This is a genomic window from Streptacidiphilus monticola (genome assembly GCF_042658505.1).
GTDB classification, from domain to species: domain Bacteria; phylum Actinomycetota; class Actinomycetes; order Streptomycetales; family Streptomycetaceae; genus Streptacidiphilus; species Streptacidiphilus monticola.
Window position 1 is genome coordinate 1 of the sequence record NZ_JBHSQJ010000002.1, and the last position, 55,616, is coordinate 55,616.

A 55,616-nucleotide genomic window follows, 5' to 3' on the forward strand; every position below is an offset into this window, starting at 1 on the left:
CCGCTGCCCGGCAACGCGTTCAAGGTCGTACTGGCCCGCAATCTGGTCGCGCGCACCCTGACGGAGCTGACCCCGTCCCCCGGAGCCCCCTCCCATGGAGCCGAGCGATGACCCGCGAACCCGTACTCGGCACGCCCGTTCCCCGCCTTGAAGCCGAGACCAAGACCCACGGCACCGCCCGCTACGCGGGCGACGTGCTGCCCGAGCACCTGGCCTTCGCCTGGCCGGTCCCGGCCACCGTCGCCCTCGGCCGCGTGGCCGGCATCGACGCCGACGACGCCGCCCGGGCACCCGGCGTCCTCGCCGTCCTCACCCACGAGAACGCCCCGCGGCTGCACCCGGGCGAGGACGGCACGCTCGACGTGCTGCAGTCCCCCGCCGTCCCGCACCGCGGCTGGCCCGCCGCGCTCGTCGTGGCCGACACCCTCGACAACGCCAGGGAGGCGGCCGCGCTGCTGCGGGTGCGCTACGAACCGGAGACCGCCGAACTGCTGACGGGCCCTCAGGATCCGCGGGCCTACCGCCCGGAGCAGGCCAACGGCGGGCACGAGGCGGACCTCGACACGGGCGACTTCGCCGAAGCCTTCGCCGCCGCGCCGGTGCGGCTCGATCTCACGTACCGGATCCCGGCCCTGCACAACCACCCCATGGAGCCGCACACCAGCACGGCGCTGTGGCAGGAGAACGGCGACCTCGTGGTCTACGACTCCAACCAGGGCTCCACCACCGTCCGCGACACCCTCGCGGACCTGTTCGGGCTGGAGCCCGGGCAGGTCCGTGTGATCACCCAGCACGTCGGCGGCGGCTTCGGCTCCAAGGGGACGCCCCGCCCGCAGGCGGTGCTCGCGGCCATGGCCGCGAAGGTCGTGGGCCGGCCGGTGCGGCTCGCCCTCCCCCGCGGCCAGATGGCCGCGCTGGTGGGCCACCGGGCCGCCTCCGTGCAGCGCGTCCGGCTCGGCGCGGACCCCGGCGGGCGGCTGCTGGCCCTGGCCCACGACGCCTTCAACTCCACGTCCACCGTGCGGGAGTTCGCCGAACAGTCCGCCGTCCCGGCACGGGTGATGTACGCGGTGGGCAACCTGCGGACCACCCACCGGGTGGCCGCGCTGCCGATCCCCTCCCCGTCCTGGATGCGGGCCCCGGGCGAGTGCCCGGGCATGTTCGCCCTGGAGTCGGCCATGGACGAACTCGCCTGTTCCTGCGGCGTGGACCCGATCGAGCTGCGGGTGCGCAACGAGCCGACGGTCGAACCCGGCTCCGGCCGCCCGTTCGCCGCACGGTCCCTGACGGAGTGTCTGCGCGAGGGCGCCCGCCGCTTCGACTGGGACCGGCGCGAGCCGGCCCCCCGCTCGCGCCGGGAGGGCAGGCTGCTGCTCGGCACCGGGGTGGCGGCCTCCACCTACCCGCTGCTCCTCGTCCCGAGCCGCGCCGAAGTGCAGGCGGTGGCGGGCGGCTTCGAGGTCCGGGTCAACGCCACCGACATCGGGACCGGCGCCCGGACCGTGCTCGCGCAGATCGCCGCGGACGCCCTGGACGTGCCGCTGGAGTCGGTGCGCATCCGCATCGGCGACAGCGCGCTCCCACCCGCTCCCGTCGCGGGCGGCTCGGCCGGGACGAACGCCTGGGGCTGGGCGGTCCACGACGCCGCCCGCGCGCTGCGGCGCCAACTCGCCGACGGCGGACCGGACCTGGCCGCCGCTGACACCGGTGCGGCCGTGGCGGACGCCCCCGACCTCGCCCGCCACGCCTTCGGCGCGCAGTTCGCCGAAGTCGCCGTCGACCGCGACACGGGCGAGGTCCGGCTGCGCCGCCTGCTCGGCGTCTTCGCGGTCGGCCGGGTGCTCAACCCGCGCACCGCCCGCTCCCAACTGGCCGGCGGTATGGCGATGGGCGCATCCATGGCGCTGATGGAGGGATCGCCGCTCGACGCCGCGTTCGGCGACTTCACCGCCCGGGACCTGGCCGCCTACCACGTCGCGGGCTACGCCGACCTGCCCCGGATGGAGGTCGCCTGGCTGGACGAGACGGAGCCGCACGCCACCCCCATGGGATCGAAGGGCATCGGCGAGATCGGCATCGTCGGCACCGCCGCGGCGGTCGCCAACGCGGTGCACCACGCCACCGGGGTCCGGGTCAGGGACCTGCCCCTGCATGTGGAGCGGCTGCTCCAGCCCTGGCACAGCGAGGACCCGCGCTAGTGCGGGGTCCGGACAGGTCCACCGGGTTGCGGCGCCCGGGACGGCACTCTCCCAGCCTACGGCCGGGGTGCCCCCACGCCGCGTGGTCGGGCGCGCCCAAGTGCATCCAGTACGAGGGCGACCCTCCCCTCTGCGATCGTCCCCCAGCCCTCGGCCGGGGTGCCCCCACCACCGGACACCGCAACCCGGCGAACCTGTCCGGACACGGCACCAGGGCCTGGCCGGGCTGACGGCACGTCAGCAGGCGGGGGCCAGCGGGGCGTGGTGCTCGCGGACGCGCCGCTCCAGGGCGGCGACGACCGCCGCCTCCTGGCCCGGAGCCGGCTCCGCCCCCGCCGCGTCCCGCAGTTCGGCGGCGTTCATCAGCACCCACCGGCCCGACGCGGTGATGCCCGTCGCCAGCAGCCGCCGGGTGCGCGCACCCTCCTCCCCGTCGCACAGCCACCACAGCCGGCCGACCGGGACGGCGGGTTCGCGCTCGCGCAGCAGGGTCCGCTCGCGGAACCAGCGGCGCTCGGTCTCGAAGGCGACGCGCTTGACCGAGCCAGGCATCCCCGCCGCCCCCAGTGCGTCCAGCAGTTCGCCCAGACGGGCCAGCAGCGCGCGCCAGGCGGCGAGGCGCGCGCCGAGGCAGGGTTCGCACAGGTCTCGGTAGTAGCCGGTGACCCGGCCGTCATCCTCGTCCCGGCGGTAGGCCTGGTGCGAGGCGCAGCAGTCCCGCCCGCAGTCGGTGCAGCGGGCCGTGGCGGGCAGGCCGCAGCGGCGGTCCGCGAGCGGCAGTTCGCAATCGGCACCCATGGCCGGATTCTGCTCCCGGGCACCGCCGGAGCGCGGCCGTCCCGGCGGCATGTCACCCGTTCCGATGAACGGATCATCCCCTCGGCCGCCCGGCAGCTGGTTGCTCCGCCGGAGCCCGCCGCGCCCCCGCCCGCCCGGTCCCCCGCCGCGAGCCGGACAGCAGAACCGGCCGATCACGGCATTAGCGTGGGACCGGACAGATCACGCCGTCGAGAGGCACCCAGGTGGTCCCGAAGCACCTCAAGCACGTCGCCGTCGTGACGACGGGCGGCATCCTGCTGGTGGCCGGCATCGCGCTGCTGGTCCTGCCCGGGCCGGGAATGCTGCTGGTGCTGGCGGGGCTCGTCGTACTGTCCAACTCCTTCCCGCGGCTGGAACGCCATGTCGAGCCGGTCCGGCGGCTGGCCCTCCAGGGCATGCGCGAGAGCGTCTCCTCCCCGCTGCGGATCGCGGGCTCGGTGCTGGCAGGCCTCGCGCTCATCGCCGCCGGGATCGTCTGGGGCCTGGTCCCGACGCTGCCGTTCTCCGGCTGGCCCACCGGGTCCGGGCTGATCCTGTCCGGCCTGATCCTGCTCGGCCTGCTCGGCTACAGCTACCGCAACGTGACCCGCGAGCGCGCCGCACAGAGCGCCTGACGGCCCGTCAGCCGGCCCGGCGGCGACGCCGGGTGAGCGCAGCAGCAGCGCACCGCCGCCGGCCGCCACCCGCCCGGCCGCCCCGGCCGTCCGGTTCCCCGTTCGGAGGCGGCACGCGGACACACCGGGCGCGGACCGCTCAGCGTGCCGGGATCAGCCGCGGCAGCAGCTCCGCCAGTCCCCGCACGCTCCGGCAGACGTGCATCGGCACCACGCCGGCGTAGTCGAGCGCGGCCGAGTCGCCCGTCCCCCAACGGTCCTCCGGCTCCGGATTGAGCCAGCAGACGCGGTGGGCGCGAGCCGCGATCCGGTGCAGGGCGGCCATGCCCGGGTCGAAGCCGTTGGTCCGGGCGTCGCCCAGCACCAGCACCGTGGTCCTCGGCCCGACCGCGTCGAGGTACCGTTCGGCGAACTCGCCCAGGGCCGACCCGTAGTCACTGCTGCCGTGGTGGCCGCCGACCCTGGCCTCGGCCACGATTCGGCGGGTGAGCCCGGCGGGGTCGGGCGTGTCCGCCACCAGCCGGGTGACCTCGTCGGCGCGGTTGACGAAGGCGAACACGCGCAGCCGGCTGAACTGGTCGTCCATCGCCTTGGCCAGCGCCATGGTGAAGCCCGCGAAGCCCGCCACCGACCCGGACACGTCGCACAGCAGCACCAGGTCCGGGCGGACCGGGCTGCGCCGCCGGTAGGCGGGCTTCACCGGGACGCCCCCCGTGGCGAGCGAGCGGCGGAGCGTGCGGCGGATGTCCACGGTGCCGCCGGCCGCCCGGCGGCGGCGCCGCGCCAGCCGGGTCGCCAAGCGCCGCGCCAGCGCGGGCAGCAGGCGGCGCAGTTCCTCCTGCTGGGCGGCCCCGGCCAGGGTCAGGTCCAGCCGGTCGACCGGGGTGGGCAGGGCGCGGGCGGCCACCAGCTCCGGGCCGCGCAGCTCCGCCACCCGGCGCCGGGCCTCGGCGTCGATCTGCGCCCGGAAAGCGGCGATGCGCCGCCGGACCTCGTCGGCGTTGAGCCGGTCCGCGTACCCGGCCCCCGCGCGGGCGTCGCGGACCCGGGCGAGCAGCGTCTCCGGCTGAAGCCGGGACAGGGTCTGGTGCGCCGACCAGCCGCCGCCCCCGGCCGGTCCCGCCGACCCGTATCGGCCCAGCAGCGCCACCGCCTCACCCGCGAGCTGGGTGAGCTCGGCCCGGTCGTCGGCGGCCAGGGCCTCGGCGAGCCGTTCCCGCAGTCGCTCGGTCGTGGCCGGTTCCGGGCCGCGCTGCCGGGTCTGCTCCAACTCGCCCACGCCGAGCGGGAAGTAGAGGTCGAAGGTGGCGTCGAAGAGCGCCCGCTGGTGCTCGGCCCGCAGCAGCGCGGCGGCCAGCCCGGCGCGCGCCTGCTCCCGGTCGGCGAGCCCGAGCGCCTCGAGCACGGCGGCGGCGTCCACCGTCTCGCTGGGCCCGATGCGCAGCCCCTGCCCGCGGAGGCTGCCGACGAAGGCGGTGAGGCGGGCGGGGAGGTCGTTCACGCCGGGGCCAGCCGGTGGAGGGCGGCCCGGATGTCCTCCTGGTGCTTGAGGAGCACGCCCAGACTCTCGCGGACCACCCCGTTGTCGAGGCTGTCCGCGCCGAGAGCGAGCAGAGTGCGGGCCCAGTCCACCGTCTCGGCCACCGAGGGCGGCTTGCGCAGGCCCATCGTGCGCAGCGAGTTCACCACCCGCACCAGCGACCCGGCCAGCACGGCGTCGATCCCCGGCACCTGAAGCCGGACGATGGACTGCTCCAACTCCGGCTCGGGGAAGTCGAGATGCAGGAAGAGGCAGCGCCGCCGCAGCGCCTCCGAGAGCTCGCGCACGGCGTTGGACGTCAGCACGGTGAACGGCCGCCGCCGGGCACGCACGGTGCCCAGCTCCGGGACGGTGACCTGGAAGTCGCTGAGCACCTCCAGCAACAGCCCCTCCATCTCGACGTCGGCCTTGTCGATCTCGTCGATGAGCAGCACCGTGGGCCGCTCGGCGCGGATGGCCGCGAGCAGGGGGCGGGCCAGCAGGAACTCCTCGGTGAAGATGTCCTCGCGGGTGTCCTCCCACTGCTGGCCGCGCCCGGCGGTGATCCGCAGCAGCTGCTTGGCGTGGTTCCACTCGTAGAGCGCGCGGGCCTCGTCGATGCCCTCGTAGCACTGGAGCCGGACGAGGTCCGCGTCCGCGAGCCGGGCGACGGCCTTGGCCAGCTCGGTCTTGCCGACCCCGGCCGGTCCCTCCACGAGCAGCGGCTTGCCGAGCCGATCCGCGAGGAACACGGTCGTGGCCACGGCCGTCCCCGCCAGGTACCCGACCTCGGCCAGCCGCGCGGCCGCCTCCGCGGGCGACCCGAACTGCCCGCCACCCTGTCCGTCGCCGCCCAGCATCCGCCACCCCACTGCCCTACTTACCGGTAACAAGCCGTCAGCTTCCCACGCGGGCGCAGCGAACGCCAGAGCCCCGGCCGACCGCCCCGCGCATCCAGGACACGGCAACGACGGTCGGCCGCCGTACCCGGCGCTCACGCCCCCACCGGCCGGCGGCAGCGGCGAACGACGGACCCAGTCGCCTGAGGCGCCCACACCCTCGACAGCCCTGAGGGCAGCGACAGCCGCCGAACGCCTGCGGCGTCGGCACGAGGCGACGAACACCAGGGCTCCGGTGGTCGCACGCGCCGCCCGGCAGCCGCCTGCGTTCCGGGCGACGGCCGGGGGCCGACACCGGCGACCCGCAGGTGCACCTGACCCCGTATCGGAGCCGCCCGCGCCCGCCGACCGTCTCCGCCCCCGCCGCACCGCACAGGGACCGAACTCCCGTCCGCTCCAAAGGCGTTCACCTCCTCCGCGTCGGGGCCGCGAGCAAGGTCAGCGCAGCCGCGAGCAGAAGGAGGCCTGCCCAGGACGCCAGCGGCAGCCGCTCACCCAGCCGGTGAAGCTGACCCCGTGTCGGAGCCGCCCGCGCCCGCCGACCGTCTCCGCCCACGCCGCACCGCACAGGGACCGAACACCCGTCCACCCCAAAGGCGTTCACCTCCTCCGCGCCGGGGCCGCGAGCAAGGTCAGCGCAGCCGCGAGCAGAAGGAGGCCTGCCCAGGATGCCAGCGGCAGCCGCTCGCCGAGGACGGCCAGCCCGAGCAGCGTCGCCACCGCCGGTTCCGCGAGGGTGAGCGTGGTGGCCACCTGGGCGTCCACGACTCGCAGTCCCGCGCCGAAGAGCCGGTAAGCGGCGAAGGTCGTCAGCAGCGCGAGGTGGGCGACCACCAGGCCCGCGCGGGGGGTGACCAGTTCGGCCCCGCCGAAGAGCAGCACGGGCGCGGCCAGCGGCACGGCGGCAAGACCGAACATCGCCCCGAGCACCGCCTCCGGCTGCTCGCCTCGCTGCACCAACCGCCCGCCGAGGACGGCGTAACCGGCGTAACCGAAACCGGCGAGCAGCGCGAGGGCCACCCCTGCCACGTCCAACTGAGCGGCTCCGCCCGTCAGTTGTGGCCCCAGCACCAGTCCTGCGCAACCCGCAACCGCGGCGGCCGTCGCCGCCGCCCGGCGCGCGCCGGGACGTTCGCCGCCGCCGAGCCAGGCCAGCAGGCCGGTGAAGACGGGCGCACTGCCGAGCGCCAGCACCGTCGCGACCGCGACGCCGGTCCGGGCGACGGCCGGATAGAAACTCGCGGGATAGACGGCCACCGCCAGCGCCCCCAACACGAGCAGCAGCCGGTCGCGCCCGGTCGAGCGCCACAGCAGGGCAAGCGCGCCCCTGCCGCTGCCGAGCAGCAGCAGGCCGCCGATGGCGGTCCCGGCGCAGCCCACGGCGAGCGGTGAACCACCGGAAGGGGCGAGGGAGGAGACGGTCCCGGTGGTGCCCCAGAGCACCGAAGCCGCGAGGATGCGCGCGATCCCGCCGCCGCGCTGCGAGCGCGCGGGCGCGGCAGGGCGCGCGGGGGTGGAGGAAGTGGAAACCATGGAAGTGGACTCTTTTCGTCGCCTGCGTCGGAGGGGTTCCGGACGCGGCGGGCACACCGCCGATGCCACCGGCCTGCCGCGTCAGCGGCGGTCAGCAGCAGCCGTGCACGCGCCGCTCAGGCGCCGAGGGGTGGCAGAACGACGTGCCAGTAGGTGTCCACGCCCCGATCGTATGCGCGCCGCCCGGCAGGGCTCCCCGGTTTCCGCCATTCGGGACGGCTGGAGCACCCCTCCCGGCGAACCGCGGGTAAGGCGCCCGATCCCGCCGCCTGCGCAGCCCCCGGCCCAAGGCCGGGCACGCCCCCGACGCGCCGCCCAGCACCGGCCCACGGCGTTCCCCGGCCGTTCCCCGGCCGTTCTCCAGCCGAGGGCCGGGAGACCAGCGCGGTCCGGCGGACCCGTGCGAGCCCACTGCATCGACGCCCGACGCGGTCGGATGCCCCCCGAACGGCCGGACCACGGTCACGGCACCCGCTCCGACACCCCGGTGCCGGGTGCGGAGCCGTGGCCGCCGCCTCCACCCCCGCAAGGGTCCTTCGTAGCCCACATAGCGGTCACAGGCTGGCATGGTCAGAACCAGCGGCGAGGCTGGAACGCAGGGGCAGTACCGCCCCGTTCACCCCGTCCAACTGGAAGGTGTCCGCTCATGGCCCATGCCCTGTCCGTCGACGACCCTCTGCCGCATACCGAGGTCGCCGAAGGGCCGCCCGTGACCGCGCCCGACGGGGGCCAGTGGGCCACCGCGCTCGTCGCGGAAGCCGTGGCCGCCCGCCCTGTGGAGGAAGTGGTCCAGCTCCTGGCCCTGCTGCACCCGCACCCGCACAGCACGCCCGACCCTGCCGTCTGCACGATGGTGGCCAGTCGGCCGCCGGGCGACCTCGCGGTCGTCCTGCGCACCCTACGGGCGACGCAGCCAGCCGCCGCCGAGCGGATCCTCCGCGCCGCGGCTACGGCCAAGCCGCTGCCCGAACTGGCCGAGCTGCTCAAGCTGGTGGGCGGCGACCGCACCGAGGCGGACGCCGCGCTGCGCACCGTCGCCACCCAGCGGCCGGTGGACGACGTCGTCCGGCTCGCGGAGCTGCTCCGGACGGCCGCGCCTCCCCTCGAGTCCACCGACCCCGCCGATCCCGCGGAGCCGGTGGCGACCACCGCCCGCCGACGTCGGTCTGACGCGGCGTCAGCCTCCCGTGCGTCCGGCCCGTCCGCGGCCGCCCGGGGGGACCTGCTCGGCTGGTGTGCCTTCGCGCTGCTCGTGCTGGCGCTGGCCGTGCAGGTGCCGCTCCTGGTGGAGCGCTGGACGCACTCGCCCGCCATGAGCGCGACCGCCGCGGTGGGAGCCGGGTTGATCCTGCTCCTCTACGGCTGGCTCGCCCCCCGGGCCGCGCTCTCGCCGGTGCTCGTCGGCATCGTCGGCCTCGCGGTGGTGGCCGGGGACGCGCTGCTGCTGCTCCGCGTCCTGCCGCACACGGTCCAACTCTCCCGCAACGCAACCGTGCTGGCCGTCACCGGCATGGCCGCCGCGCTCGTCGCGCTGCTGCTCGTCTCGGTGCGTCTGCTCACCCCACGCCGGGCCTGAGCCTGGTGTCCGCGTCCGGGGCCCTGGCGTCGCCGGGGCCCCAGGGCGCACTCTGGAACCAGGCCACAGGAGGCGATCACGATGCAGACGCTCGTCGGTTGGCACATCGAGATGGAGTTCCGCGAGGAGGGCGCGAAGACCGCCGCGGTCGCACTGGTCCGGCTGCCGGACGGGACGGAGCTGCGTTCCCAAGGTTACACGAGCAAGCACCCGAACGACCCCGACCTGCCCCGCGTCGGCGAGGAACTGGCCGCGGCCCGGGCGCTGAACGACCTCGCGGGTCAGCTGCTGGCCAAGGCCCGCGGTGAACTGCAGGAGGAAACGCACATCCCCAACTACCCGCTGATGTGAGCCCCGTCGGGCTCGGCCGCGGCACCGGGCTCGGCAGCGCTCCTGGGCACGTCCGGGTCGTGGAACCACGAGGCGTCGAACAGGCGCTGCACCACCATCAGCACCAGGCCGAGCACCAGCGAGCCGACCCCGATGACGCTCACCCCGCCGACCCGGCCGACCACGGGCAGGTCCACCGAGGTGAAGCCGTAGGCCGGGTCGGCGTACACGTCGAAGGCGGCGTAGCAGAAGAAGTACAGCAGCATCAGGCCGCCGATCCCCGGCAGCAGCCCCTTGGACAGGAAGTCACGGACGCTGCGCCGCAGCTGACGCCGGAAGTACCAGACGCAGGCGAAGCCGGTCAGCCCGTAGTAGAAGGCGATGCCCAGCCCGACCGAGGCGATCGAGTCGGAGAGCACGTTGCCGCTGATCCGGGTGAGCAGCACGTAGAAGGCGATCGACGCCAGTCCCATCGCGACGGTGGACCAGGTGGGCGTACGGAACCGCCGGTGCACCCGCGCGAACTGGGCCGGGAGCGCCCGGTGCACGGCCATCGAGAAGCTGGTGCGCGCGGTCGGCAGGATGGTCGTCTGCGTGGACGCGGCGGCCGAGGTGAGCACCATGAGGATCAGCAGCTTGGACAGGAACCAGCCCACGCCGCTGGTGCCGAAGGCCGCGCTCCCCAGTCCTGACAGAACGTCACCCGAGTTGTCCGGGTTGGCCAGTCCGAGCCCCTTGTCGCCCGGCCCGGCGAAGGAGAGCGCCGAGGTGGACACCAGCGCGTAGATCAGCAGCAGCAGGACGGTGGACAGCACCGCCGCCCGGCCCGGCGTCCGCTCCTTGTCGCGGGTCTCCTCGTTGACCGAGACGGCCGTGTCCCAGCCCCAGTAGATGAAGATGGCCGACAGCATGCCCGCGGTGAACGCGCTGGTGGACGAGACCGCGAACGGGTTGAACCAGGACGCCGCGACGTGCACCGAGCCCGCCGGCGGATGGCTGCCGTACGCCTTGACCAGCGCCGTCACCGAGAAGACCGCCAGCATGAGGATCTCGACGCAGAGCAGCCAGCGCTGCAGGGCGGCGGAGACCTCGATGCCGACGTAGCAGATGAGCGTCATGATGACGATCCACACCACGCCCGCCACCGTGGTCCACAGCGCGCTGGCGGCGAGACTGCTGCTGCCGACCAGTTGGAAGCCGTAGGACCCGGCGATCTGCGCCAGGTTGGCCATGACGATGATGTCGGCGACGATGATCCCCCAGCCGCCCATCCACCCGGTGCGCGGGCCGAACGCGCGGGCGGCCCAGGTGAACGTGGTGCCGCAGTCGGCGTCGACGGCGTTCAACTCCTTGTAGGCGACGGCGATCAGCAGCATCGGCACGAAGCCGAGGATCGTGATGATCGGCGCCTGCAGCCCGACCCCGGCGACGATGATGCCGAGCGTGGCGGCGAGGCTGTAGGCCGGCGCGGTGGACGCGAGGCCGATGGCCACCGACGAGACGAGACCGAGCGCGTTGTCCTTGAGCCCCTTCTCCCCGGGGCCGGTACCCAGGGGTTCGGCGGGGAGCAGCGTGGGTTCGGCGGGTGTACCGGACATGACGGCCTCCCGGATGCGGGTGGTGGCTCCCATCCTCCTCCCGCTCCTCCCGGCGTGCCCTGCGCGGCGCGCCGGGGGACGATCGCAGCAGTCCACCGGCCCTTTCCGAGAGGAACCACCATGTCGGACCACAGCTACCGGGTGATCGAGGTCGTCGGCACCAGCTCCGAGTCCATCCACCAGGCCGTCCGCAACGGCATCGCCCGCGCCGCGGCCACCACCCGGAACCTGGACTGGTTCCAGGTCACCGAGATCCGCGGCGCGCTCGCCGACGGCGAGGTGGACCACTTCCAGGTCGGCCTCAAGCTCGGCTTCCGCCTCGAGGAGCCCAAGTAGCCGACGCCGCAAGGGCGGGGCCGCCCGGCTACTCGGCCTGCTCCAGGCGCTCGGCGGCCTCGTCCTCGAAGTCGAAGTGGTCCAGCGGTACGTCGTAGCGGTCCCCGAGCACCACGAGGTCGTGCACGCCGTGGACGACGACGGCCCGGCCGACGGGCCGGTCCTCGACGTCGTACGCCTGGGCCACGATCTGCTCGGACTTCTCAGGGTTCACCCGGACCGCGACGCGGGCCACTTCCTTCCCGGTCTTCATGATCCAAGCATGACGCTGCGCGGCCCCGCGTGCACGCCCAGGTACCACCGTGCGTGTCCCGCCTGTGGTCCACGCGGGTGGACCTGGCCCTCGCGCGCACGCCAGTTCGGTATGTCCCTGACGAATCCGGTTACACCTGAGACACCCCTGCCCTTCCCACCGAACAGAATGCAGAGAGGTGTTTTCCGGAATGCTGAAGAAGACGCTCGCTACGGCCGGCCTCGCCGCGGTTCTCGGTGTCGGCGCCCTGTCCACCCCCGCGTTCGCGGACACCGCCGGCAGCTCGTACGACCAGGACAGCCACATCGTGGTGACCACCTCGGGCCCGCACCCGGCCCAGGTCGTGGTCGATTCCTGCGTGCACGACAAGGCCGTGGCCCACAGTGGCGACGACTCGGACAACTTCGCCTGGGCCGCCCACCACGGCGTCGAGAACATCACCGTCAACGGCTGAGCGCCGGACTGGCGGCGACCGCCCCCGGGCCCTTGGCCCGGGGGCGGTCGCGCGTGAGGATGGAGACGTGTTCTTCCACGACCGCCGCGAGGCGGGCCGGGCACTGGCCGCACAGCTGGAACACCTGCGCGGGCCGGACCTCCTCGTCCTCGGGCTGCCGCGCGGCGGCGTCCCGGTCGCCGCGGAGGTGGCCGCCGCACTGGAGGCCCCGCTGGACGTGCTGCTGGTCCGCAAGCTGGGCGTGCCCGGCCATCGCGAGCTCGCGATGGGCGCGATCGGCGAGGGCGGGGTGCGGGTGCTGAACGACTCCGTGCTGCGGCAGGCGGAGGTGTCCCCCGCGCGGCTGGAGACGGTGGCCCGCGAGGAACAGGCGGTGCTGGACGAACGCGCCCACCGCTACCGGGGCTCACGCCCGGCGCCCGATCTGCGGGGCCGCACCGTCGTCATCGTCGACGACGGCATCGCCACCGGCGCGACGGCGCGGGCCGCCTGCGCGGTCGCCCGCGGGGCGGGCGCGGCCCGCGTCGTCCTGGCCGCCCCGGTGGCCCCTCCGGGGTGGACCCGCCCCTTCTCCGGTCTCGCCGACGAGACGCTCGCCCTGGACACCCCACCGGACTTCATGGGCGTCGGCCAGTTCTACGAGGTCTTCGACCAGACCTCCGACCAGGAGGTCCTCGCCTGCCTCAGCGCCCCGTAAGGCGGCGCAGCCGCGCAATGCGGCGCAGCCGCCAGGGGGCGCGAGGAACTGCGCGACCAGCCCACCACTCGCGGAGGTCCGTCCCGCAGATGGGGTCGGACCTCCCCGGGTGGTGTGTTGCTCGCGCAGTTCCTCGCGCCCCTTGTCGGGCCTAGAGGTCGTCCTCCGCGTAGCCGGCCTCGGGGTCGTCGACGATGTGCATCGCCGCCTCCTCCGCCGAGGCGCCGCCCCCGCTGATGCCGACGTCCGACGCCCACAGGTCGCCGTCCTCGCCTTCCGGCAGGGGCAGCGCGGGATCGTGGCTCACCAGACGTCCGCTGCGCCGGTCCCCCGACTCGGGATCCAGGGGCTCGCCGTCCGTGGGGCAGTCGCCCACCCCGTCCCAGCCGTCCTCGCTCACGTCGGGCACCTCGTGCGCGAGCAGTTGGTCCAGCGACTCCCCCTGCCGCTGCTCCGCCGCGGTGATGCCGTAGCTCTCGACCGCCAGCGGGCGGTCCGGGGGGATCCAGCCCTCGTCCAACTGGGTGCGCAGGCCCCGGTCGACCAGCGTGTCCTCCCGCTCCAGGATGCCCTCGTCGTCCTGCACCTCGGAGCCGTCCGGCTGGTAGACCTGATCGCCCATCAACGATTCGTCCGACATGTTCCCACGCTAAGGGCCCAAGCCCGGGATTGCCCGCTCTGTCCGCACAGACGCGTCCGCAACTGCGCCGTTCCCCCTGAGGAGCCGTCAGAACTCATAGGGTGGGCGGTATGCGCATCGCCGTCTTCGGTACCGGCATCGTGGGCCGGACCCTCGCCGCCAAGCTCGACTCCCTCGGCCACGACGTCACCGTCGGCACCCGCGATCCGCAGGCGACGCTCGCCCGCGGGGGCGAGGACGCGTACGGCCCCTGGCAGCGGGCCCACCCCGCGATCGGGCTCGCGCCCTTCGCGGACGCCGCCGCCGGCGCGGACCTCGTCGTCAACGCCACCAGCGGCGCGGGCGCGCTCGCCGCGCTGGGGGCGGCCGACCTGGCCGGCCGGATCGTCCTCGACGTGGCCAACCCGCTCGACTTCTCCCACGGCTTCCCGCCGCGGCTCGACCCGGTCAACGACGACAGCCTCGGCGAGCGGATCCAGCGCGCCCACCCGGACGCCCGCGTGGTCAAGGCGCTCAACACGGTGAACTGTGCGGTGATGGTGGACCCTTCGCGGGTGCCGGGTCGCCACGACCTGTTCGTCGCCGGCAACGACGCGGAGGCCAAGCAGACCGTCGTCGCCCTGCTGGGGACCCTCGGCTGGCCCGCCGACTCCGTCCGCGACCTCGGCGACATCACCGGGGCCCGTGCCACCGAGATGTACCTGCCGCTGTGGCTGCGCCTGATGAGCACGTTCGGCACCGCCGACTTCAACATCCGCGTGACGGGGCTCTGATGCGCGAGACGGCCGCCGAACTCCAGGAGCTCCAGGAGCTGCTGGACCGCTCCCTGGCCGGCTCGACCGGGCACCTGCGCTCCATCATCAGCCCGGCCCGGACGCTGACCGCCCGTCAACTCACCCGGGTGCTGGAGGGGATGTGCACGCTGACCCTCGCCACCGTCACCGCCTCCGGCGAGCCGCGGGTCAGCGGGGTGGACGGCCACTTCCTGCACGGCGCCTGGATCTTCGGCACCGCCCGCACCGCCGCCAAGGCGCGGCACCTGGCCGCGCGCCCCGCCGCCAGCGCCTCGCACCTGCGCGGCGAGGCGCTCGGCGTCTTCGTCCACGGCCGGGCGGAGGAGCTCAACCCGCTCACCGGGCCCGTGGACCCGGCCTGGCCGGAGACCCTCGCCCACCTTCAGGCCCACTACGGCGCGGACCTCTTCGACTGGGAGCGGGAGGTGGTGTACTACCGCCTCCGCCCCCACTGGATGACCGTCTTCGCCCCGGACGCGGACGCCCTGCTCCCCCCGGCAGGGGCCTGACAGGCCCGGCCGGCCCTAGTTCTTCCGGGCGAGCCCGCCGTACATGTGGACGTGCTCGTCCGGGTAGGAGCGGGCCTTGTCGTCCGGGTGCCAGCGGTGCACCAGGACGACGCCGGGGTCGAGGATCTCCATGCCGCGGAAGAGCAGTTCGACGTCCTTGCGGTTGCGGATGCGCTCCGGGATGCCCCGGGCCGCGTAGGCGGCGATGCCTGCCTCGACCTCCTCCCGGTTGCTGTCCGCGGTGACGGTGGACAGCGCGAGGAAGCTGCCCGAGGGCAGCGCGTCCATCAGCCCGTCGATGATGGAGTACGCCAGGTCCTCGTCCGTGACGAACTGCAGCACCGCGATCAGGCTCAGTGCGACCGGCCGGCTGAGGTCCAGCGTCCGGTGCAGTTCCGGCGAGGACAGGATCTGCTGCGGGTCGCGCAGGTCCGCGTCCAGATAGGTGGTCCGCCCCTCGGGGGTGCTGGTCAGCAGCGCCCGGGCGTGGACGAGCACCATGGGGTCGTTGTCGACGTAGACGATCCGCGCGTCCGGGTGCACCGACTGGGCGACCTCGTGCAGGTTGGGCGAGGTGGGCAGGCCTGTGCCGATGTCGAGGAACTGGCGGATGCCGTGCTCGGCGGCCAGCCGGTGGGTGACCCGCTGCATGAAGCTGCGGTTGGCCCGCATCGAACGCGGCAGGTTGGGCCAGACGGCGGCGATGCCGGCCGAGGCCTCCCGGTCGGCGGGGAAGTTGTCCTTCCCGCCGAGCAGGTAGTCGTAGATCCGTGCCGGATGCGGCACGTCCGTCCGCAACTCGATCCTGCGGTCCTGCTCCTCAGCGGCCACCAGCCACCACTCCTCGTGCGCGCCCCCTACCGGTACCGGCCACCCTACCGCCCGCGGGCGCTCCACCTGACGGCCCATCACCATCGGCCGCGGCCAGGGATACCGTGCCAGCATCGGGGACGTGGACCAGGCGGACGCGGACCAGGCGGACGGAGGCGACGAGCAGCGGGCCGCGGACCGGCACCGCTGGCAGGCGCTCGGCGTCTGCCTGGTCGTCGGCTTCATGACATTGCTGGACATCTCCATCGTCAATGTCGCCCTGCCCTCCATCGAGAAGGGCCTGCACGCGTCCTCCGCCGAGCTCTCCTGGGTCATCTCGGGCTACGCGCTGACCTTCGGCCTGGTCCTGGTGCCGGCCGGCCGTTTCGGCGACGCCCGCGGGCGGCGCACGGTCTTCCTGCTCGGGCTGGCCCTGTTCACGCTGGCCTCGGCGGCCTGCGGACTGGCCACCGGTCCGGTGTTCCTGGTGGTCGCCCGGCTGGCGCAGGGACTGGCCGGCGGCCTGCTGACCCCTCAGGTGTCCGGTCTGATCCAGGAGTTGTTCCAGGGCGCGGAACGCGGCCGGGCCTTCGGCCTCTTCGGCACCACCATCGGGATCTCCACCGCCGTCGGCCCGCTGCTGGGCGGCCTGCTGATCGCCGCCTTCGGCGAGCACAGCGGCTGGCGCTGGGTGTTCTTCGTCAACCTGCCCATCGGCGTCGGCGCCTTCGTCGCCGCCGCCCGGCTGCTTCCGGTCCGGCCCCGCGACCGGCGCACACCTGTGCGCGGCAACAGCGACCCGCTCGGCGTGCTGCTGCTGGGCGCCGGGGTGGTGGCCCTGCTGCTGCCGCTGGTGCAGGAACAGCAGTGGCACGGTTCGGCCAAGTGGGCGCTGATCCCGGTCTCGCTGGTGCTGCTGACCTGCTTCGTGCTGTGGGAGCGCCGACAGGGCCGGCGCGGCCGGGCGCCGATCGTGGACCTGCGGCTGTTCCGGCAGCGCAGTTACGCGCTGGGGGCGGTCGTGGCGCTGGTGTACTTCGCCGGGTTCACCGCGATCTTCTTCATCTTCACGCTCTACCTGCAGAACGGGCGCGGCTACTCCGCCCTGGAGGCGGGTGCGGCGGTCACGCCCTTCGCCCTCGGGTCCGCCGTCTCCTCGGCCGTCGGCGGCCGGCTCGTCGCCCGCTACGGACGGCGGCTGATCACCCTGGGCCTGGCCATGGTCGCGGCGGGGCTGGGCTGCTCGGTGCTGGCGGTCCATCAGGTCCCGGGCCACGCCGCCGGGCTGGCCACGGCGCTGCCGCTGCTGCTGGCGGGCTTCGGCTCGGGCTTCGTGATCGCGCCCAACCAGACGGTGGCGCTCAGCGAGGTCCCGGTGCGCTGGGCGGGCTCCGCGGGCGGTGTGCTGCAGACGGGCCAGCGCATCGGCTCGGCCACCGGCATCGCGGCGGTCAGTTCGGTCTTCTTCTCCCGGCTCGCCGCGTCCCATGGGGACTGGGCCCGCGCGTTCGAGGCCGGGGTGCTCACCGCGCTGGCCTTCGTGGTCGCCGCCCTGGTGATCGCCCTGGTGGACCTGCGCACCTGCCGCGCATGAGAGGCTGAGGGGGACCGACACGGCATCAACAGCCAAGGAGCGCACCGCAGATGCAGTACGTGAAGCTCGGCTCGACCGGCCTGGACGTCTCCCGGATCTGCCTGGGCTGCATGAGCTTCGGCGAACCGGACCGGGGCAACCACCAGTGGACGCTGGACGAGGAGGCCAGCCGTCCGCTGATCCGCCGCGCGCTGGAGGCGGGCGTCAACTTCTTCGACACCGCGAACGTGTACTCGCTGGGCAGCAGCGAGGAGATCGTGGGCCGGGCGCTGAAGGACTTCGCTCGCCGGGACGAGGTGGTCATCGCCACCAAGGTGCACGGCACCATGCGCCCGGGCCCGAACGGCGGCGGCCTGTCGCGCAAGGTGATCCTCACCGAGATCGACAACTCGCTGCGCCGCCTGGGCACCGACTACGTGGACCTGTACCAGATCCACCGCTGGGACCCGCACACCCCGATCGAGGAGACCCTTGAGGCGCTGCACGACGTCGTCCGCGCGGGCAAGGCCCGCTACATCGGGGCGAGTTCGATGTTCGCCTGGCAGTTCGCCAAGGCCCAGTACACCGCCGAACGCAACGGCTGGACCCGTTTCGTGTCCATGCAGAACCACTACAACCTGCTCAACCGCGAGGAGGAGCGGGAGATGCTGCCGCTCTGCGCGGACCAGGGCGTCGGCGTCATCCCGTGGAGCCCGCTGGCCCGCGGCCGGCTGACCCGCCCGTGGGACGAGGCCACCGCCCGCACCGAGTCCGACGTCTTCGGCCGCACCCTCTACGTGGACGAGGACCGGGCCATCGTGGACGCCGTCGCGCAGGTGGCGGACGCCCGCGGGGTCTCCCGTGCGCAGGTGGCGCTGGCATGGGTGCTCCAGCGGCCGGGCATCACCGCGCCGATCGTCGGCGCGACGAAGCCGCAGCACCTGGAGGACGCCCTGGCGGCGGTGGACCTCAGCCTCTCCCCCGACGAGGTCGAGCGGCTGCAGAAGTCCTACACCGTCCGCCACGTCGTCGGGTTCTGACCAGCGGCGATTCGCCTCGCCTGCGGCGGCGGCCGGGGTCACGATGGGGTGCATGAGCGCACCGCAGCAGAAGACGCCGCCTCCGCCGCAGGTCTGGCCGACCCTTCGGGCCCGCGACGCCCGGCCGCTGATCCGCTTCCTGGTGGAGGCCTTCGGCTTCGAGGAGACCGTCGTCCACGGCGAGGGCGACCAGGTGCACCATGCCGAGCTCGCCTGGCCCGAGGGCGGCGGCGTGATGCTGGGCTCCGTCCGGGAGGCCCCGGGTCCGCAGCCCCGCGGCTTCGCCGCCTATGTGGTGACCGCGGACCCGGACGCCGTGCACGACCGGGCGATCGACGGCGGGGCCGAGATCATCCAGGGCCTGCACGAGACGGACTACGGCTCCCGCGACTTCGCGGCCCGCGATCCCGAGGGCAACCACTGGTACTTCGGCACCTATCCGGGCGAGCCGCGCTGACGCGCCGTCACCCCACCGCCGTCAGGCGGCCCATTCGGGAAACAGCACCGTCCCGTCCGCCATGGTCGCGGACAGTCCGAGCCGGGTCGTGACCCACAGCTGTGCGGGCTCGGCGAAGGGGTTGTCCAGCGCCAGGGCGCTGCCGGCCGGGGCCACCGCCGCGTCGCCGGCCGCGAGTTCGGCCGCCTCGCCGTCGATGCTCACCCGGAGCCTGCCGGCGAGCACGTAGAACACCTCCTCCTCGCTGATGACATGGGCGGGCGTGGGCGGCGTCAGCGCCGGCACCTCGCCGCGCCAGGCGGCCAGGTCCCGGCTCCCGGTGGCGGTGCGGACGTAGGACGTGAAGCGGACCCCGTGGATCTCGCGCGTCTCGGCCTGCTCGGCCCGGACGAATGGCATGGCAACTCCCCTGAGGATCGTCGAGATGGACAAGCTCGTTGTCCATATAGACAAGCTGCTTGCCGGGTTATAGTCAAGCCATGGACGACGCCCTCGCCTTCTCGGCCCTCGTGCTGGGCCTGTCCGGGCAGCTGGTGCAGGACATCCACGCCCGGGTCACCGCCGCCGGCTTCGACGACCTGCGCCCGGCCCACGGCTTCGCCTTCGCCCGGATCTCCTTCGGCGACGCGACGACGGCCGCGCTCGCCGAGCACCTCGGTGTCACCAAGCAGGCGGCCGCACAGCTCGTGGAGGAGCTGGTCCGCAAGGGCTACGTCGAACGGCTGCCGCACCCCGACGACGCCCGGGCCCGGCTGCTGGCGCTCACCGAGCGCGGCTGGGCCGCCACCCGCGCGGCGGACGAGGCCGCCCGCGCCGCCGTCGCCCCCTGGCGGGACGCCCTGGGCGGCCAGCGCTTCGGCGCGCTCGTCCGAGACCTGTCGGCGCTCGCGCCCCGGGGCCCGGTCCGGCCCAGCTGGTGAGCGCCGTCAGGACGCTGACGCCTCGTCAAGGTCGAACCGCGCCGTCAGGACGCTGACGCCTCGTCAAGGTCGAACCGCGCCGTCAGGACGCTGACGCCTCGTCAAGGTCGAACCACACGGTCTTCCCCTCCGGTCGGGGCCGTACGCCCCAGCGGTCCGCGAGCAGTTCCAGCAGCATCAGGCCGCGCCCGGACGAGGCGAGTTCGCCCGGCGCGCGCTGGTGCGGCAGCTCGTCGCCGCGGTCGGAGACCTCCACCCGCAGCCTCCTGCTCCCCGGCTCGCCCTCCAGCCGGGCCAGCAGCGTCGCGGTCTGGTCCGTGTGCACCAGGACGTTGGCCAGCAGCTCCGAGCAGAGCAGCACCGCGGAGTCCACCTGGTCCGCGACGGCCCAGTCGTGCAGCAGGAAGCGCAGCTGGGCCCGGGCGTCCGCGAGCCCCTCGGCCTGGTCCTGCTCGATCGTCAGCACCAGCCGGCGCTCGGACTGCCGCGGCCGCGACCGGCCGCCGTCCCGGCGCATCAGCAGGAACGCGATGTCGTCCTCGTTGCGCTTGGGCAGCGCACCGTGGTCGGTCCGCGCGGTCGGCCCCTGGACGGCCTGCAGCAGGCGGTCGGCCATGCCCTCGAGATCCGCCGGGCCGTCGGGTGACAGGGCGTCACGGACCCGGATCCATCCGCTGTACATGTCGTGGCCGCCGGTCTCGATCAGCCCGTCCGTGCACAGCAGCATCACCTCGTCCGGCTCCAGCTCGACGACGGTGACCGGGTAGTCCTCCTCCCCGTCCATCAGACCGAGCGGGAGACCGCCCTGGACGTGCTTGATCAGGCAGGTGCCGTCCGGCAGCCGCAGCACCGGATGCGGATGGCCGGCCCGGGACAGGGCAAGGGTGCCGGTGGCCGGGTCCGCCTCGATGTAGATGCAGGTGGCGTAGCGGTCGTCGTCGAGCGCGGTGAGGAAGCGCGAGGTACGCGCGAGCACCGCGTCCGGCCCGTGGCCCTCGGCGGCGTACGCGTGGATGGCCGTCCGCAGTTGGGACATGAGGCTCGCGGCCACCACGTCGTGGCCCTCGACGTCCCCGATCACCAGGCCGATGCGTCCGCCGGGCAGGTCGATGACGTCGTACCAGTCGCCGCCCACCATCAGGCCGCCGCCCGTCGGCACGTAGCGGCTGGCCACCGTCAGGCCCGGCCGCTCCGGGGCGGCGGCGCCCATGCTGCGCCGCAGCCCGAGCGAGAGCGCCAGCTCCGCCTGCCCGGTCCGGGTCCGCTCCAGCGCCTGCGCGACGGCCTTCGCCACCGCCGCGAGCAGTGCCCGCTCGTCGGCGGCGAACGCCCGCTCCGCGCGGAAGGACGCCATCCACGCCCCCGTGGTCCGGCCGGCGCTGACCAACGGCAGAAAGGCCCACGCCTGCCGCCCGAGCCCGGCGGCCAGGGGCCAGGTCTCCGGAAAGCGTTCGCGGTACTGCTCCGGCGACCCCAGGAAGACCGCCTGCCCCGTCCGGATGACCTGCGCGGCGGGGTATCCCGTCTCCAGCGGCATCCGCAGCCCGCTGCCGATGCCCGCCTCGTAGCCGACCTGCCCGAGCACGTCGAGTGAGCGGTCGAGGCGGCCGAAGACGATCTGGCCGTCGAGGGGGAGGTCGCCGCTGCTGAGCTTGGCGACGGCCCGGAGTACCTGCTCGACGGAGCCGGCCTCGGCGAGGGCGCGCCCGGCCTCCAGCACGATGGCGTCCCGCAGCAGTGGCGACTCCCCCGGTACCTCCGGTTCCCCGGCCCGGTCCAGGCGGTTCAGCGCGTCGATCTGCCGCAGCTCGTCCTCCCCGCCGCGCCTCTGCTCGCTCATCCTCCGCCTTCCGCCATCGCGCAGGGCCACCAGCCCCCACTGTGGCCCGGTGCGGATGCTGATGCACCTTCAGAGGCCCCTCCAGGGGCGCGGGGAACTGCGCGAGCAAGACACCACCCGGGGAGGTTCGACCCGTTACTGCAGGCCGGACCTCCCCGGGTGGTGGGCTGGTCGCGCAGTTCCCCGCGCCCCTGGAGGCTGCGCCTCCTCAGGGGGCGAGCCCCTCTGCCAACGGCACGATGGCGTCGGCGCTGATGCCGGCGGCAGCCAACTGCTCTGCCGTCGAGCCCGAGCCGGGCAGGTTGCGCACGGCCAGGTGGCCGAACGCGGGGACGCTGCCCACCGCCGCGAGCGCGGCCAGCACCGCTTCGCCGAGGCCGCCTTCGGGGTGGTGGTCCTCGACGACCACCACCGCGCCCGTCTCCCGCGCGGCGCGCGCCAGCGTCCGGGCGTCGACCGGCTTGACCGAGTACGCGTCGATCACCCGTGCCGGGACGCCTCGTCGGGCCAGCCGGTCCGCCGCCCGCAGGCACTCGTGGACGGTCACGCCCGCGCCGACCAGCGTCACCCGGTCCTCGGCGCCGCCGCCCCGCAGCACCTTCGAGCCGCCCACCGGGAAGGACTCGCCGGGTTCGTACAGCACGGGGTAACTGCCGCGCGTGGTACGCAGGTAGGAGATGCCGTCCAGCTCCGCCATCGTCGCCGTCAGCGCGGCCGTCGCGGTCGCGTCCGCGGGGTAGAGGACGGTCGAGCCGTGGATGGACCGCATCATCGCCAGGTCCTCCAGGCCCATCTGCGAGGGGCCGTCCGCGCCGATTTCGACGCCGCAGTGGGTGCCGCACAGCGCCAGCGAGACCTGGGAGACCGCCGCCATCCGGATGAAGTCGTGAGCCCTCGTCAGGAACGCGGCGAAGGTCGTCGCGTGCGGGCGGAAGCCCCGCACCGCCAGGCCCACCGCCGTCGCGAGCATCTGCTGTTCGGCGATCCACTGCTGGAAGAACCGGTCCGGGTACGCCTCCTCGAAGTCCTGCGTGTGGGTGGAGTTGCCGACCTCGGCGTCCAGCACCACCACGTCCGGCCGGGCCGCGCCGAGGGCCACCAGCGCCTTGCCGTAGGCCGCCCGGGTGGCCACCTCCTTCCCCACCTCGAACCGGGGCAGCTCCACCGGCCGGCGGCGGCGCGGGGCCGGTGCCTCGGTCTCCGGCTGGGGTCCGCGGACCGTCAACTGCCCGACGCCGCCCAGCTCCTCGACCGCCCGTTCGGCGAGGTCCTCGGGCAGCGCCTTGCCGTGCCAGCCGTCCGCGTCCTCGATCTCGGACACGCCCTTGCCCTTGACCGTTCGCGCGATCACCACGGTGGGCTGCCGCCCGTCGGCGGCCGTGGTGAGGGCGTCGTCGACGGCCGCGAGGTTGTGCCCGTCCACCACCAGCGCCCGGCAGCCGAAGGCCTCGACCCGGCGGGCGTAGACGTCCGTGTCCCAGCCGAACTCGGTCGGCCCGCACTGGCCCAGCCGGTTGACGTCGGCCAGTACCACCAGGTTGTCCAGCTCGTAGTGGGCGGCCTTGTCCAGCGCCTCCCAGACGCTGCCCTCGGCCAACTCGCTGTCGCCGCACAGCACCCAGACCCGGCCGGGCCGGCGCTCCAGCTTCCGCAGCGCCAGCGCGATGCCGACGGCGTAGCCGAGGCCCTGTCCCAGTGAGCCGGTGGCGACGTCGACCCAGGGCAGCACCGGCGTCGGGTGGCCCTGCAGCCGGGAGCCGGCCTGGCGGTAGTCCTTGAGCAGCTCCCGCTCGTCGATCACACCGGCCGCCCGGAACATCGCGTACAGCAGCGGCGAGGCGTGGCCCTTGGAGAAGACCAGGTGGTCGTTGCCGGGGTTGCCCGGGTCCTGCCAGTCGTAGCGGAGGTGACGGGCCATCAGCACCGCCATCAGGTCCGCCGCGGACATGCTGGAGGTGGGATGCCCGGAGCCCGCGGCGGTACTGCAGCGGACGGCGTCCACACGCAGCTGCTGCGCGAGTCGGAAGACGTCGTCGAGCCCTGAGTCCGGGTCGACGCGGTGGGCGGGAGCGGTCGGGGCGGCCATCGTCAGCACCTTTCCTGCGCGCACGGATGAACCGCCCCTACCCGATTCCTCCAGGGGAACGCCTTCCTGCCGTCCACCCTCCGCCCGGACGGCGGTCAGCAGCCCGAGTCGGCGATCACGTAGTAGCCGGGGGCGGTCTCCTTCAGGGTGTGGGAGTAGAAGACGTTGTCCAGGCCCATGTTCTGGTTCGAGCCGTTGGCGTACGCGTATCCGCCCGAGTCGTGGGCGCGTCCCGCCTGGACGTGGTTCCAGTTGCTCGCCGTGAAGCACTGCGCGGTGTAGCCGCCGGTCGTCGTCGCGGTGACGGTCGCCGACTGCGCCCCGACGTTCCCGGAGGAGTCCACGGCGGCGACGGTCCAGCTGTAGCCGGTGCCGGCGGTGAGGCCGGTGTCGGTGTAGCCGGTCCCGGTGGTGGTGCCCACCCGGCCGCCGTCGCGGTAGACCGCGTACGAGGCCGCCCCGCTGACGCTCTGCCAGCTCAGCGCCGCGCTGGTGTCGGTGACGGACCCCACCGTGAGGCCTGCGGGCGCGGGCAGACCCGTGCCGGTGCCGCCGCCCGAGCCGGTTCCGTCCAGGCCCCAGAACTTGGCCGTCCAGTAGCTTGAGCAGATCGTGTTGAGGAAGTACGCCCCGGTGGCCCCGCACTGGTCGGTCCCGGAGCCGGGGTTGACGGCGAGGCCGTGGCCCATGCCGGAGATGGAGAACAGCTCGACGGCGGGTTTGCCGTTGGCGTCGTTGTAGCTGCTCTGGGTGGTGCCGCCGGTGAGCGTGGCGGTGGCGGAGGCGGTCTGCGAGATGCCCCAGACGTCGGTCCACTGGTCGCGCAGCTCGGTCGCGTTGACCGGGTAGACCGTGTAGTCGCTGGTCCCCTGCCAGATGGCGACGCGCGGCCAGGGCCCGGTCCAGCCGGGGTCGGAGTTGCGTACCTTGTCGCCCCACTGCGCGGGGCTCAGGTTCTGGCTGCTGGTCTGGCAGGAGGACGCGGCGCTCTGCGTGGTCGCGCACTGAGCGGGCAGCCCGGAGTCGATCGCCCCGCCCGCGAAGACGTCCGGATAGTCGGCGAGCAGGTCGGCCGCCATGCCCGCGCCGGCGGAGAGCCCGGTGACGTAGACCCGGGACCGGTCCGAGCCGTACTGGGCGACGGCGGTGTCGACCATCGACTTGACCGAGGCTGCCTCGCCCTTGCCGCGGGTGTCCTTGGTGGAGTCGAACCAGCTGAAGCAGGAGAGGGAGTTGTTCGCACTGCTGGTCTGCGGGAAGACGACGGCGAAGCCCCACAGGTCGGCGTACTTGGTCCAGCCGGAGTCGTTGTAGTAGTCGGTGGCGGTCTGCGTGCAGCCGTGCAGGGCGACCACCAGCGGGCGGCCGGTGGCCAGCCCGGCGGGCGCGTACTCGTACATGGCGAGGTTGCCGGGGTTGCTCCCGAAGCTGCTCACCTGTTGCAGGCTCCCGCTGTCGGCCGACGCGGCGGGCACGGCGCCCGGCCCGGCGAACGCGAGCCCGACGGCGAGGCCGAGCCCGGCGAGGACTCTTCCCAGAGTTCCCAGAGTGTGGCGCATGGCTGTCTCCCGGGTGGAGGAGTGATGTCCGGGGGAACGTAGAGCCGTGCCCGCCCACCTGACATGTCATCAACCCCCATACCGCGCCCGCCTCCGCTGGTGCCGGACCACCCCCGCACCCGCCGCGGCACCGCTTCGGGCCGGTCAGCTGCCGCCCAGCAGCCGGCGGAACCGGCCCAGGAAGCTGAACCGCTCCGCCCGCTGGGCGGACGCGCGGTCGAGCTCCTCCATCAGCCGCTCGGACCGGTGCTCGGGCGCCAGCTCGTCCAGGATCCGGTCGGCCTCCGCCAGCAGCGCCCCCTGCAACTGCCAGGCGTCCGGGTCGCGCCGGACGTGCTCCAGCAGCAGCCGCGCCATGTTGTCGCGGGCCGCCCAGCCCGCCTTGAGCTCGGCGGTCAGGCGCTCCTCCGCCTCCGCCGCGTTCCGGCTCACCTGGGTGGTCACCAGCACGGCGAAGCTCACCAGGGCCCCGCCCAGGTGGTCGAACAGCTCCTCCACGGCCACGACCAGCTCCGAGGGGAACATCGGCGCCCCGGGGGTCCGCCGCTTGGACAGGTCGGTCAGCGACCTGGACATCACCCGGACCACCACCACGCAGATCTCCAGGGTGTCCAGTCCGGTGCGCAGCACCAGCCGGGACAGCAGCGCGTCGCTCACCCTGGGGTTGAGCCGCAGGCTGTCCTCGGCCTGGCGCAGGGCCGCGTCCACGTCCGCGACCGCCTGGTCCAGCCCGCGGGCCTCGTACAGCCGCTGGACGGCCCGCGCGGGCACCGCCTGGCGGGCCTGCTCGGCGAGGCTCAGCAGCAGGTGCCGGGTGCGCCGGGCCAGGTCCTCGATCGAGTCCGCCGCCGGGTCCACCCACACCGGCGGTGCGAACAGCAGGTTGAACAGCAGCCCCACGCCCGCGCCGACCAGGGTCTCCACCACCCGGTCCCAGGCCTGCGAGGCCAACTGGGTGACGCCGAGCACGAGCATCGCGCTGATCGCGACCTCGTTGACGAATTCGTCCACCCGGACGAACTGACCGATCGTCAGCGACACCAGGATGATCAAGCCGAGGCTCCACCAGGACAGCCCGACCACCGAGCTGAACCCGATCGCGATGAGCACGCCCACCACGACCGAGTTCACCCGCCTGACCCCCGTCTTCACGGTGGAGTACAGCGTCACCTGTACCACCAGCAACGCCGTCAACGGCGCGGTCAGCGGCGCCGGCTGGCTGCTGACGTAGGTGGCCAGGACGTACGCCAGGGTGGACGCCACCGTCGCCCGCAGGGTGAGCGCCACGACCGGGTCACGGCGCCGCGCCCACAGGCCGGCCAGGTCTGCTCGGAGATCGCGCACGGGACACGTGTTCCCAGAACCGCTGTTGCGTCACCACCCGTCACGTCGTCGGATGGAGTCCATGAAGGCCGTTGTGATGGCCGGCGGCGAGGGAACGCGCCTGAGGCCGATGACCGCGAGCATGCCCAAACCGCTGCTGCCGGTGGTGAACCGGCCGATCATGGAGCACGTCCTGCGGCTGCTCAGACGGCACGGGCTCACCGAGATCGTGGTCACCGTGCAGTTCCTCGCCTCCCTGGTGGAGAACTACTTCGGCGACGGCGACGAACTGGGCCTGTCGATCAGCTACGCCGAGGAGGAGGTCCCGCTCGGCACGGCCGGCAGCGTCAAGAACGCCGAGGCGGCGCTGCGCGACGACGCCTTCCTGGTGATCTCCGGCGACGCGCTGACCGACTTCGACCTCACCGATCTGCTGCGCTTCCACCGGGAGAAGGGCGCGATGGTGACGGTGTGCCTGACGCGGGTGCCCAACCCGCTGGAGTTCGGCATCACCATCGTCGACGACGAGGGGAAGGTCGAGCGCTTCCTGGAGAAGCCGACCTGGGGGCAGGTCTTCTCCGACACCGTCAACACTGGCATCTACGTGATGGAGCCGGAAGTCTTCGACTACGTCGCCGCCGACACCAGCGTCGACTGGTCCAGCGACGTCTTCCCCAAGCTGATGCAGGCGGGCAAGCCGATCTACGGCTACATCGCCGAGGGCTACTGGGAGGACGTCGGCACCCACGAGAGCTACGTCAAGGCGCAGGGCGACGTGCTGGAGCGCCGGGTGGACGTCGACATCGACGGCACCGAGGTCCGGCCCGGCATCTGGATCGCGGAGGGCGCCTCCGTCGACCCGGAGGCCCGGCTGAGCGGTCCGCTCTTCATCGGCGACTACGCGAAGGTGGAGCCCGGCGCGGAAGTGCGCGAGCACACGGTCATCGGCTCGAACGTCGTGGTCAAGCGCGGGGCGTTCCTGCACCGGGCCGTCGTCCAGGACAACGTCTACATCGGGCCCGGCGCCAATCTGCGCGGCTGCGTCGTCGGCAAGGACACCGACGTGATGCGCGCCGCCCGGATCGACGAGGGCGCGGTCATCGGCGACGACTGCCACATCGGCGAGGAGTCGGTGCTCAGCGGCAACGCCCGGGTCTTCCCCTTCAAGACCATCGACCCGGGCGCCGTGGTCACCACCACCGTGATGGGCGAAGCCCGGGGCCGGGAGCGGCTGTTCGGGGCCCGCGGCGTCTCCGGCATCATCAATGTCGAGATCACCCCGGAGCTGGCCGTCCGCCTGGCCGCCGCCTACGCGACGACGCTGAAGAAGGGCGCGACCGTCACCATCGCCCGCGACCACTCGCGCGGCGCCCGGGCGTTGAAACGTGCCATGGTGGCCGCGCTGCAGGCGAGCGCCATCGAGGTGCGCGACCTGGAGAACGTGCCGATGCCGGTGGCCCGGCAGCAGACCGCGCGCGGCAGCGCGGGCGGCATCATGCTGCGGACCACGCCCGGCCGGGCGGACTCGCTCGACATCCTCTTCTTCGACGAACGCGGCGCCGACCTCACCCAGGCCAAGCAGCGGCACCTGGACCGGGTCTTCACCCGTCACGAGTACCGCCGTGCCTTCCCCGGCGAGACCGGTTCGCTGCGTCACCCGCCCAGCCCCGAGGACCCCTACGCCGGTTCGCTGTGCACGGCCCTCAACCTGGACGGCATCGCCGAGGCGAACCTGCGGGTCGTCCTGGACGCGGCCAACGGCAGTGCGGCGCTCGCCCTTTCGCACGTCCTGGGGCGGCTTCCCGTCGACACGCTCGTCCTCGACCTCGGCCTGGACCAGTCGCTGCCGACGGAGACCCCGCAGCAGCGCGCCGACGCCCTGGAACGGGTCGGCCGCTTCGTGTCCCTGACGGAGTCCCAGTTCGGCGTCCGCTTCGACTCGGTGGGCGAGCGGATCTCGCTGGTCTCCGGCTCGGGGGCGGTGCTGCCGGACGAGCGGGCTCTGCTGCTGATGCTGGAACTGGTCGCCGCGGAGCGCCAGGGCGGCCAGGTGGTGCTCCCGGTGACGACGACCCGCGTCGCCGAGCAGATCGCCGCGCGGCACGGCGTCGAGGTGCTGTGGACGACGACCGCCCCGGACGACCTCTCGCACCGCGTGCGCACCGCCGAGGACCCGATCCTGGGCGGCGACGGCCGCGGCGGCTATGTGATCCCCGAGTTCAGCCACGTGCTCGACGGCGTCGCGGCCTTCGTCCGCCTGGTCGGCCTGGTGGCGCGCAGCGAGTTGACGCTGGGTCAGCTGGAGACGGCGATCCCCCAGGCGCATGTGGTGCGCCGGGACCTGGCCACGCCCTGGGCGGTCAAGGAGGGCGTGCTGCGCTCCGCCCAGGAGGCCGCCGGGGACCGCCCGGTGGAACTGGACCACGGCCTGCGCATCCTGGAACCCGACGGCGGCTGGACCCTCATCCTCCCGGACGCCTCCGAAGCCGTCACCCACCTCTGGGCCGAGGCCCCGACCGCCGACGCCGCCAAGTCCCTTCTGGACCACTGGTCGTCCACCATCCAGTGGTGGCACGGCACCTGAGTCGAAGCCGGAGCAGCCCCCACGTCACCGGCTCGCTCCGGTCACCCCATGGCAACCCGCTCCGTCCCCTCCCGGTGGGCCGGCCCCGGCTGCCGCCGAGGCAGCCCGGTGCCGCACCCAGGCCTGCGGCACGGCCCCGCCGAGCGATCCCGGCCAGGCGCCGGGCGGCCCGGGCACCGCGGACGCCGACCGGTCGGCCACGAAGGCGGCCCCCCGGCCGCCCCGGCCCGCCGCAGGTCGGGGACTTCCCCGATCGGCAAGCCCGCCGCCCGGTCCGCCCGGCCGAGGCCGCCCTCGCGGGCGCGGCCCCGGGCCATGCCGGCTCCCAGCCGGGGCGTGCCGGCAACGCAGTGCCCCCGCCCCGGCGGGGGCCCCGGCTCCGGGGCTACGCGCCGGCCTGGGCGGCTGCGGGCTGTACTCCGGCCTGGGCGATCACCGCCAGGTGAGGGGTCCGTTCGTGGGTCTCCGGGTCGCGAAGCAGGCGCAGGCGCGGGGTGAAGCCGGCGGCGGCCAGTTCGTCGAGTATCCGGTCCAGGGACCACCGGTACGCCGGGGCGACCTTGTGGTCGTAGGCGGCGACCGGGCTCTCCCCTGCCATCCCGGCCACGAACAGGTAGCCGCCCGGGGCCAGCACCCGTCGGAACTCGCCGAGGGCGGCCGGCAGCTGTTCCGGCGTCAGATGGATCAGCGAGTAGCGTGCGAGCACTCCGCCGATCGAGGCGTCCGGCACCCCCGCCAGTCTCAGCAGCGAGCCGACCTCGTAGCGCAGCTCCGGGTGCCGCTCGCGGGCCAGTTGCACCATCCGGGGAGACAGGTCCACCCCGAACGCGTCCAGCCCGGCGGCCGCCAACACCGCCGTCACATGGCCGGGACCGCAGCCGGCGTCCAGCACCGGCAGGCCCAGCCCGGCCGCCCGGGCGGCGAAGTCCCGCACCAGGGCGTACTCCAGCGGCCGCTCGGCCAACTCCCCCGCGAACAGCTCGGCGTACAGCTGTGCGATCCCGTCGTATGCCTCCCCCACCCGGGCGCTCATCCGGTGCGCACCGCCGTCACGAACGCGCTCTCGGTGGGCTTGGCGAACGGCCTCCCGTACCGCTGTGCCGCCTCCCCGAGGTTGGTCAGCGTCACATCCCACCCGTGCTCGCGCAGCCAGTCCGCGGTCCCCGCGCCCAGGCCGCCCTGCCACAGCGTGGTCACACCCTCGACGGGAGGTATCCGCCCGTGGGCGCTGCGTTCGAGCGCCAGCGTGCTGCCGGGCGCGGACGCTCCGGTCAGGCGGGAGAGCACGCCGGCGGCCTCCTCCCGGGACAGGTAGACCAGCAACCCCTCGACCAGCCACGCCGTCGGCTGCCCGGGGTCGAAGCCGGCCGCCCTGAGCACCTCGGGCCAGTCGTCGCGGCGCAGGTCCACCGGCACGGGCACCCGCTCGCAGCGGGGCTGCGCACCCGACGCGTCCAGGACCCGCTGCTTGAACTCCAGCACAGGTTCCAGGTCCGCCTCGAACACCCGCGTACCCGGCGGCCAGTCCAGCCGGTAGGCGCGGGCGTCCAGTCCGGCGGCGAGCAGCACCACCTGACGGCTCGTCGAGGCCGAGAGGCAGGCGTCGTAGAAGCGGGTGCGCACGATCACCTGCGCGGCGAGCGCACGCACTCCCGGCCCGGGCGGCTCGGTACGCGGCGGGACGCCGGCCGCCGCGACGAACTTCTCCGCGAACGGGTCACGGAACAGCGCATCGGGCCGCCGGCTCTCGGCGGCGCGCACCCGCGCGACTCCTACGGCCGTCCGGGACACAGGACTCAACATGCCGTCAGCATAGGGACACCCCCTGACAGTTCGTGCTGGTGCCGTGGCGGGACAGGCTCGCCGGGCTGCGGTGCCCGGTGGTCTGGGCACCCCCGGCTGAAGGCTGGAGGACTGCCGTGCCGGGCGCCGCAAGACGGTGGACCCGTCCGGCCACGGCACTAGCCGAGGGGGTCGGCCAGCTCCCATCCGCGCGCCAGCATCCGGTCCACCAGGCCGAGCGCGGCCTCCAGCCGCTCCTGCCGGCTGCCCCGCAGCTCGTGCCAGGGCGTGTGCCCGGCGGCGAGCACCTCGCGGAAGCGGTCGGTCATCCACGGGCGCAGCTGCTCCCCGTCGCGCAGCCCGTCGTCCGCGAAGGGGACGTCCTCGTGGCAGGTGAGCAGGTAGAGCGCGCGGGGCGACAGGGACCGGGCGGCGGCCAGGACCGGTTCCGTGCTCCGGCCGCGGTAGCGCTCCTGCCAGACGGTGGTCGCCAGCACGTCCGTGTCGCAGACCAGGACCGGCCCGCCCAACCGGGCGGCGTGCTCCTCGGCCCGGTTCTGGCGGCGGCAGACCAGCTCGAAGTCCTCGTCCGTCCAGTCCAGGTCGTAGACGGTCACCCCGTCCCCGTGCCGGGCCCGCGCGATGGCGAGCTTCGCCACCGTCAACTCCCGTCCGTACTCGGGGACCCAGCGGGTCAGGCCGTGGGCGCCGCCGCGCTCGCGCAGCGCGGCCGCGAGGTCCTGGGCGAGCGTGGTGGTACCGGTCGACTCCGCGCCGAGCACCACCACCCGACGCGCCAGCGCGGCCCGCACCGGCGGCTCGATCTCGTCCCAGTGGGCGACGGGATCGGCCCGGACCTTGGTCCCCGACACGGCGAAGTGTCCCGCCCCACGTCCAGCACCACCGGCGCGGCGCCGAAGCGCCGGGCCAGCTCGACGCCGTAGGGCTCGGAGCTGAACACGGCGTCCACCGCCGGGCCGGGCGCGGATTCCGCCAGGGCCTGGCGCATCAGGGCGACGTGGCCCCGCCAGGCGTCCCCATCGGCCGGGGCTCGCACAAGTCCTTTGCGGTCACCGGCGGGCCGCGCCCGCGTGTCACCGGGACTCCGCGCTCCGGTGCGGGAACTCCGCCCTCCGGGGCGGTTCCCGACCGGCACAATGGCCGCATGCAGACCCTCGTCGCCGGCGCCCACGCCCCCGTGACCGCAGCCGAACTCTCGTGCACGCTCCAACGCGCCGCCGCCGGCCCGGAGTTGGACCTGTCCGCCGTCCTTCTCGGGGCCGACGGCAAGGTGCGTTCCGATGCCGACCTCGTCTTCTACAACCAGCCCGAGGCCGAGCAGGGCGCCGTCCGCCTCGACGGAACGACGGTCCGGCTGCGACCCGGCGCCCTCCCCGCGGACGTGCACCGCGTCGTGCTCGCCGCCACCCTCGACGCGGGCACCTTCGCCCAGGTCACCGGCGCGGAGCTGCTCCTCGGCGACACCGCCCGCTTCCCGCTGCCCCCGCTCGGCGGCGAGACGCTGCTCCTGCTCGCCGAGCTCTACCGCCGCGACGGCGCCTGGCGGGTGCGCGCCCTGGGCCAGGGCTACGACACCGGGCTCGCCGGTCTGGCGACCGACTTCGGCGTCGCGGGGGGCGNTGGCGACCGACTTCGGCGTCGCGGTGGACGACGCGCCGCCACCGCCGCAGACGCCTGCGCCGCCAGCAGACCGGATCTCCCTGCGCAAGGAGCTCGTCCGGGTCAGCCTGGAGAAGCGCGGGGCCCGCGGCATCCGCGCCCGGGTCGCCCTCGTCCTCGACCGCACCGGCTCCATGCGCGCCCGCTATGCCGACGGCACCGTGGGCCGCCTGGTCGAACGCCTGGCCCCGGTCGCCGCCGTGCTGGACGACGACGGCGAGCTGGACGCCTGGACCTTCGCCGACCACTGCGCCCGGCTGCCCTCGCTGCGCATCCCGGAACTGGGCGACTGGATCGAGCGCCACGTCTACATCCGGTCCGGGAACCGGCAGTTGCCGCCGCTGCCCGACGGCAGCCTCCGCGTGCCCGACCACCTGGTCCACGTCTTCGGCGGCAACAACGAGCCCGAGGTGATCCAGGACATCCTGCGCGCCTACGCCGCCGAGCCGGGCGACCCGGTCCTGGTCCTCTTCTTCTCCGACGGCGGCGTGAACCGCACCAAGCAGATCTCCGCGCTGCTCACCGAGGCAGCCGCCAAGCCGCTGTTCTGGCAGTTCGTCGGCCTGGGCCGGGCCGACTACGGCATCCTCGAACGCTTCGACACCCTCCCGGGGCGACTGGTCGACAACGCCGGCTTCTTCCAGGTCGACGACATCGACCGGATCGACGACGCCGAGCTCTACGACCGGCTGCTGTCGGAGTTCCCGCAGTGGCTGACCGAGGCCCGGCGCGCGGGCGTCATCCGCTGAGCAGCCCCCGTACGTAGGCGGCCTGGCCGACATGCTGCAGGTCGTCCGCGACGACGCTGACCAGGCGCACGGCCAGGGTCACCGGCGGGTCCCAGGAGTCGTCCACGATCCGGCTCAGCTCGGAGGCCTTGAGGCCGTCGAGGAAGGCCACCGTCCGCGCGTGCACGGCCTCGTGGTAACCGGCCAGCAGTTCGGCCGACACGCCCCGGAACTGCCCGACCTGGCGGCTGCTCTGCCCGTAGCCGTGCGCGGACGGGGGATACGGCAGGCCGAAGCGCTCGTACCAGCCGTCCCCCGTCCAGACGTGCTCCGTACCCGCGACATCCGCCACGTGGTCGTCCTGAATCCGCGTCAGATGCCAGACCAACCAGCCGATCGGGTTGGCGTGCGGGCCGACGCGCTCGGCGAGCTGCTCCTCGTCGAGCCCGTCCAGCACCTCCAGCACCGTCTCGCGGATGCGGCCGAAGGCGTCGGCCAGCAGGTCCGTACTCGTCACCGTGTCCGTCACCCGACGAGTCGACCGCATCCGCGGCGGGAGTTCAAGCACCGCGCCGACGTGCCGTCAGGACGGCAGCGTCCACTTCTGGTTGGCCCCGCCGGTGCAGTCCCAGATCTGCAGCCGGGTCCCGTTGGCCGAGCTGGGGCCGGTGGCGTCCAGGCAGCGGCCCGAGTTCGGGTTCAGCAGCGAACCGTCGGACCGGGCCTGCCACTTCTGCGCCGCGGTGCCGTTGCAGTCGTAGAGCTGGATCTGGGTGCCGTTCGCCGTGCCGGCCGACGTGACGTCCATGCACTTGCCGAGTGCCTGCAGCGAGCCGTCGGCGGCCACCGTCCACTGCTGGGCGCCGGTGCCGTTGCAGTCGTAGAGCTGCACCGCCGTGCCGTTGGCGGAGTTGGCCCCGGCCACGTCCACGCACTTGCCGCCGTAGCCGGTGATCTGCCCGGTGCGGTTCGCGCCCGGGCTGCCGGACCAGACGAAGGTGGCCGAGGTCTGCGCCGGCAGCGTGTAGCTGAACGACTCGTTCCCCCAGACCACATGGACCGGCTGGCTGGAGGTGGAACCGTTGTAGGCGATCAGCGCCTTCGAGCCGTCCGGGTTGCGCCAGGCCACGTTCGGCACCACGGTGTCGGCCGTGGACGCGATCCGGTAGGCGCCCGGCTTGACGAACTTGGTCAGCTGGCCCATGTCGTAGTACTCGACGGTGTAGTCCACCTGCCCGCTGCGCGCGTCCCCGTTGTGCACGGTGACCAGACCGGTGCAGGTGCCGCAGCCGCCGTTGTGCGGGCCCATGTTCTGGTCCACCGCGAGGGACCACTTCACCACCGACTTACCCCAGTTGCGGGTGTAGTCGATGATGTTGTTCATGTCCTCGTTCTGCTGGTTGGCGATCCAGGTGCCGCCGGAGTGCTCCGTGTCGTAGGCGTCCAGGTTCGGGTACTGGTTGTGCACCGTGGTCTGCTCGGAGACGTCACCGCCGTAGCCGTGCCAGGCCAGACCGCCGAAGAGGGGGTCGTTGCGGATCGCCGCGTCGTTGACCGTCTGCGCGCCGTAGCCGTCGTACTGGTCCCAGTTCCAGTCCAGCGCCAGCACCTTGGTGCTCAGACCGGCCGCGTGCAGCGCGGGCAGCAGGTCCGTGCCGGTGAAGTAGTCGAGCCCGTTCGCGTTCCACTGCATCGACGGGTACCCGCTGCAGCAGGTCGGCTCGTTCTGCACGGACACGAAGTCGACCGGCACGCCCTGAGCCTGGTACGCCTGCAGGTACTTGACGAAGTACTGGGCGTAGGCGCCGTAGTACTGCGCCTGCAGCCAGCCCTGGTCCATCGCGCCGTTGTCCTTCATCCACGCGGGGGCGGTCCAGGGCGTGCCCATGACCTTGAGCGCCGGGTTGAGCTGCCGGGCCTGCTTGGTCAGCGGCAGCACGTCCACCAGGTCGTGGGCGAGGGAGAAGTGACTGAGCGTCGGGTCGGTCTGCCCGGCCGGCATGTCGTCGAAGGTGTAGTCGTACCGGGCCAGGTCGGAGGCGCCGATCGGGTTGCGCAGGAAGTCCAGGCCGATGCCGTTGACCGGGTCGAACAGCGCCGTCATCACACTGTTCCGGGTGGCGGCGGAGAGGGCGCCGCTGCTGTTGAGCAGGTAGCCGGCGGTGTCGGTGAAGGACGCGCCGCCGCCGGTGAACTGCTGGTAGGTGGTCCCTTCGTCGACGGTGATCTGCCGGCCGGAACCACCGGTCCCGGCGGCGAAGCTGACGGGGGTCTGCTGCTGCAGCCCCCGGGTGACGTGCCGTCCGGCGGAGTCGTCGGTGGAGGTGAGCCAGATGCTCACCGACTCGTTCGCGGCGTGGGCGGTGGGCGCGGCGACCAGGAGCCCCGTCGCGGCGACTGCCGCGGACAGGGCGGCTGCGCCGAACGATCGCCAGCGTGTGGGCAAGGGCATGCCAACTCCAGGCAGGTGGGGATGGGTTGACGTGGTGGCCGAGCTGACGAGGATTCAACTGCGCGCGGCGCGGCGGCGTCAAGAGAACGCTCTCCCGGGCCGGTTCCGAAACCCGCGTGACCGGAACCGGGAACTCGCCTACGGTGTCCGGGCATGAACCACGGATGGCAGCTGACCGAGGACGTCGAGGAGTTCCTCACCGCGGCCGGAGCGTTCCTGGAGGCCGACGCGCTCGCGCACACGGTCCTGCTCTCCGTCAGCGAGGCGGTCCGCCTGCACGGCCCCTTCACCTTCGACGGCACCGCCCCCGCCCGCTTCGGGCACCGAACGGCCGCGGACGGCACGGTCGTCGCCGCGTTCGTCCGGACGCCCCCGCGCGCCGTCCTGCTCAGCACGATGGACGACGAGTCCGCCCGCAGCCTGGCGGCCCTCCTCCCGGACGTCCCGGGCGCCACCGGCCCCGCAGCCGTGGCCCGCGCCTTCGCGGACGCCACCGGACGCCCGTGGCGGGTGCACCGGAACGAACGCCTGTTCCGCCTCACCGAACTGACGGAGCCCGGCCCCACCCCGGCCGGCCGCGCCCGCCCCGCGACCGCCGCGGACGTCCCCCTGGTGGCCGCGTGGCTGGCGGACTTCGCGGCCTTCATCGGTGAACGCCCCGTCCGCGACTGGACCGCCCAGGCCGAGCGGCGGGTCGCGTCCGGTCGCCTGCTGCTCTGGGAAACGGACGGCCGCCCGGTGTCCATGGTCGGCTGGACCCCGCCCTTGGCGGGCCACATCCGCATCGCCCCCGTCTATACCCCGCCCAGGGATCGCGCCCGCGGCTACGCGGGCGCGGCGGTCCACGCGGCCTGCCGGCAGCTCGACACCGAGCTCCTCCTCTTCACGGACCTCGCCAACCCCACCTCCAACGCCCTCTACCACCGCGTGGGCTTCCGCCCCCTCGCCGACCACACCGAGCTGATCTTCCCTGCCCAGCCCCCGAGGGGCGCGAGGCTGTGAACAGGTGCGGGCTCCGCCGCGTGGGGGCGACGAGCCCACCACCGAGGGAGGTACGACCCTGACTGCAGGTCGAACCTCCCGGGGGGTGGCTCTCTTACTCGCGCCCACGCGGCGGAGCCCGCACCTGTTCACAGCCTCGCGCCCCTGGCGGGGGCTCGCGTGCGGAACAGCCGCACCCCCCTGAAACTGGTGAGGGTCCGCCGCACCTCCCCGGGAAGGGGCAACCGCATGCCCGCCGCAGGCACAGGCACAGGCACAGCCCAGATCGGCGTCACCGGGCTCGCCGTCATGGGACGCAACCTCGCCCGGAACTTCGCGCGCCACGGCTACACCGTGGCCCTGCACAACCGCACCGCCGCCCGCACCCGCGCCCTCGTCGCCGACTTCGGGCACGAGGGGGCCTTCGTCCCCACCGAGACCGCAGCCGACTTCGTCGCCGCGCTCGAACGCCCTCGCCGGCTCCTCGTCATGGTCAAGGCCGGCGAGCCCACCGACCAGGTGATCGACGAGTTCGCCCCGCTCCTCGAACCGGGAGACGTGATCATCGACGGCGGCAACGCCCACTTCCTCGACACCCGCCGTCGCGAGGCTCGCCTGCGCGAGCGCGGCATCCACTTCGTCGGCACCGGCGTCTCCGGCGGCGAGGAGGGGGCACTCGAAGGGCCGAGCATCATGCCCGGCGGCTCCGCGGAGTCCTACGAGTCCCTGGGGCCGATGCTCGAAGCGATCAGCGCCAAGGTGGACGGCGAGCCCTGCTGCACCCACATCGGCCCGGACGGCGCCGGACACTTCGTCAAGATGGTGCACAACGGCATCGAGTACGCCGACATGCAGCTCATCGCCGAGGCCTACGACCTGCTGCGCCGGGTGGGCGGCTACACGCCGATCCAGATCGCCGAGATCTTCCGCACCTGGAACACCGGGCGGCTCGACTCCTACCTCATCGAGATCACCGCCGAGGTGCTCGCCCACACGGACTCCACCACTGGCAAGCCCTTCGTCGACATCGTGCTGGACCAGGCCGAGCAGAAGGGCACGGGCCGCTGGACGGTGCAGACCGCGCTGGACCTCGGCGACCCGGTCTCCGTCATCGCCCAGGCGGTGTTCGCTCGTTCCGCCTCGGGCCACACGGATCTGCGCCAGGCCTACCGCGGCCTCGACGGCCCGACCGCCCACCCGATGGCGACCGCCGACTCCAACGCCTTCGCCGACCAGGTCGAGCAGGCCCTCTACGCCTCCAAGGTCATCGCCTACGACCAGGGCTGGAAGATGATCCTCGACGGCAGCCGCGACTACGACTGGAGCATCGACCAGGGCGCGGTCGCGCGCATCTGGCGCGGCGGCTGCATCATCCGCGCGGCCTTCCTCAACCGGATCAGCGACGCCTACCGGCAGCGGCCCGACCTGCCGAGCCTGCTCGCCGACCCGGCCTTCGCCGACGAGGTGACGGGGGCTCAGGACGCCTGGCGCTCGGTCGTGGCCACCGCGGCCGCGAGCGGCGTCCCGGCTCCCGCCTTCTCGGCCGCGCTGGCCTACTTCGACACGCTGCGCGCCGGCCGGCTCCCGGCCGCGCTCACCCAGGGGCAGCGCGACTTCTTCGGCGCGCACACCTACCACCGCACCGACCGTCCGGGCGTCTTCCACACCCTCTGGGCCGAGCCCGGCCGCGCGGAGGTCCAGCAGTCCTGACGGGTGGCCCACGCCGACCGGTCAGGAACCGCACCAAACCCGCCCAACTCCCCAACTCCTTGCGTCCCCCGGCCAGTTGGTCGGGGGACGTTCACTCGATCCCTCTTTCCAGACTCACATCTACGTGCGTAGCATCCTGTGGCATGGCTGCGACAAGCAACTGTCGGGCCGTCAGTTCAGCGTTCCCGCAAGCCCTTTGCCGTCCCCCGACGCCACGGAGGCTCGACGCAATGAACCCCCTCTCCCCCGGACGAGGCCGCACCGCCCTCGCCGCCACCACTCTGTTCGCCGCACTGGGACTGCTCGCCGCGGTCCCCGGCGGGTCCGCCGACGCCGCCGCCAAGACCCAGCGCGGCTCCGCCTGGATGGGCATCGGCGTGGCCGCCCACCAGCACGGCAGCGGCGGCTCCGGCGGCACCGTCCAGCCGATGGTCACCCAGACCGAGGGCGTGGACGTCTCCAGCTACCAGGGCAACGTGGCCTGGTCGACCCTGTGGAACAGCGGCGTCCGCTGGGCCTACACCAAGGCGACCGAGGGCACCTACTACACCAACTCCTACTTCACCCAGCAGTACAACGGCTCCTACAACGTCGGCATGATCCGCGGGGCGTACCACTTCGCCACCCCGGACACGACCTCGGGCGCCACCCAGGCGGACTACTTCGTCAACCACGGCGGCGGCTGGTCCCAGGACGGCAAGACCCTGCCGGGCACCCTGGACATCGAGTGGAACCCGTACGGGGCCGCCTGCTACGGCCTGTCGCAGAGCGGCATGGTCAGCTGGATCCGCAGCTTCCTCAACGAGTACAAGTACCGCACCGGCCGGGACGCGGTGATCTACACCGCCACCTCCTGGTGGACCCAGTGCACCGGCAACTACAGCGGCTTCGCCGCCACCAACCCGCTGTGGATCGCCAACTACAACGGCTCGTCCGGCACTCTTCCGGCGGGCTGGTCCTACTACACCATGTGGCAGTACACCGACTCCGGCCCGACCGTCGGCGACCACGACAAGTTCAACGGCGACATCACCCGCGTCCAGGCCCTCGCCAACGGCTGACCCGGGTTGCGGGGGCAGGACCCCCGCAGCAGCGTGGGGACGGGCGGCCGCCCGGCCGCCCGTCCCCACCCGAGGAGTTCCCGTGAGCGACGACAGCAACGAGTACGTTCCCGGCAGCGACAGCCGCGACCGCCGCGAGCACGGCGGCATGCCGCCCCGCCCGGACGACGACGAACTGGCCCGCCGCACCGAGGCGGAGCGGGTCGAGGCCGGCCTGGAGGACTACGACCCGAACGAGGTGCCGCCCGCGACGGACACCCCGCCGCAGCCGGACCCCACCGGGACGGAGCAGTGGCAGGAGGAGAACGCGGAGGTGGAGCGGGAGTTGGAGGAGGGCGAGTTGGAGGCCCGACCGGACCGTCCCGACTTCCCGCCCTCCTCCTACGAGGACCGCTGACCTTCCGTCAGAGCGGGCGGCTCAGGACGGCAGGTGCCAGATCTGGTTGGCGGTGCCTGCGCAGTCCCAGATCTGGACCTGGGTGCCGGACCCGCCGTACCCGGTGTCGTCCAGGCACTTGTTGGACTGCGGGTTGTACAACTCGCCGTTGGACTGCGGGATCCACACCTGCGCCGCGGTGTTGTTGCAGGTGTAGAGGTCGACCTGGGTTCCGTTGGCGGTCCCGCCGGCGTAGATGTCCAGGCACTTGCCGAGCACGTGCAGGGTGGTCCCGGCCTGGACGAAGGTCCACTGCTGGGCGGCGGTGCCGTTGCAGGTGTAGACCTGGACCGGGTTGTAGTCGGCGGTGCTGGCCGAACGGTCGTCGAGGCAGAGGCCGTTGTACCCGGTGACCGGACCGGTGCTGCCGGTGCCGCCGCCACCGCCGGAGCCGGACCCGGTGGTGGTGTACGCGGCGACGTAGCCGACGCTCATGGTCGCGCCCGAACTCGTCGACGAGGTGGGCGTGGTGCAGCCGCAGACCCCGTTGGGGAAGCCGCCGCCCATGGCGAGGTCGAAGATGATCTCCAGGTTGTGGTCGAACGCCTGCTGCCAGGTCGAGGCGCCCACCTGGCTCTCGTTGACGGTGAAGTACGAGGCGCCGTCCAGGTAGAAGGTGATGGACTCGGCCGAGGTGTTCGTGCGGTCGAGGATCATGGTGTACGTGTGGTACCCGGTCTGGCAGCCGGAACAGGCGCGCAGCCCGCTGCCGATGCCGTTGCCCTCGTTGCAGACGCCGCCCGGGTAGGTCCCGCAGTGGATGGTGCCCGCCACCTGGGAGAGCGCGTTCACGTCCTCCATGATGTCGATCTCGCCGTTCTCGGGCCACTGGCCCTGGCCGAGCATCCAGAACGCCGGCCAGTAGCCGAGCCCGGAGGACGGGTTGGGCTGCTGGATCGAGGCGGTGACCTCCAGCTTCCCTCCTGCGGGCGCGCCGGCGACGGCGGTGGGGGTGTGGATCCGCCCGGAGGTCCAGCTGCCGCCGCTGTTCAGGGCGGTGATGTTCAGATGGCCGCTGCCGTCCAGGTGGACGTTGGCGGTCGAGTTGGTCATGGTCTCGATCTCACCGGTGCCGAAGTTGGAGCCCGGTCCGGTGTCGTAGGTCCACTTGCTGCCGTTGGGCGCGCTCCCTGCGGCGCCCGAGAAGTCGTCGCTGAACACCGTGGTCCAACCCGAGGGGGCGGGCGGCACGGTGACGGCCCCTGCCGTGGTGGCGGGGGAGACCACGACGACCAGGGCCAGCAGCAGACCGGTGAGCAGGGCGCGCACGGTGCGCACCGAGCCCGGCGTGGGGGTGGTTCGGAGAGGCATGAGGCGGCTCCCTCGATCGACTGACGGGGATTCAACTCCCGTACATGCCAAGTAGTCAATGAGTCGGGAGAGCGTTATCTGAATCAATTTCCCGAAGACGTCGAGTCAACGCCGTTCATACATGCTCATGTCATTGACTGTTCGTCAGAAGCCGGGACCATGACAGGTACTCACATCCCGACCCCCCGGAGGACCCCGTGTTCCGACGTCCCGCGCTCTGGTCAGCCGCCGCCGCGGCGGCCGCCCTGCTGTTCGCCGCCGCCACGCCCTCCCCGGCCCCGGCCGCCGACACCGGCAGCCTCTCCCTGGCCGGCGCGACCGGCGTCGGCCTGCACAACACCTACGACCCCTCGGCCTTCACCTACCTCGCCCAGGGCCTGGACACCGGCACGTCGATGGTCGAACTCGACGTCTGGGACGACTTCGTCACCAAGGAGTGGAAGGTCAGCCACTCCAACCCGCTGGGCAACAGCAACAACTGCGTGGACGCGAGCACCGCCGCGCAGCTTTACACCGGAAGCCGCAACAAGGACCTGGGCAGCTGCCTCGACGACATCCGCGTCTGGCTCGCGGCCCACCCCGGCCACGGGCCGCTGGTCGTCAAGCTGGAGCTCAAGGCCGGATTCCAGGCCACCTACGGCCTCGGGCCCGCCCAGCTCGACGCCACCATCGCTGCCCACCTGGGCGGCGACGTGTTCCGGCCGGCCGACCTGATCGGCTCCTACCCGTCGCTCGACGCGGCGGCCAGGGCGGGCAACTGGCCGACCCGCAACGCCCTCGCGGGCAAGGTGATCCTTGAGGTGATCCCTGGCACGGTCGAGGAGAACAACCCGACCGACTCGCTGTGGACGGACCAGGAGTACGCGCAGTACCTGAAGGGTCTGCAGGCGGCGGGCAAGCTGGGTCAGGCGCAGATCTTCCCCGCCGTCCACAACGCCCAGGCGGGCGACCCGCGCACCCGCTACGCCGACACCACGCTGCGCCCGTGGTTCGTCGTCTTCGACGGCGACGCCTCGGCGTACGTGGACGGCGGCATCGACACGTCCTGGTACGACACCAACCACTACCTGCTGATCATGACGGACGCGCAGAACGTCAGCCCCGCGATCGACGACACGAACCCGACCGACGCCCAGGCCCAGGCCCGGGTCGCGCAGCTCGCCAAGGCCCACGCCACCATCGCCTCGACGGACTGGCGCACCCTGACCGACGTCCAGTCAGAGGTTCTCCCCCGAGGGTGAGTTGCAGCCCCCACCAGGGGCGCGAGGAACCGCGCGACCAGCCCACCACTCACGGAGGTTCGACCCTGATTGCAGGGCGACCCTCCCCGGGTGGTGGGTTTCTCGCGCAGTTCCCCGCATCCCTGACAGGGCTGCAACTTACTCGAAAGCGTCGATACCGGTCAGTTGGGCCGACAGGGCCCACAGGCGGGAGGCCTCTGCCGCGTCCACCGCATACGCGCGGACCCCGGCGGGGGCTTCGCCCCCCTGCCACAGCGGAGCGACCTCGCAGTCCTCCAGGTACACCCCGCCCTTCCCCTCCAGCTGCGGGGACGTCGCCGCCCAGACCTGGGTCGCCGCGCCCTGCTCCGGGCTCTTGAAGGCCGGGACGAGGGTGTTTCCGTCCTCGTCGATCCAGCCCATCGCGACCATCTCCTCCTTGGGCAGGTGCCGCTGAAGGGGCGTCAGGATCCCGCCCGGGTGCACGGCGAAGGCTCGCACCCCGTGCTCGCGGCCCCGGGCGTCCAACTCCACCGCGAACAGCACGTCCGCCGTCTTGGACTGCCCGTAGGCGAGCCACTTGTCGTAGCCGGTCTCGAACATGACGTCGTCCCAGCGGATCGGCGAGAGCCGGTGCGCGGACGAGGAGACGGCCACTACCCGGGCCCCGCCGTCCGCGACGAGCGCGGGCCAGAGCAGGTTGGTGAGCGCGTAGTGGCCGAGGTGGTTCGTCGCGAACTGCGCCTCCCAGCCCGGGCCGACGCGGGTCTCCGGGCAGGCCATCACGCCCGCTCCGTTGATCAGGACGTCGATGCCGCGGCCGATCGCCAGGAACTCCTCGGCGAAGGCGCGCACGCTGCCGAGATCGGCCAGGTCCAGGCGGTGCACCTCCACCCGGTCCGATTTGGCCAGGTCCTCCGGCACCGCCTCCGGGCGGCGCGCCGGGACCACGACGTGGGCGCCGGCCGCGGTCAGCGCGCGCGTCGTCTCGACGCCGATGCCCGAGTAGCCGCCGGTCACCACGGCCAGCCTGCCCGAGAGGTCGATACCGGCCAGGACCTCGGTGGCCGTGCTGCGGGCGCCGAAGCCGGAGCCGAGGGGTTGCTGTGGAGTCGCTGTCGTCATGCGGCCGACGCTACGGCTTCGAGGGCACTCGAAGTCAACAGCGACACGTCAACTCCCGTTCGCGGGCGGTGCGTCCAGTCCGCAGTGATGGCAGGGCCGCTCGCCGTGGCCGCCCTCGTGCGCGGCGGGCGTCGGCTTCCGGCCGCGGAGGCCGAGCGCGGCCAGCAAGCCGGCCAGTCCGCACATGCCGGCCGCGATCAGCATGGCCCTGCCGAAGCCGTCCGAGAACTGGGCCGGGTGCAGGTAGGCCGTGCCGCCGATGCCCGCCGCCGCCGGCAGGACGGCGACGGCGATCAGGCCGGCCGCCCGGGCCACGTCGTTGTTGACCGCCGAGGCCATGCCCGCGTGCTGCGCGGGGGCCGCGGCGAGCACCGTCGTCGTGAGCGGGGCGACCGTCGCGGCGAGCCCAAGGCCGAAGACGACCACGGCCGGCAGCACTTCCGTCAGGTAGTCGCCGCCGGGTCCGATCCGGGTCAGCAGGGCAAGGCCCGCACCCACCAGCAGCGGCCCGAGGCTCATCTGCAGTCGCGGCCCGATCCGGGCGGCGAGCGCGCCCGAGCGCGAGGACAGCGCCAGCATCAGCGCCGTGACCGGCAGCAGCGAGACGCCTGCCGCCAGGGGACTGTAGCCCGACACCTGCTGCAGTTGGATCGGCAGCAGGAACAGCGCTCCGCCCAGTGCCCCGTAGAGCACGAAGGTCACGACGTTGGTGACGGTGAACGGCGCGGAGGCGAACATGGAAAGCGGCAGCATGGGCGTCTCCGTGTGCCGTTCCCACAGCACGAACGCGACCAGCAGTGCGGCTCCCGCCGCCAGTGCGATCCAGCCCCGGCCCGACCACTCGATCAGCCCGTAGGTCACTCCCACCAGCCCGAGGGTCACCAGCACGGCCCCCACCGCGTCGATGCGCCGCGGAGCTTCCGGGTCGCGGGTCTCGGGGACATGACGCACCGTCACCGCGACCACGGCCGCCGCCACGGGCAGGTTGATCGCGAAGATCCAGCGCCAGGACGCCGCCTCCACCAGCCAGCCGCCCAGGAACGGGCCGACGGCCGTGGCCACCCCGCTCAGACCGGACCACGCGCCGATCGCCCGGCCGCGGTCCTGAGCCGCGAAAGAGGCCTGCAGGATGGCCAGGCTGCCCGGCGTCAGCAGCGCGGCCCCGACGCCCTGCAGGGCGCGCGCCGCGACCAGCACGCCCACGCCGGGCGCGATCCCGCACAGCAACGAGGCGAGCGCGAACCAGACCACCCCGACCAGGAAGATCCGTCGCCGCCCGTACCGGTCGCCCATCGAGCCGGCGGGCAGCAGCAGGCCGGCAAGGGTCAGTGTGTAGGCCGTCACCACCCACTGCAGCGAGGCCATACCGGCATGGAAGTCCCGCCCGATGGACGGGAGCGCGATCCCGACGACGGTGGCGTCGATCGACGCCATGCCCGACCCCAGCACGGTCGCCGCAAGTACCCAGCGGCCCCGGGCGGTTCCGGCGTGGAGTTCGGTCGGGGCGGTGGTCGCCGCGTCGGTGGAATCCATGAGCGCGCCCTCCTGTTGACCGCATCATGCCCCCTGCGCCGAACCGGACGCGCGATGGAGCGGCGGGAGAGCACAAGCTGTCGGACGAGGAGACGAGAAGGCCATGAGCGACCCCAGCACGGTACTGATCACCGGAGCCACCGACGGTCTCGGCCGGGCCCTGGCCCTGCGGCTCGCGGAGTCCGGCACGCGGCTGCTGCTGCACGGGCGCAACCCCGAGCGCGGGGATCAGGTGCGGCGCGAGGTGGTCGCCCTCGGGGCGCCCGAGCCCGTGCTGCTGCTGGCCGACCTGGCCGCGCGCGCCGAGGTGGACCGCCTCGCCGCGGCCGTCCAGGCCGTCACCGACCGCCTGGACGTGCTGGTGAACAACGCGGGCGTGGGCTTCGGCGCCCCGGGCGCCGGGCGGGAACTGAGCCCCGACGGCGTCGAACTGCGCTTCGCCGTCAACTATCTGGCGGTCGTTCGGCTGACCCGGCGCCTGCTGCCGCTGTTGCGCCGTTCGGCGCCCGCCCGGATCGTCAACGTGGCGTCGGCCGGCCAGTTCCCGCTCGACTTCGGCGACCTGATGCTGGACCGGGACTACGACGGCGTCACCGCCTACCGGCGGGCCAAGCTGGCCGAGATCATGTTCACCTTCGACCTGGCCGAGGAGCTGGGCGGGACCGGGGTGACCGTCAACGCCCTGCACCCGGCGTCCTTCATGGACACCTCGATGGTGCGGGAGTCCGGCGTCGGTCCGCACAGCAGCGTCGAGGAGGGCCTGGCCGCCACCCTGCCGCTGGTCGAGGCGGAGTCCCTGGCGGGAGTCAGCGGCCGCTACTTCAACGGCCGTTCCCCCGCCCGCGCGCTCGACCAGGCCTACGACCCCGACGCCCGGCGCCGGCTCCGCGAAGCGACCGCCGCGCTGCTGCCGGACCTGGGCTGAGGAACGCTCAACCCGCCTTGCGACCGCGGTAGATGACGTCCAGCCAGACCGTGAGGATGGACTCCACCGCGGTCGACTCGTCCAGCGCGATGACGCCGCTGCCGAATCCGCCGAAGGTGCCGAGCATGACGCGCTCGTTCATGGCGTTGAGCATCACGGCCAGCTCGTGCGCGGGCAGCCCGTCCGGCGCGGCGCCGCGCTCGCGCTCCGCGGTGATGGCGAGCGCGGTCAGCTCCACCCAGCGCTGGATGAACTGCTCCCAGCGGGCGCGGACCTCGCCCCCCGCCGCGTAGGCCTCCGCCACCGCGATCGTGACGGCCCGTCGGGTGCCGAAGGCGGTGTAGACGGCGGTCAGCGCCCGGCGCCACCAGTGCGCGGGGTCGCAGTCCTCGGCAGCGAGCTGTTCGAAACCTTCCATCACGCCCTGGTCGGCCTCGGCGACCACGCCCTCGAGGAGCGTGAGCAGCACCTCGTCCTTGGAGCCGAAGTAGAAGTAGAACGTCGGCCGGGAGATGCCCGCGCCTCGGGCCAGGTCGTCGATGGAGATGTCGCGCAGCGGGCGCTCGCCGAGCAGCCGTTCGGCGGTCTCCAGGATCGCGGCACGGCGCTCGTCGCCGGTCGGCGGGGAGGGTCGGCGGGCACCGCGCCCGCGTCGGGGCCGGTCGGCTGCTGTGGTCGGCATGGCCCGACCCTACAAGACGTGTCCCCTGCGCGGGGGCGGGCACAGGACCTCCACTCGACACACCGTTGACGCTCTCGACACTGTGTTGATACGTTCCCGCCACCGGCCGCCCACTGCCGTGCGCGCCGCCACCGACCGGGATGGGGGATCCATGCCGCAGCACCCCGCACAGCACCTCGACGTTCTGATCGTCGGCGCCGGGCTCTCCGGCATCGGCGCCGCGTGCCACCTCCAGCGCGAGCACCCGCAGCGCAGCTACGCCGTGCTCGAGTCACGCGACGCCATCGGCGGCACCTGGGACCTGTTCCGCTACCCGGGCGTGCGCAGCGACTCGGACATGTTCACCCTCGGCTACTCCTTCTCCCCCTGGACCGAGGCCAAGGCCATCGCCGACGGCGGGTCGATCCTGCAGTACGTACGCCGTACCGCCCGCGAGTACGGCGTCGAGGACCGCATCCGCTACCACCACCGCGTGGTGCGCGCCTCCTGGTCCTCCGCCGACGCGACGTGGACGGTCACCGCGGAGCGGACGGACGCCGCAGGCGCGGCCCGGACGGTGGAGCTCACCTGCTCGTTCCTCTACGTCTGCAGCGGCTACTACCGCTACGACCAGGGCTACACCCCGGACTTCGCGGGCATCGAGGACTTCACCGGTCAGGTCGTGCACCCGCAGCACTGGCCGCAGGACCTCGACTACGCCGGCAAGCGTGTCGTCGTCATCGGCTCCGGCGCCACCGCCGTCACCCTGGTCCCGGCCATGGCCGAGCAGGCGGCCCAGGTGACCATGTTGCAGCGCTCCCCCACCTACGTCGTCTCGCTCCCCTCCCGCGACGTCGTGGCCCAGGCCCTCGGACGGGTGCTGCCCGCGAGAGCGGCGGCCCGTGCGGCCCGCTGGAAGAACATCCGGGTCTCCCTCTACAGCTACCAACTCAGCCGCAGCGCCCCGGCGTTGATGCGCACCGTGTTCCGCAGGGGTGTACAGCGCCAGCTGCCCAAGGGCTACGACGTGGGCACGCACTTCACCCCGCAGTACAACCCGTGGGACGAGCGCCTGTGCGTGGTCCCGGACGGCGACCTCTTCCGCGCCATCGGCAGCGGCCGCGCCCAGGTCGTCACCGACCGCATCGACCGGTTCACCTCCACCGGCATCCGGCTCCGGTCGGGCGCGGAGCTGGAGGCGGACGTCGTCGTCACCGCCACCGGCCTCAACCTGCTCGCCTTCGGCGGCATCGAGCTGACGGTCGACGGCCGCGAGGTGCGGCTCAACGAGACCGTCGCCTACAAGGGCATGATGCTCTCCGGCGTCCCCAACTTCGCCTTCACCGTGGGCTACACCAACGCCTCCTGGACGCTCAAGGCGGACCTGGTCGCGGAGTACGTCTGCCGGCTGCTGCGCCACCTGGACGAGAACGGCTACCAGGTCGCCACCCCGGTCGAGCCCGCCTCGCCGGTCCGCGAGCCGCTCATCGGCCTCCGGTCCGGATACGTCCGGCGCAGCCTCGACGCGTTCCCCACCCAGGGCCCGACCGCGCCCTGGCGGGTCCACCAGAACTACCCGCGCGACGTGCAGCTGATGCGCAAGGGACCGCTGGAGGACATCGGCATCCGCTTCGGCCTGGCCGGCGAGGGGGCCGAAGACGACCAACTCGCGACCACCCCGCGCTCGTTGACGGTCCGCGGCCGCCACGTCCGCTACCGCGTCACCGGTCCCGCGGACGCGCCACGGGTGCTGCTGCTGCATGGCGTCACCCGCAGCCTGGAGGACTGGAACGAGCAGCACGAGCGGCTGTCCGGCCAGTACCGGGTGATCAGCGTCGACCTCCCCGGCTTCGGCCACTCGCAACGGCTGCGCGAGCCGGTCTCGCTGGCCGGTCTGGCCCGCTTCGTGGAGGACTTCCTGGACGAGATCGGCGTGGCCGGACCGGTCCACGTGGCGGGCAACTCGCTGGGCGGCGCGGTCGCCATGCAACTCGCCGTGCAGGCACCGGACCGCGTGCGCAGCCTGCTGCTCGCCAACAGCGCGGGCTTCGGCCGCGAGGTCACCCCGACCCTGCGCATCCTCGGTGTCCGCCCCCGAGCGGTGGCCAAGGCGATGCTGCGCCCCAACCGGACGGTCGCACTCCAGGCGGAGCGCTCCATCTTCCACGACCCGTCCTTCGCCACGCCCGAACGCGTGGACCTGGCCTACCGCCTCTCGGCCCGCCCGGAGGGAGCGGACGCGATGCTCGACACCCTCGGCAGCCTCGGCGGCCTGCGCGGCGTCCACGCCGCCTGGCGCGCCGAACTCCTGCCCGCGGTGGCCGCGTTGGCCCACCCGACGCTGGTGGTCTGGGGCGACGACGACCGCATCCTCCCGGCCAAGCACCTGCTCGCGGCACGCGAGGCGCTCCCCCACGCCCAGTGGCACCTGTTCCCCGCGACGGGCCACATGCCGCAGATCGAACGGGCCGAGGAATTCGCCACGCTGGCACGGGAGTTCTGGTCGTCCGACGAGCCGGACCCGCAGTCGGGGTCGCAGTCGGGGTCGCAGTCGGGGTCGCAGTCGGGGTCGGCGTCGGCGCCTGAAGCGGCGGCGGTGGACGGCGAGCCGGAGACCGTCGCGGGCCAGGTGTGACCCGCTCCGCTCCCCCTGGGGCGGGGCCCGTGGCCCGCCCCGTCAGTGCACGTCGGCGCTGATGATGACCCCGCCGTGGACGGTGTAGGTGCCGGAGAAGTGCCGGACCGTCCCGTCGGTCTGCTGCGCGTCCAGCACGATGGAGACGGTGCTGCCGGACGTTCCGGTGACGGTGACGGTGTCGCTGGCCGTCGTCGAGAACCCGGCGACGAAGTGGGCGTAGGAGCTGTCGAGGTTCTTGCCGCCGAGGTTCCAGGCGGTCTGGTAGTCCCGGGCGTTGATGGCCGCGAAGTAGTCCTCGACGACCTGCTGCGGCCCGGCGGCCGCCGGACTGCTGGTCGGCGCGGGCGGAGCCGCGGGCGGCGCGGCCGGCGGGGCGGGCGTCCCGGCCGGCGCGTTGCCGGAGACGGTCCGGGTGACGGCCCACTCGGCGGTGTCGTTGGAGAACCCGCTGTCGGGGGTGTACTGAACGCGGGAGAGCCGACTCCCGACCGCGTCCTGGACGGTGACGTACCCCACGGCACTCTCGCCCGGACTGAGCGTCACGTTGTCGAGACTCGGGCCCGAGGTGATGGTGTCAACTGTTGTCTTGGCCTGTTCGTCGCTGTTGGTGTAGGCCTGCACGCAGTTGTCCGGGGAGTCGCTGTACACGGTGCTCCCCGTGTTTGTGATCCGGAACTGCAGGCCGACGTCCTTGATGCCCGCATCGGGCGTGAACGCATCGGGCTGAGCCGGATCGACCACGCTCAGCAGCGTCACGGTCAACTGCTCCCGGGAGTCGTTGCCCGTCACGACGATCTGGTCCCCCACGCCCGCAGCCGTCCGACCGCTGCTCGCGGCACTGGGCGGCGCGGCCGCGCTGGCGGTCCCGTTCTGGGTGGCGGGGGCGCTGGCGGACGAGGACGGCGCCCTCGGCAGGACGGCGGTGTTGATCTTCGCGCCGCTCGTACACCCGGCAACGGCCACCCCACCGATGCACGCGGCGGTCACGAAGGCTGCGGCTCGCTTCATCAGCATCATCTCCGGTCGTACGCCACCAGTATTGGTCCGCCCGGACAACGTCGCAGCTCAGCCCGGCCGCCGACGCCGCCGCTGCCGCTCCTGCCGCAGTGCGTGCGCCGGGGACGTGCGCCCCTTGCACCGATGCGGAGGCCGCCGCCCCGCATGACACGCCGTCAGCGGTGGCAGCCATGGGCGGTAAAGGTGCGTGCGTGCACGCATGGAAGCGGACACGGAAAGGCGTCGGATGACGCACGCTCAGCAGGCTGCCCAGCACCCGCAGGCCCCGCGGACCCCTCAGGTCCCGCACGACGCGCAGCTCCCGCAGGTCCGGGCGACCGGGCAGGGCCGCCCGAGCCGCCCGGACCCCCACGGGCAGCCGTTCACCCTGCCGGTGTTCTACACGCCCTACCCTGCCCGGCTGAACCCGCACGCCGACGAGGCGCGGGCGCACTCCACCGCGTGGGCGCGGGAGTCGGGCATGCTGGAGGGGTCGGGCGTGTGGACGCAGGCGGATCTGGACGCGCACGACTACCCGCTGCTCTGCGCCTACACCCACCCCGACTGCGACGGGCCGATGCTGTCGCTGATCACCGAGTGGTACGTCTGGGTCTTCTTCTTCGACGATCACTTCCTCGAGACCTTCAAGCGCACCGGTGACCGCGCCGCGGCCCGCGCGTACCTGGCCCGGTTGCCACTGTTCATGCCGCTCGACCCCGGCGCCGACATCCCCGAACCCGCCAACCCGGTCGAGGCCGGCCTCCGGGACCTGTGGCTGCGCACGGTCCCCCACCGCTCGCCCGCCTGGCGGGCGCGGTTCCGGGAGAGCACCGCGGCGCTGCTGGACGAGTCGCTGTGGGAGCTGGCGAACATCAACGCCGGGCGGATCGCGAACCCCGTCGAGTACATCGAGATGCGCCGCAAAGTCGGCGGCGCGCCCTGGTCCGCGAACCTCGTCGAGCACGCGGCGGACGCCGAGGTACCACCCGCCGTCGCGGGAACCCGGCCCCTGCGCGTGCTGCGCGACACCTTCTCCGATGCGGTCCACCTCCGCAACGACCTGTTCTCCTACGAGCGCGAGATCCTGGACGAGGGCGAGCTCAGCAACGGCGTGCTGGTCTGGGAGACCTTCTTCGGCATGGACACCCAGGAGGCCGCGGAGTCGGTCAACGACCTGCTCACCTCGCGCCTTCTGCAGTTCGAGCACACCGTCGCCACCGAGCTGCCGCCCCTCTTCGCCGAGCACGGCCTGAACCCGGCCGAGGCCGCGGACGTCCTCGCCTACGTCAAGGGTCTGCAGGACTGGCAGTTCGGCGGCCACGAGTGGCATCTGCGCTCCAGCCGCTACATGAACAAGTCCGCCGACACCACCGGGAGTTGGCTCGGCACCTCGGGCCTGCACCCGGTCTTCCTGGCGCACCGGGCCCGGCCCTACCTCCAGTTGCCGCACCGCCCGGCGGCGGCGCCCGCCCGCTTCCCCGACCTGCGGATGCCGTTCCGGCTCACGCTCAGCCCGCATCTGGAGGGGGCGCGCCGGCACGTCCTGGACTGGTCGGAGCGGATGGGTCTGCTGCAGCCCCAACCGGGCGTCCCGGGCTCGGACCTGTGGGACCGTCAGCTGCTGGAGGGCTTCGACTTCGCCCTCTGCTCGGCCGCGCTCGACCCGGACGCGACGCCGGAGCAGCTGGACCTCAGCGCGGACTGGCTGAGCTGGGGCACCTACGCGGACGACTGGTTCCCGACCGTCTTCGGCCGCACCGGCGACCTCGCCGGGGCCCGGCAGGCGGTGGCGCGGCTGCGGCTATTCCTGCCGGTGGAGGGCCGGGCGGTGGCCGTGCCGGCGAACGCCCTCGAACGCGGGCTGGCCGACCTGTGGGCCCGCACCGTGCCGCCGCTCCGCTCGGCCGACCGCGAGCGGTTCCGCCGCTCGGTGGACGTGTTCCTCGACGGCTTCCTCTGGGAGCTGGCCAACAGGGCGCAGAACCGGATGCCGGACCCGGTGGACTACATCGAGACGCGCCGGCAGACCTTCGGCGCCGAGCTGACGATGGAGCTGGCCCGCTGCGCCGGCCGCTCCGCCGTGCCGGACGCGCTGTTCGCGAGCGGCACGGTCCAGGCCCTGGAGAACGCGGTGGCGGACTGGGGCGCGCTGCTCAACGACGTCGTCTCCTACCAGAAGGAGGTCGCCTTCGAGGGCGAGCTGCACAACGCCGTGGCCCTGGTGGAGAACTGGTTCGGCTGCGGCCCGGAGGCGGCCGTCCGGGTGGTGACGGACCTGCTGGAGCAGCGGATGGCCCAGTTCGAGCACCTGGTCGCCCATGAAATCCCGGTCCTGACCGAGGACTTCGGGCTGGACACGCACGGCCGGGCGGGACTGGACGGCTACCTCGCGGACCTGCGCAACTGGCTGGCCGCCGTGCACCACTGGCACGAGGCCACCCGCCGCTACGGGGAGGCCGACCTGGTGGCCCGCTACGGCCGCCCGGCCCGCGCGGGAGTACCGGTCACCGCGGACGGCCTGGGTCTGTCGGCGCTGCTGCTTCCCGAGCGGTCCGCGACGTCCGCGAGCCCCGTTCGCTGAGGTAGCGGCGTTCGGCGGCGCTGGTGGCCCGGCGGGCGGCGAGCCGGTAGGACTCGGCCGCCTCGTCGGCTCGGCCGAGCAGCTCCAGCAGATGGGCGCGGGTGGCGGGAAGCCGGTGGTGGCCGGCGAGCAGGCGGTCGTCGGCCAGCCGGTCGAGCAGGTCGAGTCCTGCCTGCGGTCCCTCGACCATGGCCAGGGCCACCGCCCGGTTGAGCGTGACCATCGGGCTGGGGTCCACCCGTTCCAACAGGCCGTACAGGGCCAGGATCTGCGGCCAGTCGGTGCTCTCGACGTCCTTGGCCTCCGTGTGGACGGCCGCGATGGCGGCCTGCAGCTGGTAGGGGCCGACGCGGCCGCGCGGCAGCACGGACTCGAGCAGGCCCACGCCCTCCGCGATCAGGTCGGCGTCCCAGCGGGAGCGGTCCTGTTCGGCGAGCGGGACCAGCGCGCCGTCCGGCCCGCTGCGCGCGGGCCGGCGGGCGTCGGTGAGCAGCATCAGGGCCAGCAGCCCGGAGGTCTCCTCGTCCTCGGGGACGAGCCGGTGCAGCAGCCGGGTGAGCCGGATGGCCTCGGCGGACAGCTGGGGCGCCGTCAGCTGGTCGCCGCTGCTGGCGGTGTAGCCCTCGTTGAGGACGAGGTAGAGCACGCGCTGGACGGCGGTCAGGCGTTCGGCACGCTGCCCGGCGTCGAGGGGCGTGCCGAAGTCGGCTCCGGCCGCGCGCAGGCTCTGCTTGGCGCGGCTGATCCGCTGGGCCATGGTGCCCTCGGGGACCAGGAAGGCCGCGGCGATCTGAGTGGTCGTCAGACCGCCGACGGCGCGCAGGGTGAGCGCGATCCGGCTGGGCACGGAGACGGCGGGGTGGCAGCAGAGGAAGAGCAGCGCGAGGGAGTCGTCGGCGTCGCGGCCGGTCTCCAGGTCGGCGGGGTGGGCGAGCAGTTCGGAGGCGGGGGTGGCGAAGTGCAGCCGCTCCTCGCGCTCGCGCCGGGCGGCGTCGCTGCGGACCTGGTCGACCAGGCGGCGGCGGGCGACGGCGACCAGCCAGCCGCGCGGGTTGTCGGGAACGCCCTGCTCGGGCCACTGCAGCGCCGCCGCGAGCAGCGCCTCCTGCACCGCGTCCTCGCAGGCGTCGAAGTGGCCGTAGCGGCGGGTGAGGGCGCCGAGGACCTGCGGCGCGAGGTCGCGCAGCAGGTCCTCGACCGGGGTGTCCGGGGTCACCAGTCCGCCGGGGGCTCGTGCAGGATCGGCCAGACCTCGACGACGTCGTGCTCCGCCCAGGGCATGTCGGCGGCGATCTCCAGGGCGCGTTCGCGGCTCTCGACGTCGAGCACGTAGAAGGAGGCCATGTACTCCTTGGTCTCCAGGTAGGGGCCGTCGGAGACGACGGGTGCGCCGTCCTTCCTGACGACCAGCTGGGCTTCGTCGCCGAGCCCGTAGGCGGCGAGCATCTCGCCGCTGGCGTGGTACTTCCGGTTGTAGGCGTCGGTCTTGGCGATCTCCTCGGCCCACCGCTCCTGGGGCAGGCTGTCCCACTTCTCCTGGTTGCCGTAGATCATCAGCAGGTACTTCACGGTGCTTCACCTCGTTCCGCGGCCCCGCCGGGTCGGCGGGTGCTCACCTGTCGGTCGGAGCCGCGGAGCGGTTCTCGACATCCCTCCTCACGATTCTTCAAGATTTTTTGTTGGGCTTCCAGGACCCGCGCGGTTCAGCCGGTGACGTGCGGGTTGTCCGCGTTGGTCAGGGTCTCCCAGGCGACGAAGAGGTTGTCCGTCCCGGCGGGCCGCTGCTGCTCGGTGAGGGCCTGGGTGTTGGTCATGGCGTAGCCCAGCCGGTTGTGCAGCGCGTTGAAGCCCACCTCGGTGACGGGCCCGAGGCCGAGCTTGAGCGTCCCGCCGCAGAGCCAGCTCGGCACGGCCGCGCCCAGCTGGTACTTGGACTGGAAGCCGAGTGCCTGCCGCAGCCGCTCGCCGACCTGGGGGTAGAGGTCCTGGCCCTGGATCAGGGCGGTCTCGGCCACGTGCGAGAGGGCCGAGATGCCGTACCCGGTGTGGGTGAAGTCGCGGCAGGTCTCCTGGGTCAGCCCGGTGACGAAGGTGGACTGCCCCTGCCAGTAGCTGATGATCTGCTGACTGGTCGTCAGCCCGCTGCCCGGGACCGTCCTGGGCAGCGCGCCGTCGCTGGACAGGTAGACGTAGGCCTGCACCCGGTTCAGGTACCGGGCGATCGCCTTGTCGTAGTCCGTCCTGTCGTCGAGGAAGACGGCGATGCCGACGGCGGCCTCCATCATCGACAGCTCCCAGTTGCCGTTGCTGTTGGAGCCGTTGACGACCTCGGGCAGGTAGACGCTGCGCAGCATGCTCGCGAAGCGGGTGACGTCGCTCGCGGCCCAGCCGCCGTAGCTGTAGCGGATGATCTCGGCGGCGCGCGGCCACACCGAGCCGGCCCACCCGGTCTGCAGCGGCGCGTTGCTGTCGGTGTGCTCGGTGATGGTGGCCGACCAGGCGTTCATGATCTTGACGGCTTCGGCGGCGTAGGCGGTGTTGCCGCTGATGTACCAGGCCAGCGCGTCGGTGTAGGCGGCGAGGGCGTCCTGGCGCTCGTCGGTGCAGCCGTTGTCGGGGTTGGAGTAGGAGCCGCAGTCCACGTCGGCCCGCGGGTGCGGGGTGCGGCCCAGCGAGGCGTAGGAGCTGCTGGTCAGCTGCCGCCAGGCGTCGGCCCAGGGCTCGGCCCCGGCCTTCACCCGCGCCTTGACGTAGTCGAGTTGGGCCCTGCTGACCAGGACGCCCGGGTGGGTGAAGACGGTCGGCGCGGTCTGCGAGGTGCGCGCGGCCTGCGCG

At 73.1% G+C, this 55,616-nt stretch carries 49 protein-coding genes and 1 pseudogene (1 of these 50 running past the window's edge); 24 read left to right on the forward strand and 26 right to left on the reverse strand.

Annotated elements, in window-relative coordinates; translation table 11 throughout:
• The first annotated feature begins 107 nt into the window (after positions 1–107).
• Entirely contained in the window at positions 108–2,198 is a 2,091-nt protein-coding gene (locus tag ACFP3V_RS00405) for a xanthine dehydrogenase family protein molybdopterin-binding subunit (protein ID WP_380578368.1), read from the forward strand.
• 237 nt (positions 2,199–2,435) lie between these two features.
• On the opposite strand, the gene ACFP3V_RS00410 is transcribed toward ACFP3V_RS00405, so the two are convergent.
• Positions 2,436–2,996: a hypothetical protein gene (locus ACFP3V_RS00410; protein ID WP_380578370.1), complete on the reverse strand. Its 561-nt coding sequence runs from the start codon at positions 2,994–2,996 to the stop codon at positions 2,436–2,438.
• 224 nt (positions 2,997–3,220) lie between these two features.
• Here ACFP3V_RS00410 and ACFP3V_RS00415 point away from each other — a divergent pair, with 224 nt between their 5' ends.
• The gene (locus tag ACFP3V_RS00415) at positions 3,221–3,631 is read left to right on the forward strand and encodes a PGPGW domain-containing protein (protein ID WP_380578372.1); all 411 of its coding nucleotides are present in this window, start codon (positions 3,221–3,223) and stop codon (positions 3,629–3,631) included.
• Between the two features lie 139 nt (positions 3,632–3,770).
• On the opposite strand, the gene ACFP3V_RS00420 is transcribed toward ACFP3V_RS00415, so the two are convergent.
• The 3 genes from ACFP3V_RS00420 to ACFP3V_RS00430 form a co-directional block, all read right to left on the reverse strand.
• Positions 3,771–5,132, reverse strand: coding sequence for a VWA domain-containing protein (locus ACFP3V_RS00420; RefSeq protein ID WP_380578375.1), 1,362 nt, complete (start codon positions 5,130–5,132; stop codon positions 3,771–3,773).
• Positions 5,129–6,010: an AAA family ATPase gene (locus tag ACFP3V_RS00425; RefSeq protein WP_380578377.1), complete on the reverse strand. Its 882-nt coding sequence runs from the start codon at positions 6,008–6,010 to the stop codon at positions 5,129–5,131. Before ACFP3V_RS00425 ends, ACFP3V_RS00420 begins: the two co-directional genes overlap by 4 nt.
• Positions 6,011–6,649: 639 nt before the next feature.
• A complete protein-coding gene (locus tag ACFP3V_RS00430) occupies positions 6,650–7,582 on the reverse strand; it encodes a DMT family transporter (RefSeq protein WP_380578379.1) in 933 nt (310 codons plus the stop codon).
• 646 nt (positions 7,583–8,228) lie between these two features.
• Here ACFP3V_RS00430 and ACFP3V_RS00435 point away from each other — a divergent pair.
• Both ACFP3V_RS00435 and ACFP3V_RS00440 read left to right on the forward strand, forming a co-directional pair.
• Complete coding sequence (locus ACFP3V_RS00435; protein WP_380578381.1) at positions 8,229–9,158, forward strand: hypothetical protein; 930 nt, start codon at positions 8,229–8,231, stop codon at positions 9,156–9,158.
• 81 nt (positions 9,159–9,239) lie between these two features.
• Positions 9,240–9,509, forward strand: coding sequence for a DUF1876 domain-containing protein (locus ACFP3V_RS00440; protein WP_380578383.1), 270 nt, complete (start codon positions 9,240–9,242; stop codon positions 9,507–9,509).
• Here ACFP3V_RS00440 and ACFP3V_RS00445 read toward each other — a convergent pair.
• Positions 9,494–11,119: an APC family permease gene (locus tag ACFP3V_RS00445; RefSeq protein WP_380578385.1), complete on the reverse strand. Its 1,626-nt coding sequence runs from the start codon at positions 11,117–11,119 to the stop codon at positions 9,494–9,496. The two genes, ACFP3V_RS00440 and ACFP3V_RS00445, sit on opposite strands and share 16 nt — an antisense overlap.
• Positions 11,120–11,206: 87 nt before the next feature.
• On the opposite strand from ACFP3V_RS00445, the gene ACFP3V_RS00450 reads away from it, so the two are divergent.
• Positions 11,207–11,422 (forward strand): dodecin, encoded by a 216-nt coding sequence (locus ACFP3V_RS00450; RefSeq protein WP_380578387.1) that lies wholly within the window; start codon positions 11,207–11,209, stop codon positions 11,420–11,422.
• A gap of 28 nt (positions 11,423–11,450) precedes the next feature.
• On the opposite strand, the gene ACFP3V_RS00455 is transcribed toward ACFP3V_RS00450, so the two are convergent.
• A complete protein-coding gene (locus tag ACFP3V_RS00455) occupies positions 11,451–11,675 on the reverse strand; it encodes a hypothetical protein (RefSeq protein ID WP_380578389.1) in 225 nt (74 codons plus the stop codon).
• A gap of 190 nt (positions 11,676–11,865) precedes the next feature.
• Here ACFP3V_RS00455 and ACFP3V_RS00460 point away from each other — a divergent pair, with 190 nt between their 5' ends.
• Together ACFP3V_RS00460 and ACFP3V_RS00465 are read left to right on the forward strand one after the other, a co-directional pair.
• Complete coding sequence (locus ACFP3V_RS00460) at positions 11,866–12,129, forward strand: hypothetical protein (RefSeq protein ID WP_380578391.1); 264 nt, start codon at positions 11,866–11,868, stop codon at positions 12,127–12,129.
• Between the two features lie 67 nt (positions 12,130–12,196).
• Positions 12,197–12,826 carry a phosphoribosyltransferase gene (locus ACFP3V_RS00465; protein WP_380578393.1) on the forward strand — a complete coding sequence of 210 codons (630 nt, stop codon included), beginning with the start codon at positions 12,197–12,199 and terminating at the stop codon, positions 12,824–12,826.
• A gap of 151 nt (positions 12,827–12,977) precedes the next feature.
• Here ACFP3V_RS00465 and ACFP3V_RS00470 read toward each other — a convergent pair whose 3' ends face one another.
• Positions 12,978–13,466 (reverse strand): DUF5709 domain-containing protein, encoded by a 489-nt coding sequence (locus ACFP3V_RS00470; protein WP_380578395.1) that lies wholly within the window; start codon positions 13,464–13,466, stop codon positions 12,978–12,980.
• 110 nt (positions 13,467–13,576) lie between these two features.
• Here ACFP3V_RS00470 and ACFP3V_RS00475 point away from each other — a divergent pair, with 110 nt between their 5' ends.
• The gene (locus ACFP3V_RS00475) at positions 13,577–14,239 is read left to right on the forward strand and encodes an NADPH-dependent F420 reductase (RefSeq protein ID WP_380578397.1); all 663 of its coding nucleotides are present in this window, start codon (positions 13,577–13,579) and stop codon (positions 14,237–14,239) included.
• On the forward strand, positions 14,239–14,769 hold the full coding sequence (locus ACFP3V_RS00480) for a pyridoxamine 5'-phosphate oxidase family protein (RefSeq protein ID WP_380578399.1): 531 nt from the start codon (positions 14,239–14,241) through the stop codon (positions 14,767–14,769). Before ACFP3V_RS00475 ends, ACFP3V_RS00480 begins: the two co-directional genes overlap by 1 nt.
• Positions 14,770–14,784: 15 nt before the next feature.
• Here ACFP3V_RS00480 and ACFP3V_RS00485 read toward each other — a convergent pair whose 3' ends face one another.
• On the reverse strand, positions 14,785–15,600 hold the full coding sequence (locus ACFP3V_RS00485; protein ID WP_380578401.1) for an SAM-dependent methyltransferase: 816 nt from the start codon (positions 15,598–15,600) through the stop codon (positions 14,785–14,787).
• Between the two features lie 121 nt (positions 15,601–15,721).
• On the opposite strand from ACFP3V_RS00485, the gene ACFP3V_RS00490 reads away from it, so the two are divergent.
• The 3 genes from ACFP3V_RS00490 to ACFP3V_RS00500 are packed head-to-tail and all read left to right on the forward strand — an operon-like array spanning position 15,722 to position 18,649.
• Positions 15,722–17,173, forward strand: coding sequence for an MFS transporter (locus ACFP3V_RS00490; protein ID WP_380578403.1), 1,452 nt, complete (start codon positions 15,722–15,724; stop codon positions 17,171–17,173).
• A gap of 50 nt (positions 17,174–17,223) precedes the next feature.
• A complete protein-coding gene (locus tag ACFP3V_RS00495) occupies positions 17,224–18,192 on the forward strand; it encodes an aldo/keto reductase (protein ID WP_380578405.1) in 969 nt (322 codons plus the stop codon).
• Between the two features lie 52 nt (positions 18,193–18,244).
• Positions 18,245–18,649 carry a VOC family protein gene (locus ACFP3V_RS00500; RefSeq protein WP_380578407.1) on the forward strand — a complete coding sequence of 135 codons (405 nt, stop codon included), beginning with the start codon at positions 18,245–18,247 and terminating at the stop codon, positions 18,647–18,649.
• A gap of 21 nt (positions 18,650–18,670) precedes the next feature.
• Here ACFP3V_RS00500 and ACFP3V_RS00505 read toward each other — a convergent pair whose 3' ends face one another.
• A complete protein-coding gene (locus ACFP3V_RS00505) occupies positions 18,671–19,048 on the reverse strand; it encodes a cupin domain-containing protein (protein WP_380578409.1) in 378 nt (125 codons plus the stop codon).
• An 80-nt stretch (positions 19,049–19,128) separates the two neighbouring features.
• Here ACFP3V_RS00505 and ACFP3V_RS00510 point away from each other — a divergent pair, with 80 nt between their 5' ends.
• Positions 19,129–19,569 (forward strand): MarR family winged helix-turn-helix transcriptional regulator, encoded by a 441-nt coding sequence (locus ACFP3V_RS00510; protein WP_380578411.1) that lies wholly within the window; start codon positions 19,129–19,131, stop codon positions 19,567–19,569.
• 82 nt (positions 19,570–19,651) lie between these two features.
• Here the strand turns inward: ACFP3V_RS00510 and ACFP3V_RS00515 are convergent, their stop codons facing one another.
• The 4 genes from ACFP3V_RS00515 to ACFP3V_RS00530 form a co-directional block, all read right to left on the reverse strand.
• Positions 19,652–21,409 carry a SpoIIE family protein phosphatase gene (locus ACFP3V_RS00515; RefSeq protein WP_380578413.1) on the reverse strand — a complete coding sequence of 586 codons (1,758 nt, stop codon included), beginning with the start codon at positions 21,407–21,409 and terminating at the stop codon, positions 19,652–19,654.
• Positions 21,410–21,617: 208 nt separating this feature from the next.
• Positions 21,618–23,495, reverse strand: a complete 1,878-nt coding sequence (locus tag ACFP3V_RS00520) for a transketolase (RefSeq protein ID WP_380578415.1) — start codon at positions 23,493–23,495, stop codon at positions 21,618–21,620.
• 95 nt (positions 23,496–23,590) lie between these two features.
• On the reverse strand, positions 23,591–25,054 hold the full coding sequence (locus tag ACFP3V_RS00525; protein WP_380578417.1) for an extracellular catalytic domain type 1 short-chain-length polyhydroxyalkanoate depolymerase: 1,464 nt from the start codon (positions 25,052–25,054) through the stop codon (positions 23,591–23,593).
• Positions 25,055–25,198: 144 nt separating this feature from the next.
• Positions 25,199–26,398, reverse strand: coding sequence for an FUSC family protein (locus ACFP3V_RS00530; RefSeq protein WP_380578419.1), 1,200 nt, complete (start codon positions 26,396–26,398; stop codon positions 25,199–25,201).
• 61 nt (positions 26,399–26,459) lie between these two features.
• Between ACFP3V_RS00530 and ACFP3V_RS00535 the strand changes: the two genes are divergently transcribed.
• Positions 26,460–28,961 (forward strand): sugar phosphate nucleotidyltransferase, encoded by a 2,502-nt coding sequence (locus tag ACFP3V_RS00535; RefSeq protein ID WP_380578421.1) that lies wholly within the window; start codon positions 26,460–26,462, stop codon positions 28,959–28,961.
• A gap of 385 nt (positions 28,962–29,346) precedes the next feature.
• Here ACFP3V_RS00535 and ACFP3V_RS00540 read toward each other — a convergent pair whose 3' ends face one another.
• The 3 genes from ACFP3V_RS00540 to ACFP3V_RS00550 all read right to left on the reverse strand — a co-directional run bounded on the left by ACFP3V_RS00540 (position 29,347) and on the right by ACFP3V_RS00550 (position 31,615).
• The gene (locus ACFP3V_RS00540; protein ID WP_380578423.1) at positions 29,347–29,994 is read right to left on the reverse strand and encodes a class I SAM-dependent methyltransferase; all 648 of its coding nucleotides are present in this window, start codon (positions 29,992–29,994) and stop codon (positions 29,347–29,349) included.
• Positions 29,991–30,764 (reverse strand): SAM-dependent methyltransferase, encoded by a 774-nt coding sequence (locus ACFP3V_RS00545; protein WP_380578425.1) that lies wholly within the window; start codon positions 30,762–30,764, stop codon positions 29,991–29,993. Before ACFP3V_RS00545 ends, ACFP3V_RS00540 begins: the two co-directional genes overlap by 4 nt.
• Positions 30,765–30,922: 158 nt before the next feature.
• Positions 30,923–31,615, reverse strand: a complete 693-nt coding sequence (locus ACFP3V_RS00550; protein WP_380578427.1) for an AAA family ATPase — start codon at positions 31,613–31,615, stop codon at positions 30,923–30,925.
• A 293-nt stretch (positions 31,616–31,908) separates the two neighbouring features.
• On the opposite strand from ACFP3V_RS00550, the pseudogene ACFP3V_RS00555 reads away from it, so the two are divergent.
• Together ACFP3V_RS00555 and ACFP3V_RS00560 are read left to right on the forward strand one after the other, a co-directional pair.
• Positions 31,909–32,307: pseudogene (locus ACFP3V_RS00555) on the forward strand (TerD family protein); the annotation flags it as partial.
• A gap of 100 nt (positions 32,308–32,407) precedes the next feature.
• Positions 32,408–33,172 (forward strand): vWA domain-containing protein, encoded by a 765-nt coding sequence (locus tag ACFP3V_RS00560; RefSeq protein WP_380578429.1) that lies wholly within the window; start codon positions 32,408–32,410, stop codon positions 33,170–33,172.
• Here the strand turns inward: ACFP3V_RS00560 and ACFP3V_RS00565 are convergent.
• Positions 33,162–33,668, reverse strand: coding sequence for a mycothiol transferase (locus tag ACFP3V_RS00565; RefSeq protein ID WP_465270083.1), 507 nt, complete (start codon positions 33,666–33,668; stop codon positions 33,162–33,164). The genes ACFP3V_RS00560 and ACFP3V_RS00565 overlap by 11 nt on opposite strands.
• Before the next feature lie 66 nt (positions 33,669–33,734).
• A complete protein-coding gene (locus ACFP3V_RS00570; RefSeq protein ID WP_380578433.1) occupies positions 33,735–35,603 on the reverse strand; it encodes a ricin-type beta-trefoil lectin domain protein in 1,869 nt (622 codons plus the stop codon).
• A 153-nt stretch (positions 35,604–35,756) separates the two neighbouring features.
• Here ACFP3V_RS00570 and ACFP3V_RS00575 point away from each other — a divergent pair, with 153 nt between their 5' ends.
• The 4 genes from ACFP3V_RS00575 to ACFP3V_RS00590 all read left to right on the forward strand — a co-directional run bounded on the left by ACFP3V_RS00575 (position 35,757) and on the right by ACFP3V_RS00590 (position 39,752).
• Complete coding sequence (locus ACFP3V_RS00575) at positions 35,757–36,605, forward strand: GNAT family N-acetyltransferase (RefSeq protein WP_380578435.1); 849 nt, start codon at positions 35,757–35,759, stop codon at positions 36,603–36,605.
• Between the two features lie 228 nt (positions 36,606–36,833).
• Positions 36,834–38,294: an NADP-dependent phosphogluconate dehydrogenase gene (gene gndA / locus ACFP3V_RS00580; RefSeq protein ID WP_380578437.1), complete on the forward strand. Its 1,461-nt coding sequence runs from the start codon at positions 36,834–36,836 to the stop codon at positions 38,292–38,294.
• A gap of 230 nt (positions 38,295–38,524) precedes the next feature.
• Complete coding sequence (locus ACFP3V_RS00585) at positions 38,525–39,355, forward strand: lysozyme (protein ID WP_380578439.1); 831 nt, start codon at positions 38,525–38,527, stop codon at positions 39,353–39,355.
• Between the two features lie 82 nt (positions 39,356–39,437).
• Complete coding sequence (locus ACFP3V_RS00590; RefSeq protein WP_380578441.1) at positions 39,438–39,752, forward strand: DEAD/DEAH box helicase; 315 nt, start codon at positions 39,438–39,440, stop codon at positions 39,750–39,752.
• 21 nt (positions 39,753–39,773) lie between these two features.
• Here the strand turns inward: ACFP3V_RS00590 and ACFP3V_RS00595 are convergent, their stop codons facing one another.
• Positions 39,774–41,102 carry a ricin-type beta-trefoil lectin domain protein gene (locus tag ACFP3V_RS00595; protein ID WP_380578443.1) on the reverse strand — a complete coding sequence of 443 codons (1,329 nt, stop codon included), beginning with the start codon at positions 41,100–41,102 and terminating at the stop codon, positions 39,774–39,776.
• 197 nt (positions 41,103–41,299) lie between these two features.
• On the opposite strand from ACFP3V_RS00595, the gene ACFP3V_RS00600 reads away from it, so the two are divergent.
• Positions 41,300–42,343 (forward strand): phosphatidylinositol-specific phospholipase C domain-containing protein, encoded by a 1,044-nt coding sequence (locus ACFP3V_RS00600; protein WP_380578445.1) that lies wholly within the window; start codon positions 41,300–41,302, stop codon positions 42,341–42,343.
• Positions 42,344–42,481: 138 nt separating this feature from the next.
• Here the strand turns inward: ACFP3V_RS00600 and ACFP3V_RS00605 are convergent, their stop codons facing one another.
• The gene (locus ACFP3V_RS00605; protein WP_380578447.1) at positions 42,482–43,447 is read right to left on the reverse strand and encodes an SDR family NAD(P)-dependent oxidoreductase; all 966 of its coding nucleotides are present in this window, start codon (positions 43,445–43,447) and stop codon (positions 42,482–42,484) included.
• 48 nt (positions 43,448–43,495) lie between these two features.
• Positions 43,496–44,980, reverse strand: a complete 1,485-nt coding sequence (locus ACFP3V_RS00610; RefSeq protein ID WP_380578449.1) for an MFS transporter — start codon at positions 44,978–44,980, stop codon at positions 43,496–43,498.
• 103 nt (positions 44,981–45,083) lie between these two features.
• Between ACFP3V_RS00610 and ACFP3V_RS00615 the strand changes: the two genes are divergently transcribed.
• Positions 45,084–45,905 (forward strand): SDR family NAD(P)-dependent oxidoreductase, encoded by an 822-nt coding sequence (locus tag ACFP3V_RS00615; protein WP_380578451.1) that lies wholly within the window; start codon positions 45,084–45,086, stop codon positions 45,903–45,905.
• A gap of 7 nt (positions 45,906–45,912) precedes the next feature.
• Here the strand turns inward: ACFP3V_RS00615 and ACFP3V_RS00620 are convergent, their stop codons facing one another.
• Positions 45,913–46,587, reverse strand: coding sequence for a TetR/AcrR family transcriptional regulator (locus ACFP3V_RS00620; RefSeq protein WP_380578453.1), 675 nt, complete (start codon positions 46,585–46,587; stop codon positions 45,913–45,915).
• Between the two features lie 151 nt (positions 46,588–46,738).
• Between ACFP3V_RS00620 and ACFP3V_RS00625 the strand changes: the two genes are divergently transcribed.
• Positions 46,739–49,201 carry an alpha/beta fold hydrolase gene (locus ACFP3V_RS00625; RefSeq protein ID WP_380578455.1) on the forward strand — a complete coding sequence of 821 codons (2,463 nt, stop codon included), beginning with the start codon at positions 46,739–46,741 and terminating at the stop codon, positions 49,199–49,201.
• A gap of 42 nt (positions 49,202–49,243) precedes the next feature.
• Here ACFP3V_RS00625 and ACFP3V_RS00630 read toward each other — a convergent pair whose 3' ends face one another.
• Positions 49,244–50,212, reverse strand: a complete 969-nt coding sequence (locus ACFP3V_RS00630; RefSeq protein WP_380578457.1) for a hypothetical protein — start codon at positions 50,210–50,212, stop codon at positions 49,244–49,246.
• Positions 50,213–50,447: 235 nt separating this feature from the next.
• On the opposite strand from ACFP3V_RS00630, the gene ACFP3V_RS00635 reads away from it, so the two are divergent.
• Positions 50,448–52,781: a terpene synthase family protein gene (locus ACFP3V_RS00635; RefSeq protein ID WP_380578459.1), complete on the forward strand. Its 2,334-nt coding sequence runs from the start codon at positions 50,448–50,450 to the stop codon at positions 52,779–52,781.
• On the opposite strand, the gene ACFP3V_RS00640 is transcribed toward ACFP3V_RS00635, so the two are convergent.
• The 3 genes from ACFP3V_RS00640 to ACFP3V_RS00650 form a co-directional block, all read right to left on the reverse strand.
• Positions 52,705–53,997: an RNA polymerase sigma factor gene (locus ACFP3V_RS00640; protein WP_380578462.1), complete on the reverse strand. Its 1,293-nt coding sequence runs from the start codon at positions 53,995–53,997 to the stop codon at positions 52,705–52,707. The two genes, ACFP3V_RS00635 and ACFP3V_RS00640, sit on opposite strands and share 77 nt — an antisense overlap.
• Positions 53,994–54,350, reverse strand: coding sequence for a YciI family protein (locus tag ACFP3V_RS00645; RefSeq protein WP_380578464.1), 357 nt, complete (start codon positions 54,348–54,350; stop codon positions 53,994–53,996). The genes ACFP3V_RS00640 and ACFP3V_RS00645 overlap by 4 nt, the downstream gene beginning before the upstream one ends.
• 134 nt (positions 54,351–54,484) lie before the next feature.
• Positions 54,485–55,616, reverse strand: partial view of an alginate lyase family protein gene (locus tag ACFP3V_RS00650; protein WP_380578466.1) — the 3' portion only. Its footprint extends 77 nt past the window's final position; the window shows 1,132 of its 1,209 coding nt (coding positions 78–1,209); its start codon lies off the right edge, out of view; the stop codon is at positions 54,485–54,487.

Coding starts and splice junctions, on each gene's coding strand:
- ACFP3V_RS00480 (WP_380578399.1), top strand. CDS start 14,239: ATGCGCGAGACGGCCGCCGAACTCCAGGAGCTCCAGGAGCTGCTGGAC.
- ACFP3V_RS00430 (WP_380578379.1), bottom strand. CDS start 7,582: ATGGTTTCCACTTCCTCCACCCCCGCGCGCCCTGCCGCGCCCGCGCGC.
- ACFP3V_RS00545 (WP_380578425.1), bottom strand. CDS start 30,764: ATGTTGAGTCCTGTGTCCCGGACGGCCGTAGGAGTCGCGCGGGTGCGC.
- ACFP3V_RS00595 (WP_380578443.1), bottom strand. CDS start 41,102: ATGCCTCTCCGAACCACCCCCACGCCGGGCTCGGTGCGCACCGTGCGC.
- ACFP3V_RS00405 (WP_380578368.1), top strand. CDS start 108: ATGACCCGCGAACCCGTACTCGGCACGCCCGTTCCCCGCCTTGAAGCC.
- ACFP3V_RS00435 (WP_380578381.1), top strand. CDS start 8,229: ATGGCCCATGCCCTGTCCGTCGACGACCCTCTGCCGCATACCGAGGTC.
- ACFP3V_RS00450 (WP_380578387.1), top strand. CDS start 11,207: ATGTCGGACCACAGCTACCGGGTGATCGAGGTCGTCGGCACCAGCTCC.
- ACFP3V_RS00455 (WP_380578389.1), bottom strand. CDS start 11,675: ATGAAGACCGGGAAGGAAGTGGCCCGCGTCGCGGTCCGGGTGAACCCT.
- ACFP3V_RS00410 (WP_380578370.1), bottom strand. CDS start 2,996: ATGGGTGCCGATTGCGAACTGCCGCTCGCGGACCGCCGCTGCGGCCTG.
- gndA (WP_380578437.1), top strand. CDS start 36,834: ATGCCCGCCGCAGGCACAGGCACAGGCACAGCCCAGATCGGCGTCACC.
- ACFP3V_RS00585 (WP_380578439.1), top strand. CDS start 38,525: ATGAACCCCCTCTCCCCCGGACGAGGCCGCACCGCCCTCGCCGCCACC.
- ACFP3V_RS00425 (WP_380578377.1), bottom strand. CDS start 6,010: ATGCTGGGCGGCGACGGACAGGGTGGCGGGCAGTTCGGGTCGCCCGCG.
- ACFP3V_RS00510 (WP_380578411.1), top strand. CDS start 19,129: ATGGACGACGCCCTCGCCTTCTCGGCCCTCGTGCTGGGCCTGTCCGGG.
- ACFP3V_RS00535 (WP_380578421.1), top strand. CDS start 26,460: ATGAAGGCCGTTGTGATGGCCGGCGGCGAGGGAACGCGCCTGAGGCCG.
- ACFP3V_RS00635 (WP_380578459.1), top strand. CDS start 50,448: ATGACGCACGCTCAGCAGGCTGCCCAGCACCCGCAGGCCCCGCGGACC.
- ACFP3V_RS00575 (WP_380578435.1), top strand. CDS start 35,757: ATGAACCACGGATGGCAGCTGACCGAGGACGTCGAGGAGTTCCTCACC.
- ACFP3V_RS00615 (WP_380578451.1), top strand. CDS start 45,084: ATGAGCGACCCCAGCACGGTACTGATCACCGGAGCCACCGACGGTCTC.
- ACFP3V_RS00520 (WP_380578415.1), bottom strand. CDS start 23,495: ATGGCCGCCCCGACCGCTCCCGCCCACCGCGTCGACCCGGACTCAGGG.
- ACFP3V_RS00470 (WP_380578395.1), bottom strand. CDS start 13,466: ATGTCGGACGAATCGTTGATGGGCGATCAGGTCTACCAGCCGGACGGC.
- ACFP3V_RS00495 (WP_380578405.1), top strand. CDS start 17,224: ATGCAGTACGTGAAGCTCGGCTCGACCGGCCTGGACGTCTCCCGGATC.
- ACFP3V_RS00540 (WP_380578423.1), bottom strand. CDS start 29,994: ATGAGCGCCCGGGTGGGGGAGGCATACGACGGGATCGCACAGCTGTAC.
- ACFP3V_RS00610 (WP_380578449.1), bottom strand. CDS start 44,980: ATGGATTCCACCGACGCGGCGACCACCGCCCCGACCGAACTCCACGCC.
- ACFP3V_RS00505 (WP_380578409.1), bottom strand. CDS start 19,048: ATGCCATTCGTCCGGGCCGAGCAGGCCGAGACGCGCGAGATCCACGGG.
- ACFP3V_RS00515 (WP_380578413.1), bottom strand. CDS start 21,409: ATGAGCGAGCAGAGGCGCGGCGGGGAGGACGAGCTGCGGCAGATCGAC.
- ACFP3V_RS00445 (WP_380578385.1), bottom strand. CDS start 11,119: ATGGGAGCCACCACCCGCATCCGGGAGGCCGTCATGTCCGGTACACCC.
- ACFP3V_RS00605 (WP_380578447.1), bottom strand. CDS start 43,447: ATGACGACAGCGACTCCACAGCAACCCCTCGGCTCCGGCTTCGGCGCC.
- ACFP3V_RS00620 (WP_380578453.1), bottom strand. CDS start 46,587: ATGCCGACCACAGCAGCCGACCGGCCCCGACGCGGGCGCGGTGCCCGC.
- ACFP3V_RS00500 (WP_380578407.1), top strand. CDS start 18,245: ATGAGCGCACCGCAGCAGAAGACGCCGCCTCCGCCGCAGGTCTGGCCG.
- ACFP3V_RS00630 (WP_380578457.1), bottom strand. CDS start 50,212: ATGAAGCGAGCCGCAGCCTTCGTGACCGCCGCGTGCATCGGTGGGGTG.
- ACFP3V_RS00625 (WP_380578455.1), top strand. CDS start 46,739: ATGCCGCAGCACCCCGCACAGCACCTCGACGTTCTGATCGTCGGCGCC.
- ACFP3V_RS00460 (WP_380578391.1), top strand. CDS start 11,866: ATGCTGAAGAAGACGCTCGCTACGGCCGGCCTCGCCGCGGTTCTCGGT.
- ACFP3V_RS00570 (WP_380578433.1), bottom strand. CDS start 35,603: ATGCCCTTGCCCACACGCTGGCGATCGTTCGGCGCAGCCGCCCTGTCC.
- ACFP3V_RS00475 (WP_380578397.1), top strand. CDS start 13,577: ATGCGCATCGCCGTCTTCGGTACCGGCATCGTGGGCCGGACCCTCGCC.
- ACFP3V_RS00525 (WP_380578417.1), bottom strand. CDS start 25,054: ATGCGCCACACTCTGGGAACTCTGGGAAGAGTCCTCGCCGGGCTCGGC.
- ACFP3V_RS00440 (WP_380578383.1), top strand. CDS start 9,240: ATGCAGACGCTCGTCGGTTGGCACATCGAGATGGAGTTCCGCGAGGAG.